50 protein-coding genes and 1 tRNA gene (1 of these 51 running past the window's edge) are annotated in these 56,915 nt (G+C 65.7%); 30 read left to right on the forward strand and 21 right to left on the reverse strand.

What is annotated here, in order from left to right; all coding sequences use genetic code 11:
- Positions 1–1,422 (forward strand): CHAD domain-containing protein (locus G3N92_RS00255; RefSeq protein ID WP_206125435.1); only part of this gene is annotated, 1,422 nt, incomplete at its 5' end.
- Positions 1,423–1,479: 57 nt separating this feature from the next.
- Here G3N92_RS00255 and G3N92_RS00260 read toward each other — a convergent pair.
- Positions 1,480–2,172 carry a phosphatase PAP2 family protein gene (locus G3N92_RS00260; protein ID WP_206125436.1) on the reverse strand — a complete coding sequence of 231 codons (693 nt, stop codon included), beginning with the start codon at positions 2,170–2,172 and terminating at the stop codon, positions 1,480–1,482.
- 227 nt (positions 2,173–2,399) lie between these two features.
- Between G3N92_RS00260 and G3N92_RS00265 the strand changes: the two genes are divergently transcribed.
- Positions 2,400–3,494, forward strand: a complete 1,095-nt coding sequence (locus G3N92_RS00265) for a PHB depolymerase family esterase (protein ID WP_206125437.1) — start codon at positions 2,400–2,402, stop codon at positions 3,492–3,494.
- A gap of 96 nt (positions 3,495–3,590) precedes the next feature.
- The gene (locus tag G3N92_RS00270; RefSeq protein ID WP_206125438.1) at positions 3,591–3,767 is read left to right on the forward strand and encodes a DUF3563 family protein; all 177 of its coding nucleotides are present in this window, start codon (positions 3,591–3,593) and stop codon (positions 3,765–3,767) included.
- 177 nt (positions 3,768–3,944) lie between these two features.
- On the opposite strand, the gene G3N92_RS00275 is transcribed toward G3N92_RS00270, so the two are convergent.
- From G3N92_RS00275 to G3N92_RS00285, 3 genes are all read right to left on the reverse strand, one after another.
- Entirely contained in the window at positions 3,945–4,364 is a 420-nt protein-coding gene (locus G3N92_RS00275) for an organic hydroperoxide resistance protein (protein ID WP_206125439.1), read from the reverse strand.
- A gap of 115 nt (positions 4,365–4,479) precedes the next feature.
- Positions 4,480–4,932, reverse strand: a complete 453-nt coding sequence (locus G3N92_RS00280) for a MarR family transcriptional regulator (protein WP_206125440.1) — start codon at positions 4,930–4,932, stop codon at positions 4,480–4,482.
- A 339-nt stretch (positions 4,933–5,271) separates the two neighbouring features.
- Positions 5,272–5,619, reverse strand: a complete 348-nt coding sequence (locus G3N92_RS00285; RefSeq protein ID WP_206125441.1) for a winged helix-turn-helix domain-containing protein — start codon at positions 5,617–5,619, stop codon at positions 5,272–5,274.
- A gap of 51 nt (positions 5,620–5,670) precedes the next feature.
- On the opposite strand from G3N92_RS00285, the gene G3N92_RS00290 reads away from it, so the two are divergent.
- Both G3N92_RS00290 and G3N92_RS00295 read left to right on the forward strand, forming a co-directional pair.
- Positions 5,671–6,225, forward strand: a complete 555-nt coding sequence (locus G3N92_RS00290) for a hypothetical protein (RefSeq protein WP_206125442.1) — start codon at positions 5,671–5,673, stop codon at positions 6,223–6,225.
- 445 nt (positions 6,226–6,670) lie between these two features.
- Positions 6,671–6,919, forward strand: a complete 249-nt coding sequence (locus G3N92_RS00295) for a hypothetical protein (RefSeq protein WP_206125443.1) — start codon at positions 6,671–6,673, stop codon at positions 6,917–6,919.
- On the opposite strand, the gene G3N92_RS00300 is transcribed toward G3N92_RS00295, so the two are convergent.
- The 7 genes from G3N92_RS00300 to G3N92_RS00330 form a co-directional block, all read right to left on the reverse strand.
- Entirely contained in the window at positions 6,920–8,899 is a 1,980-nt protein-coding gene (locus G3N92_RS00300) for a cell surface protein (RefSeq protein WP_206125444.1), read from the reverse strand. It abuts the gene before it with no gap.
- A gap of 543 nt (positions 8,900–9,442) precedes the next feature.
- Positions 9,443–10,315 carry a hypothetical protein gene (locus tag G3N92_RS00305; protein ID WP_206125445.1) on the reverse strand — a complete coding sequence of 291 codons (873 nt, stop codon included), beginning with the start codon at positions 10,313–10,315 and terminating at the stop codon, positions 9,443–9,445.
- A 381-nt stretch (positions 10,316–10,696) separates the two neighbouring features.
- Positions 10,697–11,032, reverse strand: a complete 336-nt coding sequence (locus G3N92_RS00310; protein WP_339385824.1) for a hypothetical protein — start codon at positions 11,030–11,032, stop codon at positions 10,697–10,699.
- Entirely contained in the window at positions 11,029–11,424 is a 396-nt protein-coding gene (locus G3N92_RS00315; protein ID WP_206125501.1) for a tlde1 domain-containing protein, read from the reverse strand. Before G3N92_RS00315 ends, G3N92_RS00310 begins: the two co-directional genes overlap by 4 nt.
- Before the next feature lie 270 nt (positions 11,425–11,694).
- On the reverse strand, positions 11,695–12,483 hold the full coding sequence (locus G3N92_RS00320) for a BPSS1780 family membrane protein (RefSeq protein WP_206125446.1): 789 nt from the start codon (positions 12,481–12,483) through the stop codon (positions 11,695–11,697).
- On the reverse strand, positions 12,474–13,472 hold the full coding sequence (locus tag G3N92_RS00325) for a homoserine kinase (protein ID WP_206125447.1): 999 nt from the start codon (positions 13,470–13,472) through the stop codon (positions 12,474–12,476). The genes G3N92_RS00320 and G3N92_RS00325 overlap by 10 nt, the downstream gene beginning before the upstream one ends.
- 91 nt (positions 13,473–13,563) lie before the next feature.
- Positions 13,564–13,959, reverse strand: coding sequence for a hypothetical protein (locus G3N92_RS00330; protein ID WP_206125448.1), 396 nt, complete (start codon positions 13,957–13,959; stop codon positions 13,564–13,566).
- A 160-nt stretch (positions 13,960–14,119) separates the two neighbouring features.
- Here G3N92_RS00330 and G3N92_RS00335 point away from each other — a divergent pair, with 160 nt between their 5' ends.
- On the forward strand, positions 14,120–15,646 hold the full coding sequence (locus tag G3N92_RS00335) for an AMP nucleosidase (protein ID WP_206125449.1): 1,527 nt from the start codon (positions 14,120–14,122) through the stop codon (positions 15,644–15,646).
- Positions 15,647–15,760: 114 nt separating this feature from the next.
- Here the strand turns inward: G3N92_RS00335 and G3N92_RS00340 are convergent, their stop codons facing one another.
- Entirely contained in the window at positions 15,761–15,994 is a 234-nt protein-coding gene (locus G3N92_RS00340) for a hypothetical protein (protein WP_206125450.1), read from the reverse strand.
- Positions 15,995–16,562: 568 nt separating this feature from the next.
- On the opposite strand from G3N92_RS00340, the gene G3N92_RS00345 reads away from it, so the two are divergent.
- Entirely contained in the window at positions 16,563–18,713 is a 2,151-nt protein-coding gene (locus G3N92_RS00345; RefSeq protein ID WP_206125451.1) for an FUSC family protein, read from the forward strand.
- A gap of 124 nt (positions 18,714–18,837) precedes the next feature.
- On the opposite strand, the gene G3N92_RS00350 is transcribed toward G3N92_RS00345, so the two are convergent.
- Positions 18,838–19,605: a TIGR00730 family Rossman fold protein gene (locus G3N92_RS00350; protein WP_206125452.1), complete on the reverse strand. Its 768-nt coding sequence runs from the start codon at positions 19,603–19,605 to the stop codon at positions 18,838–18,840.
- A 1-nt stretch (position 19,606) separates the two neighbouring features.
- On the opposite strand from G3N92_RS00350, the gene polA reads away from it, so the two are divergent.
- From polA to G3N92_RS00365, 3 genes are all read left to right on the forward strand, one after another.
- Positions 19,607–22,369 (forward strand): DNA polymerase I, encoded by a 2,763-nt coding sequence (gene polA / locus G3N92_RS00355; RefSeq protein ID WP_206125453.1) that lies wholly within the window; start codon positions 19,607–19,609, stop codon positions 22,367–22,369.
- 178 nt (positions 22,370–22,547) lie between these two features.
- Complete coding sequence (locus tag G3N92_RS00360; RefSeq protein WP_206125454.1) at positions 22,548–23,873, forward strand: NAD(P)/FAD-dependent oxidoreductase; 1,326 nt, start codon at positions 22,548–22,550, stop codon at positions 23,871–23,873.
- A 324-nt stretch (positions 23,874–24,197) separates the two neighbouring features.
- A complete protein-coding gene (locus tag G3N92_RS00365) occupies positions 24,198–25,070 on the forward strand; it encodes a dienelactone hydrolase family protein (protein ID WP_206125455.1) in 873 nt (290 codons plus the stop codon).
- Between the two features lie 15 nt (positions 25,071–25,085).
- Here the strand turns inward: G3N92_RS00365 and G3N92_RS00370 are convergent, their stop codons facing one another.
- Positions 25,086–25,955 (reverse strand): sulfurtransferase, encoded by an 870-nt coding sequence (locus G3N92_RS00370; protein ID WP_206125456.1) that lies wholly within the window; start codon positions 25,953–25,955, stop codon positions 25,086–25,088.
- 103 nt (positions 25,956–26,058) lie between these two features.
- The gene (locus G3N92_RS00375; protein ID WP_206125457.1) at positions 26,059–27,165 is read right to left on the reverse strand and encodes an aromatic ring-hydroxylating dioxygenase subunit alpha; all 1,107 of its coding nucleotides are present in this window, start codon (positions 27,163–27,165) and stop codon (positions 26,059–26,061) included.
- Between the two features lie 299 nt (positions 27,166–27,464).
- Between G3N92_RS00375 and G3N92_RS00380 the strand changes: the two genes are divergently transcribed.
- The 4 genes from G3N92_RS00380 to folE2 all read left to right on the forward strand — a co-directional run bounded on the left by G3N92_RS00380 (position 27,465) and on the right by folE2 (position 31,598).
- Positions 27,465–27,758 (forward strand): exodeoxyribonuclease VII small subunit, encoded by a 294-nt coding sequence (locus tag G3N92_RS00380; RefSeq protein ID WP_206125458.1) that lies wholly within the window; start codon positions 27,465–27,467, stop codon positions 27,756–27,758.
- Positions 27,755–28,639 (forward strand): farnesyl diphosphate synthase, encoded by an 885-nt coding sequence (locus G3N92_RS00385; RefSeq protein ID WP_206125459.1) that lies wholly within the window; start codon positions 27,755–27,757, stop codon positions 28,637–28,639. The genes G3N92_RS00380 and G3N92_RS00385 overlap by 4 nt, the downstream gene beginning before the upstream one ends.
- A gap of 84 nt (positions 28,640–28,723) precedes the next feature.
- Positions 28,724–30,628, forward strand: coding sequence for a 1-deoxy-D-xylulose-5-phosphate synthase (gene dxs, locus G3N92_RS00390; protein ID WP_206125460.1), 1,905 nt, complete (start codon positions 28,724–28,726; stop codon positions 30,626–30,628).
- A 163-nt stretch (positions 30,629–30,791) separates the two neighbouring features.
- Positions 30,792–31,598, forward strand: a complete 807-nt coding sequence (folE2, locus tag G3N92_RS00395) for a GTP cyclohydrolase FolE2 (protein ID WP_206125461.1) — start codon at positions 30,792–30,794, stop codon at positions 31,596–31,598.
- A 100-nt stretch (positions 31,599–31,698) separates the two neighbouring features.
- Here the strand turns inward: folE2 and tsaD are convergent, their stop codons facing one another.
- Positions 31,699–32,739 (reverse strand): tRNA (adenosine(37)-N6)-threonylcarbamoyltransferase complex transferase subunit TsaD, encoded by a 1,041-nt coding sequence (gene tsaD, locus G3N92_RS00400; RefSeq protein WP_206125462.1) that lies wholly within the window; start codon positions 32,737–32,739, stop codon positions 31,699–31,701.
- 93 nt (positions 32,740–32,832) lie between these two features.
- On the opposite strand from tsaD, the gene G3N92_RS00405 reads away from it, so the two are divergent.
- From G3N92_RS00405 to G3N92_RS00480, 16 genes are all read left to right on the forward strand, one after another.
- Positions 32,833–34,083, forward strand: a complete 1,251-nt coding sequence (locus tag G3N92_RS00405; RefSeq protein WP_277396123.1) for an NAD(P)/FAD-dependent oxidoreductase — start codon at positions 32,833–32,835, stop codon at positions 34,081–34,083.
- 78 nt (positions 34,084–34,161) lie between these two features.
- Positions 34,162–34,374 carry a 30S ribosomal protein S21 gene (rpsU, locus tag G3N92_RS00410; RefSeq protein ID WP_206125464.1) on the forward strand — a complete coding sequence of 71 codons (213 nt, stop codon included), beginning with the start codon at positions 34,162–34,164 and terminating at the stop codon, positions 34,372–34,374.
- Between the two features lie 189 nt (positions 34,375–34,563).
- On the forward strand, positions 34,564–35,010 hold the full coding sequence (locus G3N92_RS00415) for a GatB/YqeY domain-containing protein (RefSeq protein ID WP_206125465.1): 447 nt from the start codon (positions 34,564–34,566) through the stop codon (positions 35,008–35,010).
- A gap of 64 nt (positions 35,011–35,074) precedes the next feature.
- On the forward strand, positions 35,075–36,967 hold the full coding sequence (dnaG, locus tag G3N92_RS00420) for a DNA primase (RefSeq protein WP_206125466.1): 1,893 nt from the start codon (positions 35,075–35,077) through the stop codon (positions 36,965–36,967).
- Positions 36,968–37,063: 96 nt separating this feature from the next.
- A complete protein-coding gene (rpoD, locus tag G3N92_RS00425) occupies positions 37,064–39,475 on the forward strand; it encodes an RNA polymerase sigma factor RpoD (RefSeq protein ID WP_206125467.1) in 2,412 nt (803 codons plus the stop codon).
- A gap of 171 nt (positions 39,476–39,646) precedes the next feature.
- A tRNA-Ile gene (locus G3N92_RS00430) sits at positions 39,647–39,722 on the forward strand.
- A gap of 265 nt (positions 39,723–39,987) precedes the next feature.
- Positions 39,988–41,052: a LacI family DNA-binding transcriptional regulator gene (locus G3N92_RS00435; protein ID WP_206125468.1), complete on the forward strand. Its 1,065-nt coding sequence runs from the start codon at positions 39,988–39,990 to the stop codon at positions 41,050–41,052.
- Between the two features lie 144 nt (positions 41,053–41,196).
- On the forward strand, positions 41,197–42,381 hold the full coding sequence (locus G3N92_RS00440) for an enolase C-terminal domain-like protein (protein ID WP_206125469.1): 1,185 nt from the start codon (positions 41,197–41,199) through the stop codon (positions 42,379–42,381).
- 149 nt (positions 42,382–42,530) lie between these two features.
- The gene (locus G3N92_RS00445) at positions 42,531–43,892 is read left to right on the forward strand and encodes an MFS transporter (protein ID WP_206125470.1); all 1,362 of its coding nucleotides are present in this window, start codon (positions 42,531–42,533) and stop codon (positions 43,890–43,892) included.
- Complete coding sequence (locus G3N92_RS00450; protein ID WP_206125471.1) at positions 43,889–44,860, forward strand: D-glycerate dehydrogenase; 972 nt, start codon at positions 43,889–43,891, stop codon at positions 44,858–44,860. Before G3N92_RS00445 ends, G3N92_RS00450 begins: the two co-directional genes overlap by 4 nt.
- Positions 44,857–45,942: an Ldh family oxidoreductase gene (locus G3N92_RS00455; RefSeq protein ID WP_206125472.1), complete on the forward strand. Its 1,086-nt coding sequence runs from the start codon at positions 44,857–44,859 to the stop codon at positions 45,940–45,942. Before G3N92_RS00450 ends, G3N92_RS00455 begins: the two co-directional genes overlap by 4 nt.
- 46 nt (positions 45,943–45,988) lie before the next feature.
- Positions 45,989–46,897, forward strand: coding sequence for a dihydrodipicolinate synthase family protein (locus G3N92_RS00460; RefSeq protein ID WP_206125473.1), 909 nt, complete (start codon positions 45,989–45,991; stop codon positions 46,895–46,897).
- A gap of 59 nt (positions 46,898–46,956) precedes the next feature.
- A complete protein-coding gene (locus G3N92_RS00465) occupies positions 46,957–48,297 on the forward strand; it encodes an MFS transporter (protein WP_339385825.1) in 1,341 nt (446 codons plus the stop codon).
- A gap of 61 nt (positions 48,298–48,358) precedes the next feature.
- A complete protein-coding gene (locus tag G3N92_RS00470; RefSeq protein ID WP_206125502.1) occupies positions 48,359–49,540 on the forward strand; it encodes a porin in 1,182 nt (393 codons plus the stop codon).
- 103 nt (positions 49,541–49,643) lie between these two features.
- Positions 49,644–50,948, forward strand: a complete 1,305-nt coding sequence (locus tag G3N92_RS00475) for an MFS transporter (RefSeq protein ID WP_206125475.1) — start codon at positions 49,644–49,646, stop codon at positions 50,946–50,948.
- Between the two features lie 36 nt (positions 50,949–50,984).
- Positions 50,985–52,574, forward strand: coding sequence for an aldehyde dehydrogenase (NADP(+)) (locus G3N92_RS00480; RefSeq protein WP_206125476.1), 1,590 nt, complete (start codon positions 50,985–50,987; stop codon positions 52,572–52,574).
- Positions 52,575–52,667: 93 nt separating this feature from the next.
- On the opposite strand, the gene G3N92_RS00485 is transcribed toward G3N92_RS00480, so the two are convergent.
- The 5 genes from G3N92_RS00485 to G3N92_RS00505 form a co-directional block, all read right to left on the reverse strand.
- Positions 52,668–53,564 carry a DoxX family protein gene (locus G3N92_RS00485; protein WP_206125477.1) on the reverse strand — a complete coding sequence of 299 codons (897 nt, stop codon included), beginning with the start codon at positions 53,562–53,564 and terminating at the stop codon, positions 52,668–52,670.
- Positions 53,565–53,595: 31 nt separating this feature from the next.
- Complete coding sequence (locus tag G3N92_RS00490) at positions 53,596–54,114, reverse strand: heme-binding protein (RefSeq protein ID WP_206125478.1); 519 nt, start codon at positions 54,112–54,114, stop codon at positions 53,596–53,598.
- A gap of 118 nt (positions 54,115–54,232) precedes the next feature.
- Complete coding sequence (locus G3N92_RS00495) at positions 54,233–54,733, reverse strand: heme-binding protein (protein ID WP_206125479.1); 501 nt, start codon at positions 54,731–54,733, stop codon at positions 54,233–54,235.
- Positions 54,734–54,863: 130 nt separating this feature from the next.
- Positions 54,864–56,639, reverse strand: coding sequence for a GMC family oxidoreductase (locus G3N92_RS00500; protein ID WP_206125480.1), 1,776 nt, complete (start codon positions 56,637–56,639; stop codon positions 54,864–54,866).
- A 40-nt stretch (positions 56,640–56,679) separates the two neighbouring features.
- Positions 56,680–56,915, reverse strand: the 3' portion of a protein-coding gene (locus G3N92_RS00505; protein WP_206125481.1) for a gluconate 2-dehydrogenase subunit 3 family protein. Its footprint extends 520 nt past the window's final position; only the last 236 of its 756 coding nucleotides appear in the window; the start codon falls outside the window, past its right edge; its stop codon occupies positions 56,680–56,682.

A 56,915-nucleotide genomic window follows, 5' to 3' on the forward strand; every position in this document is an offset into this window, starting at 1 on the left:
GCGCCGGGCGTGGCGATCCGCGAGCGGCTCGATGCGCCGGCCATCGCTGCTTCCGCAACTGACGGCGCAGCCGCCGATGGCGACGATGCCGTGACGGCCGCCGTGCGCCAGGCGCTCGACGCGGGCTCGGTGCCGCTGTTCGAAATCGAAGCGGGGCAGGCGGTTGCGACGCCCGTGCTCGACACACCGCCGCCCGACGCGGGCGAACCGTCCCCCGACGCGGCCCGCGCCGCCTTGCCGTTCGGCTTCGATTGCGAGCGCCGCCGCGGCCGCTGGCAGCGCGACGAGGGCGTGCCCGTCGATTTGACGCTCGACGATCTGAGCTGGACCACGTCCACCGGCACCGGCCGCACCTGCGAGCTGCGTCTCGCCGTGGCCGATCCGGGCGACGCCGAGGGACGCGCGCTGGCGCTGCACGCGTTGTTCGACGCCGCGCGCGAACTGAGCGGCGCCTGGCCCGCGTTCCTGAAGCCGGCCTCGCTGGTCGATCTGGCCTGCGCGGGTGTGCTGCCCGATGCGGACGCCGGGCCGGCGCGCGCCGCCCTCGCCGAATTGCAGGGCATCCGCTCGCAGCGCGCGGCGCTGTTCGTGCTCGGCGCGAACGTGGCCGCGCAATGGCTCGGCAACGATGCCGGCGTGCGCGACAGCAGCGATCCCGAATTCGTCCATCAGATGCGCGTGGCGCTGCGCCGGCTGCGCACGCTGATGCGCCTGTTCCGCGATTTCGCCGACGACGCCTATCGCGACGCGTTCGCCGCCGATCTGTCCTGGTTCGGCGCGCAACTCGGCGTGGTGCGCGACTGGGACGTGTGCGTCAGCGAAACACTGCCGAACCTGCGCGACGCCGATCCCGACTTGGCCGGCGAACCGGCCTGGGCCGAGACGCTCGACGCCGCCGCCCGCCAGCGCGACATCGCGCGCGGCGATCTGCGCCAGGCGGTGGCCTCGGCGCGCTATGCGCGGCTGGTGCTGGGTTGGGTGGAGTGGCTGTGTGTGCTGTCGCTGGGCAACGGGGAGGGCGAGTCGCGCGCCCAGCGGCGCTCGCTGAAGCGGCATGTCGCGAAGCGTGTCGACAAGCTGTTCGCGCGGCTCTACACGGTGCCGAAACTGACCACGCTCGATGTGGACGCGCGTCATCGCGTGCGCATCGACGCGAAACGGCTGCGCTACGCGCTCGAATTCTTTGCCTCGATCGCGGCGCGCAGCACGCGCGGCAAGCTGATCAAGACGCTCTCGCGCGTGCAGGGTACATTGGGCGACGCGAACGACGCCGAGGTGGCGTTGCGCCATCTCGAACGCCTCTCGGCGCCGCCCGAGCAGCTCGGTTTCGCGCGCGGCTACGGGGCCGCCGCGCAGCGCTATGCGGCCGCGGCCGCCGAGGCGGAACTGCGCGCGCTGCGGCGTCCCAGGATTCGAGGATGAGGTGAGCGGGGGCGGCGGCGTGTCGCCGCCGCGAAGGCTGCGCGGCCGCCGTGCGGCTCAGATGCGGCGCATCTGCGCCGGCTGGAACACGGCCGCGGCGGGGCGCGACGCCGGCCGGTAATTCGGATTGGCCTTCCAGCGCGCCCGCACGTAGGGGCGCTGGTGGCCCGACACCTTGAGCGCGAATTCGGTCACCCAGCGCTGCGACGGCACCGGCACGCCATGCAGCGCCACGGTCACCACCGCCAGGCTCGCGACCACGGCCGGCACCGACCAGCGGTGCGGCTGCGCGCGCCAGGCGATCGCCACGAACGACAGCGCCGTGAGCGCGCCGACCACGCAGCCGGTGATCGCCTCCGACGGCGAATGCGCGGACAACACCACGCGCGACAGCGACACCGCCACGCCGAGCGCGATCCCGAACGCCACGCCGGCCATGCGCAGCGCCGGGCGGGCGCGCGTCAGGGCGATCATCATCACGATCGGATAGACGGAAGTGGCGAGCATCGAATGGCCGCTGAATCCGGTGAAATCCCAGGCGCGGATGCCGATGCCGAAGCCGAGGAACGCCACCTTGGTCAGCGCGACCGCGGCGATGCCCGCGCCGAGCACGGCGAGCCAGGCGATCGCAAGGCGCGGCGAATAGCCGAGCGCGAGCCAGATCGCGAGCGTCGCGGCCAGCGGCAGCGTGATGCCCGCGCTACCGAAGTAGGTGATCCAGTTCCAGACTTGAAGGGGCAGGTCGACCATCGAAAACGGCGGCAGAGTGAAGCGGGGGGACGGATCCGGCCGGGTGTCGCCGGGTTGGGGCGAGGCCGCGCGGCGGACGGCGATCGTTCAGCAGTATAACGGGGCAATTTGCGCATCGGCACGATCCGGCCCCCGGTCAAACTGCGGAAACAATGTTATTGTGCAATGCACAAATCAACCCCGTGGCACCTATGTTGGCGCCCCGATTTCAACTGCGAGCCCGATCGATGACCAAAAGTCTGACGAAGCTTTGGCTGGGCGGTATGAAGAAGATGATGCGCACATCGGTGCCGCACGGCGTCGCCGGTACGCCGCTGTCCTCCTTTCCCGCCTTCCCCGCGCCGATGGCCGACGCGCCGCCGCCTGCCGCCACGCCGCGCGAATCGCGCGTGCGGCCGCGCGCGGCCGCCTGGGCCGGTGGCGAATGGACCCGCGGCGATCACCCGCTGCCGCTCGTGCTCGGGCGCTTCGTCACCCATCTCGGCTACGCGCTTTACGTGCCGGACGGCCTGCCGGAAGGCGCGCCGCTGGTGGTGATGCTGCACGGCTGCCAACAGGACGCCGACCAGTTCGCGCAAGGCACCCGCATGAACCTGCTGGCCGACCGCCACGGTTTCGCGGTGCTGTATCCCGAGCAGTCGATGCAGGCGCATTCGCACGGCTGCTGGCATTGGTACGACGACACCGAACGCGGCGGGCGCGGCGAGGCGCAGGCCGTCGTCGACCTGATCGATACGCTCGTCGAGGCGCGTCGCTTCGATGCATCGCGGGTCTACGCCGCCGGGCTGTCGGCCGGGGCTGGGCTGGCGACGCTGCTGGCGCTGCACTTCCCCGAACGCTTCGCGGCGATCGCGCTGCATTCGGGGCCGGCGTTCGGCGATGCGCACTCGGGCATCACCGCGATGGACGTGATGCGGCGCGGCGTGCACACCAATCCGGCCGAGATCGCCGACCGCTACGCGGCGCCCGGCAGCTATCCGGGCATGCCGGCGCTGATCGTGCACGGCGACGACGACCCGGTGGTGGCGCCGGTCAACGCGGATCAACTGGCGGTGGCGTTCCTGCGGCTCAACGGCCTGGCCGATGCGGCGGGCGTGCCGGAAGGCGTCGACTCGAGCGAGACCGACATCGGCGACGCGCGCCTGATCGATTATCGCCACGGCGGCGAGCCCGTCGTGCGCGTTTGCCACGTCGCGCAGCTCGGCCACGCCTGGGCCGGTGGCGACGAGGCCGTGCCCTACCATGCCGCCGGCGGCCCCGACGCGAGTGCGATGATCTGGGGCTTTTTCAGCGAGCAGTGTCGGCAGGGTGCGACAAGGTGAACCAGTATTTTTGAAACGCTTGGCGGGCCCTAGGGGTTTTCCCTATAATCCGGGTTAACACTTAAGCGATAACCCTTGGATTTGGAGAATACGACCATGTACCTGCTGAGCCGCCTGTTCCTGTTCCTGACGAAATCCTCCGAGCAGATCTCGAAAGAGCGCGCCGATGCGTATCTGGCCGACGCCACCGATCTGTACGATCTCGAATTCCGCATCCGCAAGCTCGACCAGGATGCCGCCCAACGCACGCCGGCCTGGATGGCCGCACGCTGAGGCGCTGCCTGAGTCGTCTCTCGTCGCCGCGCCTGCCGCGCGCAACGAAAAAGGCGTGACGGCCTGCCGGTCGCCACGCCTTGCTGTATCTGCTTCCTGCTGTCTTTCATCGTTTCCCGCGCCCGGATTGCCGGGCGCGCGGCCAATCATGCGATCGATGGCCCGTTTGCCTGAACGTCAGGCGATGACGATACGCACCGGCACGTTGTTGCGGGTTGCGTTCGAGTACGGGCAGACCTCATGCGCCTTGTCCACCAGCGCCTTCGCCGCTTCCGGCTCGAGGCCGGGCAACGACACGCGCAGTTCCACGTCGAGCGCGAAGCCGCCCTTGTCGTTCGGGCCGATGCCCACTTGCCCCGTCACCGTCGTGTCGGCCGGCAGCGCCTGCTTGGCCTGGCCGGCGACGAACTTCATCGCGCTCAGGAAACACGCCGAATAGCCCGCCGCGAACAGTTGCTCCGGGTTCGTGCCTTCCGCGCCCGTGCCGCCGAGCTCGCGCGGCGCGGCCAGCTTCACGTCCAGCTTGTTGTCTTCCGAAACTGCCCGGCCGTCGCGGCCGCCGGTGCTGGTCGCGCTCGTCTTGTAGAGAATGTTCATGATGACTCCTGTTCGTGTCGGTGAAGGGGAGAGAAGCAGGAGTAAATATATCGAACTAATGATTAGTGTGCAAATTAAATTTGCGGATGGCACCGGGCCGGAGCCGGCGGCGGGGTCACGCGTCGTTGTGATCGGCCAGCGCGTCGCGTAGTTGCCGGAGTTCTTCGCGGAGTTGAACGAGGAAGTCCGGCGTTTGCTGCATTGCGCAAAAAAGATCGGCCGGTACCGAGCGCGCCTGCTCGCGCAGCGCGCGTCCGGCGTCGGTCAGCTTGATATAGACCACGCGCTCGTCGGCGGTGCCGCGCGCGCGTTCGAGATAGCCGAGCGCCTCGAGCCGCTTCAGCAGCGGCGTGACCGTCGCCGAATCGAGATGCAGGCGCGCGGCGATGTCCTTGACGGCGATGTCATCGGTTTCCCACAGCACCAGCATCGTCAGGTATTGCGGATAGGTCAGCGACAGCCGTTCGAGCAACGGCTTGTACGCCTTGGTCATCGCCAGCGAGGTGGAATACAGCGCGAAGCAGAGTTGCTCGTCGAGCGTGGAAGGGAAGGCGGGGAGATCGGACATGATCGTCGGCCCGTCGATCGGGCACAAAAAATTTGCACGTGAACGATTGTGCGCCGATCGGCGCGGGTTGGCGAGCGGCGGCGGTGCCGGCGCGGCCCGGCAGGTTCCGCCGGCGCGTTTCGGTGGCGACCGCCTGGCGTGCGATGCACGGCTACACACTTTGGTCACACATCTGACAGTTGCGCCACGATCGGCGGCCGGCGATGCGTAGGATGGCAATTCGAGGCCGGCTGTGGAGCTCGCGCCTCGGTGAAAAGGTGGTTTGCCGATGGATGGCTCGCGCGATCCGTCGGCATTTTTTTGTGCGGAAGGCGGCCCGTTTTTGAGCCGAGGCGAAAATCAGTTAGGCTTTGCAGCCTTTGCGAAGGCCTCGGCGAGCTTGTCGAAGTGCTTGAGCGCCGCGGGAGTGAGCTCGATCTGCTTGCGCCGCGCGTCGTCGGTGTCGCCCAGCGTGACCCAGCCCTTTTCGCGCATCGACTTCAGACGCGCGTGCAACGTGGCCGGCGAGCCCAGTTCGCTGCGCGCCATCATTTCGCGCACCGACAGGCGTTCGTTGACCTGAGCCAGGCGCGCGATCAGTTCGAGGATCTTTTCTTCCAGCGGATCGAGTGCGGGCAGCGATGGCAGGCCGCGAAGGGCTTCCGCCAGTTGCAGGAATCGCAGATAAATATCGGCAGGGCGTGTCATGACGGACGAAATGCGCTCGCGTCGTGCTTCAAATCGAGGAATTGTACTGCAATGGGCAAGTGGGGTTGGCGGTTGGCGTCGGTTGTCGGCACGGTCGTGGTGTTTGTGTTGTCGCTCTGGATCAATGAGGTGGTGTTCACGCATTCCGAGTACGTGCGCGGCGTCAACTGGATCTACTTGCCGTCGGGCATCAGGTTGCTGGCAACCTTGCTGCTCGGGGCGGACGGGGCGATCGGCTTGCTGGCCGCCAGCTGGCTGGTGGATTTTCTGTACTTCTTTCCCAACGATCCGATCCGGTCGATTGCCGGCGGTATCCTCTCGACGGCCGCGCCCTACGCGGTCTACCGGATCGCGCGCGAGCGGTACGGCCTGAATGCGTCGCTGACCAATCTCACGCCTCGGCGATTGCTGGTGCTTGCGCTGGCCTTTTCCATCGCGAATCCCTTGCTGACGAACATCTGGCTGACGCTGAACGGCAACACGACGCATATCGTCGAGCGGTTCTTCGCCATGTTCGCCGGCGATCTGCTCGGCGCCGTGATCGTGCTGTATGCGGTGAAAGCGTTGCTGAGCTTGTTGCCGGCACCCAAGGCAGTTCGCAAATAGGCGCTTTCGGCGGATTGGAAAGCGCTCAGTGTTCGAGCAGCCGCCCGGACGGAGCATGCACCGATCGAAGCGGGTCGCTTGACCGTAAGGCGGCGGTTCGGCGAACGCGGGACGTGCGTCCAGCGCGGGCCAGCCGACAGCCCAAAAAGACGTTGTGACGCATCAACCACGATGACGGGGGCTGGCTGCCTGGCCGATGCCTCTCCGTCATGGCGTACGTTGGTGATGATCTCTCAGGTTCATCGCTATGGAAAATATAACGTTTCGGTCGAACGTTCTCGTTGTGCGGGCGGGCTTCGGCGGCCGGCTCATGCGCCAACGGCTCTCAGGTTCATCGCTATGGAATTTATATCGATTTGAGGGATTGTAACGGAATGTTGCGGATTCTGGTTGGTATGTGCGTGTTTCCAAGCGCAGCGGAGGGGGCGCATCCGCGGAAGCCGCGGTGAAAACGGCAGAACCGATGGTGCGGGCAGCCGAGGCAACTGCACCCGTGGTGACTGGATTTTTGGGGCACTTGCGTGCCGCGCTCAAGCGCGCGTTCGGAATAACTCATAAAGAACCCGCCTTGCGGCGGGTTCTTTGCATCGATTCCGGTGATCGACGGGGCAATGATGTTGCTGCTGCCTTTGCGCTCGACAATCGTTTTGAGCGAGGGCGTCAATCTGCCCCCCGCCTCTTCACCGATGGCTGATTACTGGCCGTACTGCCAAGTATTCATGTAGTAATCGCCACTGACTTGCTCGATCAGCGAGATCAAGCGGTGTACATCGGAGGAAAGCGCGGTTTCCGTATAGAGCTTGGTATTCGTTGCCGAATAACTCGTCCCATTTTTCGTGATGCTGGGCGCAGCGATGTTTACGTATCCTTCAACGACAGTAGCCTGCGACTGAGTTTTCTCACCCGTCAAAATCTGCTCGGGAACCAGCGGGTTAAGTGCCGATGCCGTCCAATTAAGCGACAGGCTCGTGACGCCGGCAACGCTGGCTGCCCCGCCGGACGTCAAAAAGCTGTTGATTGCATCGCTTCCCAATGTCTGCCACGGGACTTGCTGGCCGACTTGTGGCGCTTGAATGGACGCAATATTAATCACGGTTTGCGGCTTCCCAGCCTGAACGCCGGCGACGTCATACAGCGTCACGGTATAAGCGCCGAACTGTTGAATTGCGCTGGTGTCCATGGACTTCGAGGTGTAATCCGAACTGGCCGGCACCGTGACGCTGCCTTGGCTCGAAATCGGTGCCCATGCCCATTTATATTCCGAACTTGTCCCATCGGACATCGAGCAAGGCGTCGGAGGCGCGCCGCCGGGGCAATAGAACGGGGCCGTCGATGCCACGCTGGGAAACGTCAGGTATGGGCTGAAGTTGCCCGTGTGGCCACTACCGCTCCCCGTCAGGTACAGGCCGACTCCGCCGGAAGGCAATCCGGGGCCGGTTACGACCGCCGAACCCAATTGGGTATAAGACGTATTCGTGGCGCTGTCGGCCACGTTTTGCGTGACAGGAATCAGGATGCGCAGCCCGGATTCATATCGGCTATTCGCCGAATTCGCCGAGTCGACATACTGCAAGCGCCCCACGAATGACGCAATGTACAGATCGTACTGCTCCTGATTGCCGATGACCTGCCAGCCGCTGCTGGTTTGTTCGACGAAATCGGAGGCGAAGTTGGATTTGCCTGCCGCGTCAGTGAACAAGAAATACACGAGCGAAACGGGACCGGAGGTATTCGGAAGCGTGTTGGCAGGCAGTACGGCCAGCGTCTTGATGCCGGTGAGTTTGGAGCCTGCGGAGAAAAGCCCGCCGTGACGCGCTTTCATCGTCGAATAGCTGTCGTTGAGGTAGCCAGTTGCGATCGCCGTGGTGCAGGCGGTATCGGTCGTGATACTCGAGCCGCCTTGCACATCGCTGATGCACTGGCTCATCGCGGTTTGCAGGCTCGCGAGATAGTTTGCCGGCTGTGCCGGTGCCGCGAGTGCCGTGACCGTGGTCGTCGAGCTGTTCAGTTGAATCGCCGTGTTGGAATCGGCAAGGCTGGAGAGTTGGAAGCCCGTACCCTTTGCCGAAGGCGTGACCGAGATGGAGTCGATTACGGCATCGAGGCCGGTTTGATCCGCCGTGAACTGCGTGCTGATCGGATCGATGCTGGTCGAAACGCCATTGGCCTTGAAGATCGGAGCAAGCGCTTGACCGAGTGTTGTCTCGGCGGCATTGATGGCCGTACGCGTGATGGCCGATGGGTTGCCAATCAGATCGCCCGGGTTACCCGATTTCGTAAGGAGCGCACCGACGGCCGTCGTCAGCGGCGTGACATTGGCAATCAGCGGCGAATTGTTCGATACATTCGTATTCGCAACAACCGAAAACAGCGTGTTCGACGCACCGGATGAGTCGGCCGCTTCCAGCACGAATGGGGCAGTCAATCCCTGAATCCCCACGCTGTAATGGCCATTGGTATCGGTCGTTGTGTTGACCGTGTTGCCGTTGGCATCGATAACCGAAACGGTAGCACCGATCAGCGCCGTCCCGACTGCCACCGTACCGCTCATCGAGGTTGCGGCCGACAACTGGCTACCCGTGCCCGACGTAGTCGAGCCGTCATTGCCGCCACCGCCGCAAGCAGCCAACAGCGCGAGCAACGACGCGCCCAATGCAAATTGCGTAATTTTCATCTTGATAAGAGTATTAAGAGTGCCGCTCTGTTTTATTGAAACGAGCTGTGTTTTGTGTAGAGACTGCCGATCAATGTGTCGACGTAATGATGGTAGGTGCGGTTATCGCGTGCGGTCGGCGGCTCCTGCGCTCGGAAGTGTTTATGGTCTCTCAGGCTGACTGTTATGAAATTCATAGCAGTTTGATCGAATCAAAGAGACTCGACCATGAGTTGTTATCGACAGATGAATCGGGAACTTTATTGTCGAATTGTAACCGTCTGTTACGGTTGATGAGGGTGTTTTCTTTCGTTGTGTAAGGTAATTGTTGAGGTTCGAGTTGCGCGATAGCTCGTTGGTGACGCGAGTTTTACCCAGTCAGGCAGGGTGATGTATTTGGCTCATCCGGGACGACAAGGCATTCCCGGATGATGTAAATTTCTGGCCGATGATCCTCTTAGAAACCACGTGAACATCGACGCCGCCCATCGAAAACTATTCGGAAGATGCTTCGCTGCTGTAGCATTAATCTCCGAGATGAACCGGGTTTTTAACGCACCGTAATTATTCGAGGGGCTTCCTGCTAAGGATCTGTTGCGGGTCGGTAAACGATTCAATGCTTACCTTTCGAACCGTTCCAGTGACTTGAAGGTCAAGATTTTTCCTTTCTTTAGCTGCTGCAGAATTTGAGTCGAAATTTTGGAGGTCGTTGTTTTTTTTCTCGGATGAAAAGGGTTTGACTTTTTCTTCTAGGCTCGGGATGAAGTAGAATGCAGGGGCGAGAAAGAAGTCGATGATCCCAGTCTCAATAGACTTTCCCGCTTGAGAGGTGAGTGATTGTCTTTCAATAAATCGCATGAAGAGGAAATTCGCTGAAATTACTGCCAGGCATGCAATAAGCTGAATTGGGCGTGGGTGGCTCAGAAGAAATACAATGGCTGCTGTCAGGAACGAGATGCCTAAGTATCTTGGAATTTCGGAATTTATTTCGGTCACGGAATGCATGTGGCCACTATTGATTTTTGAGAATACTGTTCTGTACAAAGGGCCGAGAATATTTTTTTCCAGAATGTCGACTTGATATTCCCAGTTTCTCTGCCAAAATTTACTGCTTTTATTGATAAGAAACCAAGAAAAGCAGACCGTGCATCCGGCCATGGAGATGGCAGTGCAAATTACAATTTGTGCTTCTTGGGAAAATAGCCCATTCAAATCTACTTTTCCGCTTGCAATTAGTGTAATTGCAGTGGCGATTGCGGCCACAAAAAGCCAGAAGCTAGCTGATCGCTTCCAGTACAGCTCGATTTCGAATTTTCTAATGTCTAGTGCGACTTCGTAAGCTTTTGCAAGTCTGCTGTCTTTGTGGTACTTGCCGCTATCGTTGGATGGTTCTCCGAACTGAGATAGATATTCTGACGAGCGGTCTTGTTCTGCCATAATTTCCCCGAGGTGGCTATGATTTTTTGGATATAGTCAGATGTTGCGTGCTGCTTTTGAGAATGTCGATGAAAGATTTTGGAAATTATTGGGTTGGATAGATGTAATTTCGATCTGCTTTCGTCGTGTGTCGTCTGTATCGCCCAATGTGGTTCAGCTCTTTGCGCGCATCGACTTAAGGCGCACATGCAAGGGCGAGGGCGAGCCCAGTTCGCTGCGCTCCATCATCTCACGTATCGACATGCGCTCGTCGACCTGCGTCATCCGCGCCACCAACTCAAAGATTCTATCTTCCAGCGGATCGAGTACAGTTCACCAAGTAAGGCAAAGGGAAGGCGTCTGATTTATCCGGGAATGCCTCACATTCCCGGATGAGGTGAATTACTGACCGATGATTTTCTTCGAAACCACGTAGACATCAACGCCGCCCATCGAACATTCTTCGGAAGATGCTTCGCTGGAGGTGATGATTTCGACGGCGTTACCGTTGCGCTCTTGATACGTGATGTCGTAAACCTGCCGATAGAGATCCTTTCCGACCTTCTCGGAAGCGATCATTTTGGCTTTGGTTTTGGATTCGTCTACCTTGGTCGGATCAGTGATCCCCGCATTCTTCAAATGCACCAGGCCCATGTTGGTCGGCCAACTTGTGCACTTAGGTGGAGCAGCAAAGCTGGCAACCGGGATCAACGCCATGGCAAGCAGAAGTGTTTTCACGGCACCACCTGCAACGTGCGATCGCCGCTCGTCCAGATGCGATGGCGAGCTTGCTGATTCTGGATGATGCAGCCATTGGACGCTTGGCCGGGATGCTGCACGCTGTCGCCGTGAATCAGCAGGCCATTTCTGCCAAAGGTATCGGTACCTTGTTGGGGCGTCAGTCGCATCGTGTAGTTGCCCGCATGCGGGTGGTGGAAGGGCGCGCTGATCGTGTACGAGCCAACTTGAATCGGCCCGGTATTACGTACATTCTGCATCGTGTGATTATTCCTGCCGGCGCCAATGCCGGAATAACCGACTCCGACCTGAGTACCGTTGCGCGAAAGCTGGGCAGTGCTTTGGCTGTACGTCCAAGGCCTGTTTTCTCCCCAGTTTGTGAGTTTGGTCAGACGATATCACAGGTGAGTCGAGCGACGAACCGCCCATGCATTGACGATCCGCTCAAGGGTCGCAGACGCTTGAGCCCAGCCACCATGTCACTGGATTGCACCGCTGTGGCGCCGGAAATAATGGATTTTTATTTTTAAAGGGAATTGCACGCGATGCAATTCCCAGCTCCGGCGTAATTTTCGTGAAAATGGACGAAGGGATTCGACAGAAAACAGTGAGCAGCTTCGTTCGGACAGTTTTCCAAACTGCTGGAAAGTAAGAACCTTCTCTTACTTCCCCGGTTCCTGCACCCCGAAACACCCGCGATACGTCGCATAGAACGAGCAGTACAGCGCCGCGGTGATCACCACTGACGCTGGCATCATCAATGTCGTCGCATAGGCGCCGTCGACGCCGATCGCATGCAGTAGCGCAGCCAGCCCGACCGACACGCCGATCACGACCGTCAACCATAGCAGGCCATACAGCGTGAACGCCCAGCGGTTGCGCCAGCAACTCACAACGCTGAAGAACAGCGCCTTGACGGGCGGGATGTCGTGCCAAGCCGTCAGCACCGGCGCGAACCAGAACATCATCGAAACCGGCACGTAGAGCACGGCCGAGATCAGCATCGCGACCAGCGTATCGGTCGAGATGATGACGTTCGGGTCGATGGTCTCGGGGTTCAGGCCGAACATGATCCGCATCAGCGTGCCGCCGTCGCCGAAAGCGGAGCAGGCGAGCACTACCGCGAGCGACACGATGTAGATGCCGCCGAGCGTAAACAGGCGCTGCATCGTTACGTTGCCGTAGGAACGGAAGCCGTCGACCAGGATCGTCGGCATGACCGGCTTGCCGACCACGGCGTCGCGGCAAGCGGCCATGAAGCCGACCGAGATGCCCGGGACGAACAGCAGCGGCAGCGCCGCGCCGATCACGGGCACCACCGAGACGATCATCAGCGCCAACAGGTACGCGATGAACAGCGTGATGAACGCGAGCGGATTGCGCCGGAACAGCCAGATGCCCTGGCGAAACCAGACGTAGCCGGTCTTGGCGGGGACTTCGATCAGTTGCATGGGTCGTGTCGTTCGGTGAGCGGCAGCGCATGCGCGATGCGCTCGCGCAGGATGCGCTCGAAATGGCCCGGGTCGTGCGGCTTCAGCATTTCCGCAGCGCGGGGCAGGTGGAAATCATACAGGCGCGACACCCAGAACCGGTACGCGCCGGCGCGCAGCATGTCGGGCCAGTGGCGGCGTTCGGCATCGCTGAACGGGCGCACGGTCTGGTAGGCGCGCAGCAGCGCATCGGCGCGTTCGGCGTCGAGCGCGCCGGTGGCGAGGTCGGTGCACCAGTCGTTGACGGTCACGGCCACGTCGAACAGCCATTTGTCGCAGCCGGCGAAATAGAAATCGAAGAAGCCGCCGAGGCGCACCGTGTGGCCGGTGTCGGGCGAGGCGTGCGCGAACAGCACGTTGTCGCGGAACAGGTCGCAGTGGCACGGGCCTTCCGGCATGCCGGCGTAGTCGGCCGAGCCGAAGAACGCGGCCTGATGGGCCAGCTCGCGCTCGAGCAGCGCGCGTTGCTCGCCGTCGATGAAGGGCACGATGGCCGGCACGTTCTCCTGCCACCACGGCAGGCTGCGCAGGTTCGGCTGGTGGTTCGCGTAATCGCGCCCCGCGAGGTGCAGGCGGGCAAGCATCTGGCCCACTTCCACGCAATGCTCGACGCGCGGCGCCAGTTCGGCGGCGCCGTCGAGCCGGGTGACGATCGAGGCCGGCTTGCCGTGCAGTTCGCCGAACAGCGCGCCGTCGGTGCGCACCACCGGATCGGGCACCGGCACGCCGTGATGGGCCAGGTGACGCATCAGTTCGAGGTAGAACGGCAGTTGCCCGGCCGTCAGCTTCTCGAAAATGGTCAGGACGAATTCGCCGCGTGTCGTCGTCAGGAAGAAATTGCTGTTCTCGATGCCGGACGGAATGCCGCGAAACGCGACGACTTCGCCAAGATCGTAGTGGCGCATCCATTGCGCGAGATCGGAATCGGAGACTGCGGTGAAAACGGCCATGCGGGAAAGCGTCGAACGGGGTGGGCGGGCCGGCGCGAAGGCCGGCGGCTGCTGCGGGAGGGCGGCGGGGCCGCCCCGCCGGGGGGATGGATCAATAATGCAGGTTGATCGACGGCACGCGCGTGACGGGCACGTTGCCTTGATGCGGGCGCGGCGAGATGTCGGGGGTCGAGCTCATCTGGTAGCGGGTGCCGAAGTTCGAGCGCACGTCGATTTCGACGGGCTTGCCGCGATCGCGGTATTCGGTCACTTCGGTGCCGCTGACGCTCTTGTCGTGAAAGCTCGGCGTGCGCTTGATGTCGTCGAACTCGACTTTCGAGCTCACTTCCGCGCCGGGGCGGTTGATCTTGGTGAGGTCGGGCAGACCTGCGGCCTCGTCCTGCGCGGCGCGCGCTCGTGCCTCGTCGCTCGGCTGCGAACCCTCGGCGAACACGGGCCCGGCGAGGACGACCGTCGCAAGCGCGGCGGCGAAAAGGAGCGGCTTCATGGGATTCTCCAAATTAACCGCACGATTCTAGCAAAACCCGGGCCGGCCGATGCGGCGTTCTCTGCGGTGTGGCGGCGCAGCCTCGGCCGAATGGCCGAGCCGAAGCAACGCGGCGGCGCGCCCGTGATAATGTCGGACGCAACCCTAGAGGCAATCGACAATGAACAACGACATCCATCGCCAGCATCGTCCGCTCTCGCCCGAGTGCCCGCCCGTCGAAGCCTTCGACGACCCCGTCGCGGCGGTCGCGCGCCTGTCCTCGATCTACGAAACCCACACCGCGTTCCTGCGCGACGCGTTCGCGCGCTACCGCCGCAACGAGCCGATCGGCGGCCGCGTGCGCGCGTTCTATCCGTTCGTGCGGGTCAGCACCGACGTCAACACCAACATCGATTCGCGCCGCTCGTACGGCTTCGTGGCCGGCCCCGGCGTGTTCGAAACCAGCGTGACGCGGCCGGATCTGTTCGCGAGCTATTACCGCGAGCAACTGCGCCTGCTGTCGAAGAATCACAGCGTGGCGATCGAGGTGGGCGTGTCGGATCAGCCGATTCCGATTCACTTCGCGTTTTCGGAAGGCATCCACTTGGAAGGCGATCTCGATCGCGACCGGCTGCTCGCGATGCGCGACGTGTTCGACGTGCCGAACCTGGCGAATCTCGACGACCGGATCGCCAACGGCACCCATGAGGTGTCGCCCGACATGCCGCAGCCGCTCGCGCTGTTCACCGGCGCGCGCGTCGATTTCTCGCTGCACCGGCTGCGCCACTACACGGCCACGCTGCCGGCGCACTTCCAGAACTACGTGCTCTACACGAACTACCAGTTCTATATCGACGAATTCGTGAAGCTCGGCCGAACGCTGATGTCGGCCAGCGACGATCCGGCCGTGCGCGAATACCGCAGCCAGTACACGTCGTTCGTCGAGCCGGGCGACGTGGTGACCTACAACGCGAACCTCGGCAACGAGCCGACCGAAGGCGCGCCGCCGCCGCGCCTGCCGCAGATGCCGGCGTACCACCTGAAGCGCGCCGACGGCAGCGGCATCTCGATGGTCAATATCGGCGTCGGCCCGTCGAATGCGAAAACCATCACCGATCACATCGCCGTGCTGCGTCCGCACGCGTGGGTCATGCTTGGCCACTGCGCCGGGCTGCGCAACACGCAGCGCCTCGGCGACTACGTGCTGGCGCACGGCTACGTGCGCGAGGATCACGTGCTCGACGACGATCTGCCGCTGTGGGTGCCGATCCCGGCGCTGGCCGAGGTGCAGGTGGCGCTGGAGCGCGCCGTGGCGCAGGTCACGCAGCTCGACGGCAGCGACCTGAAGCGCGTGATGCGCACCGGCACGGTGGCCAGCGTCGACAACCGCAACTGGGAACTGCTCGATCACCGCGAGCCGGTCAAGCGCCTGTCGCAGAGCCGCGCGGTGGCGCTCGACATGGAAAGCGCGACGATCGCGGCGAACGGCTTCCGGTTCCGGGTGCCGTACGGCACGCTGCTCTGTGTATCGGACAAGCCGCTGCACGGCGAACTGAAGCTGCCCGGCATGGCCGACCAGTTCTACCGCGCGCAGGTCGATCAGCATCTGCAGATCGGCGTGCTGGCGATGGAGATCCTGCGCACCAACGGGCTGGCGAAGCTGCATAGCCGGAAGCTGCGCGGGTTTGCCGAAGTGGCGTTCCAGTAAACGCCGCCGGCGTCCGGCCTGTACCAAAACGAAACGGGCCGCCCGACATTGGTCGGGCGGCCCGTTTTGCTTACGGCGTCGGCAGGATCCGGAAATCCGCCGCGCCATCATGCCTTAACGGCACTCGTTGTGGCCCCAATGCCCCGGCGGGCAGTGCGGGCGGTCGTGGCGGTGGTGTTGCATCCACTCGTCGCGCTGCCAGTAACGGTGGCCGTCGTAGTAACGGTCGCCGTGCCAGCCGATGACGATGGCCGGGCCGCCGCCGTGGACGATGACCTGGGCGTTTGCGGCGCCCGACAGGGCAACACCAAAACCGGCGAGCAGCGTAGCGATCAGAAGGCGTTTCATGTGGTCTTCTCCTCGAGAGGGTGAATCGGGGTGTCCGTCGCGTTTCGCATCGAGGCCGGCGAACCGGGCTGTGCGATGCCGCGTCGGTCACGGCATGACTGCAGTCTGGCGATCCGGAAGATTAATTGGCGTATGGATTTGTAACCGCAGATTCGGCGGCAGGCAGCCCGGCGGCATATGGGGCAAGGCGTGGCGATCTGGCCCGAATCTCCTTTGGGATGGCGCGATCCGGGCTGCTTCGATGGCGGAAACGTCAGCGTGGCGTCGGCGGGCGCTGATACCGATCGTTACGAATCGCGGCAAGTGTTGCAGCGACCGGCTCACGAAAACGTCTCAGACCTCCGCTACGATGGGCGGCCTTCGGGGCGGCGAGCGGTGTCGACAACGCTGCTTGCGCGTCGATTTCGGCGCTCGGTGGCGGTTTTTCCCGCCATTCCCCCTTCAATCCGACACTTATTTATGTGATTCGAGGGTTTTCCCTTATCATCGTTTCGGCTGCTCGGACGTTGTTTAGTCATACGGCCCCGTGTTTTTCCCGGTTTCCATCCGCCTCATCATCGAATTCGCAATGCTTCGCCACCTTCACCATCGCCTCAGGCACGTCGTCGCGGCCCGCCTGAAAAATCTCAATGTGCTCGCGGGCTCGTGGTCCCGCCGGCGGCCGTTGTGGATGGTGTCGTTCGCGGTCAACGATGCGAGCCTGTCCGAAGGGCTGCGCGCGGCCTGCGCCTCCACGGCGATGCTGGTGATCGGCAACCTGCTGCACGAACCCGATTTCGCCTGGGCCGCGATCGGCGCGTTCTGGACTTGCCTGGCCGATGCGGCCGGCTCGAACCGCACGCGTTTCGCGTCGATGGCGAGCTTCGCGGTGCTGTCGGCCGTGTGCGGCGGGGCGACGGCGTTTGCCTCGGGCGCCGGCACGCTGGTTGCGCTGCTCGCGGTGCTGGCGTTCACCTCGCTCGGCGCGCTCGGCCGCATCTGGGGTGCGGCCACGGCGCAGGTCACGATCCTCGCCGCCACGGCCTGCGTGGTGATGGCCGATCGCCCGATGCACGACTGGCGGGCGGGCCTCGTGTTCCTCGGCGTGTATTTCGGCGGCTGCGTGTTCGCGATCGTGCTGAGCCTGACCGTCTGGCGCATTCATCCGTTCGCGCAGGGGCGCGCGGCCGTGCGCGGCGTGTATGTGCGGCTCGCCGACATCGCGCACGACGCGTCGCGCTTGCTGTCGGACCCGGCGCAAACCCAGCGCGCCTGGGAAATGCACGCCTCCAAATACCGCTCCGACGCGCGCGCCGCGCTCGAAGCCTCGCGCCGCACGCTGGCGCGCATGCCGGTGGCCAAGACCGATCGCCGCGAGTCGTACGCGAACCTGCTGATCGCCGTGGCCGAGGGCGAGCGCTGGTTCGCGCATCTGATCGCGGTGGCGGGCGTGTGCCAGCGCGGCCGCCAGACCTTGCGCGATCCGGCGCGTGCGGCGCGCGTGCTGGCGGGCATTGCCGAGCTGCTGCGCCGTGTCGGCGATGCGGTCGACGCGGCGCCGTGGGAGCGCCCCGATGTGCTGCAACGCCGGCTGCGCCGCTTCGCGCGCGGTCTCGACGCGGCGCTTGGCGAATCGATGACGATGGCCCTGCAGCTCGAACCCGATCCGTCCGAAGTGACGCAGGCGCCGCGCCGGCAGCAAAGCTGGCCGCGTGCGTTGCGTTCGGTGCTGGCGCGCGCCTGGGTGACGTTGCGCGCGAACCTGTCGTGGAAATCGATCGGGCTGCGTCATGCGGCGCGCGTCGCGGTGGCCACCACGCTCGGCTTTCTGGTGGTGCGGCTGCTCGGCGTGCCGTTCGGCTATTGGACGACGATGGCGACGCTGCTGATCCTGCAGCCGTCGATCGCGGGCAGTTGGCCGCGCAGCGTGGAGCGCGCGGCGGGCAGCATCGTCGGCGGCCTGCTGGCGGCCGCGATCGGGCTGGCCGTGCATTCGCCGATCGGCATTTCGCTCGCCGTGTTCCCGCTGGTCTGCGCGACGATGGCGCTGCGCCCGGTCAGCTACAGCCTGTTCGTGCTGTTCCTGACGCCGACCTTCGTGCTGGTGGCCGACTTCGCCACGCCGGCCGCGAACGAGTTGGCCTACGCGCTGACGCGGCTCGGCAACAACGTGCTCGGCTGCGTGATCGCGCTTGCCGCCACGTTCCTGCTGTGGCCCACGCGCGAGCAGATCGACATTCGCGGCCAACTGGCGTCGGCGATCTCGGCGAATCTGCGTTACCTGGTGGATGCGATCGAAGCGCCGGGCCGTGCGAACCGCGAGGCGGAACGGCTGCGCCGCGAGGCCGGGCTGGCCAGCAACAACGCCGAGGAGGCGTTCAACCGCATCCGCCTCGAACGGCTCGACGACACGCGTTTCGACACGGCCGCCTCGACCGTGCTCGGCCTGCTGCGCCGGATGGCGGGCACGGCCGCGCATCTGCGGCTCAGCGTGCACGGCCCGCGCATGGAAGTGGATCTGGTGGAGTGGGTGGCGTCGGCCAGCGACGACATCGATGCGATGCTCGCGACCGGCCGCATGCCGGCGCGCCATCCGTTGCCGCCGCGCGAGAAGCTCGCGCAACTCGAAATGGATGCGGTCGGCCAGATCGCGCTGCTGCAACGCCTGATCGGCGATCTGCAGGGCGACGACGGCCCGCTCGCACGCCGCAACGTTGCCGCGGTGCGCCGCGCGAGCTGAGCGGCGGGCTCGCGAAAGTGCGCTCGCCATAACGCAAGCACTGCGAACTATTGCGCCTCGAACGAAACGGGCGACGCTTTCGGCGTCGCCCGTTTTTCATTGCCGCGCTTGAACGCGAGCGGGCTTACAGATAGAACATGCGGTCGTCGTCGCGACGATTGTCGTGTTCGGGCTGGGCCGCTTCCTGCGCTTCGCCTTCCTCGCCGGTATCTTCGTAGAACGCGAGCACGGCTTCGAGCACCTGATCGGGATCGTCGATCACCTGCATCAGATCCATGTCGTCCGGATTGATCAGGCCCATCGGAATCAGCTGATCGCGGAACCACTGCAAGAGCCCTTGCCAGAACTCGCTGCCGACCAGAATGATCGGCACGAGGCGCGACTTCTTGGTTTGAATCAGCGTGAGCACTTCGGACAGTTCGTCGAGCGTGCCGAAGCCGCCCGGCATCACCACCACCGCGTCGGAATTCTTCACGAACGTGACCTTGCGCGTGAAGAAATGGCGGAAGCGCAGCGAGATGTCCTGGTAGTTGTTGCCCGATTGTTCGTGCGGCAATTCGATGTTCAGGCCGACCGACGGGGCCTTGCCCGCATGCGCGCCCTTGTTGGCCGCTTCCATGATGCCGGGGCCGCCGCCGGAGATCACGGCGAAGCCCGCATCGGACAGCTTGCGCGCGATTTGCGCGGTCAACTGATAGTGCGGCGACTCGGGTTTCAGACGCGCGGAACCATAGATGCTGACGGCAGGGCGGATCTCCGAGAGGTACTCGGTCGCCTCGATAAACTCTGCCATAATCGTGAACATCTGCCACGAAGCGCGGGCTTTCTTTGCTGTCGCGCGTTCTTGATCTGCCAGCGAACGCAAGCTCGGAATCACTTTTCTCTTATTCATAATGCCTGAAGAACAGAACCTGGAAGGTAAGACCCTGCTGTTGGTTGATGGTTCGAGCTATCTCTATCGGGCTTACCACGCTATGCCCGATTTGCGCGGGCCGGACGGTCAACCGACCGGTGCGCTTTACGGCATCATCAACATGCTGCGCCGCATGCGCAAGGAAGTTACAGCGGAGTATAGCGCGTGCGTGTTCGATGCGAAGGGCAAAACCTTCCGCGACGATCTCTATACCGAATACAAGGCGAATCGCCCGTCGATGCCCGCCGATCTCGCGCTGCAGATCGAGCCGATTCACGAGGCCGTGCGCGCCCTTGGCTGGCCGTTGCTGATGATCGAAGGCGTCGAGGCCGACGACGTGATCGGCACGCTGGCGCACGCCGCCGAAGCGCGCGGCATGAAGGTCGTGATCTCCACCGGCGACAAGGATCTCGCGCAGCTCGTGACGAGCCATGTCTCGCTCGTCAACACCATGACCAACGAAGTGCTCGATCGCGATGGCGTGATCGGCAAGTTCGGCGTGCCGCCGGAGCGCATCGTCGATTACCTGTCGCTGATCGGCGATACGGTGGACAACGTGCCGGGCGTCGAGAAGTGCGGCCCGAAAACGGCCGTGAAATGGCTGACGCAATACGAAACGCTCGACGGCATCGTCGAGCACGCGGCCGAGATCAAGGGCGTGGTAGGCGACAACCTGCGCCGCGCGCTCGATTTCCTGCCGCTCGCGCGCAAGCTCGTGACGGTCGAAACCGCGTGCGAGCTGAAGCCGCAAGTCGAGACGATCGAAGCCTCGCTCGCCACCGGCGCCGAAGCGCGCGACGCGCTGCTGCCGATCTTCGAGGCGAACGGCTTCAAGACCTGGCGGCGCGAGCTCGAAGCCGCGCCTGCCGCGGGCAGCGCGAACGGCGACGAGCCGGCCGACGGCAGCGCCGAACCGGCGCCGGTCGCCGCCGTGGTCGAACGTCACTACGAAACCGTGCAGACCTGGCCGCAGTTCGACGCGTGGCTCGCGAAAATCGACGCCGCCGAGCTGACCTCGTTCGATACCGAAACCACCTCGCTCGATCCGATGGTCGCGCAGATCGTCGGCATGTCGCTGTCGACCGAGCCGGGCAGCGCCGTCTATATTCCGGTCGCGCATCGCGGCCCGGACGTGCCCGAGCAACTGCCGCGCGACGAAGTGCTGGCGAAGCTCAAGCCGTGGCTCGAAAGCGCGGCGCGCAAGAAGGTCGGCCAGCATCTGAAATACGACGCACAGGTGCTGGCGAACTACGACATCGCGCTGAACGGCATCGAGCACGACACGCTGCTCGAATCCTATGTGCTCGAATCGCATCGCACGCACGACATGGACAGCCTCGCGCTGCGCCATCTCGGCGTGAAGACGATCAAGTACGAAGAAGTGGCGGGCAAGGGCGCGCAGCAGATCGGCTTCGACGAAGTGGCGCTCGACACCGCCGCGGCCTATGCGGCCGAGGATGCCGACATCACGCTGCAACTGCATCGCGCGATGTATCCGCAAGTTGCGCGCGACGCGGGGCTCAAGCGCGTCTACGCCGAGATCGAGCTGCCGGTGGCGATGGTGCTGCGCAAGATGGAGCGCACCGGCGTGCTGATCGACAGCGAGCGTCTCGCCAAGCAGAGCAGCGAGATCGCGACGCGCCTGATCCAGCTCGAGGGCGAGGCCTACGAACTGGCCGGCGGCGAATTCAACCTCGGTTCGCCCAAGCAGATCGGCCAGATCTTCTTCGAGAAGCTCGGCTTGCCGGTGGTCAAGAAAACGCCGAGCGGTGCGCCGTCCACCGACGAAGAAGTGCTGCAGAAGCTCGCCGAGGATTACCCGCTGCCGAAGCTGCTGCTCGAACATCGCGGCCTGTCGAAGCTGAAGTCCACCTACACGGACAAGCTGCCGCGCATGATCAACGCGAGCACGGGGCGCGTGCACACCAACTACGCGCAGGCCGTGGCCGTCACGGGCCGCCTCGCGTCGAACGATCCGAACCTGCAGAACATTCCGGTGCGCACGGCCGAGGGCCGGCGCATTCGCGAGGCGTTCATTGCGTCGCCCGGCTGCAAGATCGTGTCCGCCGATTATTCGCAGATCGAACTGCGCATCATGGCGCACATCTCGGAGGACGAATCGCTGCTGCGCGCGTTCTCGCAGGGCGAGGACATCCACCGCGCGACGGCCGCCGAGGTGTTCGGCGTGACGCCGCTCGAAGTCAGCAACGATCAGCGCCGCATCGCCAAGGTCATCAACTTCGGCCTGATCTACGGCATGAGCGCATTCGGCCTGGCCGCGAACCTCGGCATCACGCGCGATGCGGCCAAGCTCTACATCGACCGCTATTTCGCGCGCTATCCGGGCGTGGCGAACTACATGGACACCACGCGCGCGCTGGCCAAGGAGAACGGCTACGTCGAAACCGTGTTCGGCCGCCGGCTCTGGCTGCCGGAGATCAACGGCGGCAACGGCCCGCGCCGTCAGGCCGCCGAACGCGCGGCCATCAATGCGCCGATGCAGGGCACCGCGGCCGATCTGATCAAGCTGTCGATGATCGCCGTCGACGGCTGGCTCGATCGCGACGGCCTGCGCTCGCGCATGATCATGCAGGTGCACGACGAACTGGTGCTCGAAGTGCCCGAAGAGGAGCTGGCGACGGTGCGCAAGAAGCTGCCCGAGATGATGGCCGGCGTGGCCAAGCTGAAGGTGCCGCTGGTGGCCGAAGTGGGCGCCGGCAGCAACTGGGAGGAAGCGCACTGATTCGATGCGCGGCGCGTTCCCCGCGCCGCGCATCGACCTTGGCGGCTCGTGCGCAGCCGCCCGCGATATCGGGCATGATGCGAAAGCATGCGGCGGCGGCGAGGTCGTTGGCCGGTTTCATTTCGATATCGCCGTACGCCAAATCGTATGCACTCCTGAAATCAACGCGGGGGATCGAATGCATCGTTTCATCATCGTAGGCGGCGGCGCCGGCGGGCTCGAACTCGCGACCCGGCTCGGCGATCGCTACGGCGCGCGCGGCCAGCGCGAAGCCCGTGCACTCGTCACGCTGGTCGACCGTTATCCCACCCACATCTGGAAGCCGCTGCTGCACGAAGTGGCGGCCGGCAGCATGGATCCGTTCACGCAGGAGCTCGAATATGCGGCGCAGGCGCGCTGGCACGGTTTCGAATTCCAGCAGGGCGCGCTGACCTCGGTCGACCGCGGCGCGAAACGCCTGGTGGTCGCGCCGGTGCTCGACAGCGATGGCCTCGAACTGATGCCCGAGCGTACGCTCGGCTACGACACGCTCGTGATCGCGATCGGCAGCACCACGCACTTCTTCGGCACCGAGGGCGCGCAGCAGCATGCGATCGCGCTCGATACGGTGGGCGAGGCCGAGCGTTTCCGCAAGCGCCTGATCGCCGCCTGCATCCGCGCCGAGCATCGTCCGCCCGCGGCCACCGCATCGAACGAGCCGCCGATCCAGGTGGCGATCGTCGGCGCCGGCGCGACCGGCGTGGAGCTGTCGGCCGAATTGCGCAATACCGCGCAGGTGCTGTCGGCCTACGGGCTACACAAGCTCGATCCGAAGCACGACGTGGGCATCGTCTTGATCGAATCGGGGCCGCGCATTCTGCCGGCCTTGCCCGAGCGCGTCTCGACGGCGACAACCGAACTGCTCGACAAGCTCGGCGTGCGGCTCATGCTGGGCGAGCGCGTGACCGAGGTGGCGCCCGGTGTGGTGCATACCGCGAGCGGCGCGGCCGTGCGGGCCGACCTGACGGTGTGGGCCGCCGGCATCAAGGCGCCGGCCGTGCTGTCGCAACTCGACGGCCTGGCGGTGAGCCGGCTCGGCCAGCTTGCCGTGCGCCCGACGCTGCAGACCACGCTCGACGACGACATCTTCGCGCTCGGCGATTGCGCCGCCTGCGCGTGGGCCGGCACCGATCGCAACGTGCCGCCGCGCGCCCAGGCCGCGCATCAGCAGGCCAGTTTCCTGATGCGTGCGCTGGCTTGCCGGCTCGACGGCCGGCCGCTGCCGTCGTTCGCCTATCGCGATTTCGGCTCGCTCGTGTCGCTCGGGCATTTCAGTGCGGTCGGCAACCTGATGGGCGGGCTGATCGGCCGCAACATGCTGATCGAGGGGCTGTTCGCGCGCTTCATGTACATGTCGCTGTACCGCCTGCATATCGCCGCGCTGCATGGCTATCCGCGCATGATGCTCGACACCGTGGCGCACTGGCTGCGGCGTTCGACGCTGCCGCGCGTGAAGCTGCATTGAGGGCGTGACGAGGCGGCGTCGCAGCGGCGATGCGACAGATGCGGTGAACGTGGCGCGGGCATGACCGCAGCCTGACGCGCGGCTGACATCGAGCCGCCGATCGCGGCGAGCCGCCGGGGCGATGCGCGAAACAGTTGACGGCAACGTGTAAGTTTCGGCATCGTGTGCGGGTTCCGGATCGTTGGCGTTGGTGGATCCCGCGCCCCGGGCCGGTGCTCGCACCGGTTCTTCAGCCCGTTGCCGCGCGGCGTTCGCACCCGCCGTCCGTCTTTCCGGCGTCGCCTGTGCCTTGGCGTCGCCGTGCCGAATCTCAAGGAGCCTTGCATGTTGAAACCCGAAGTGGACAGCCTCGTCCCGCACGTCCCGTTCAATCGCCGCCGCTTCGTGCAGGCGCTCGGCGGTTCGTTCGCCGCCGCCGTGCTGCCCGTTTCCGCGCAGACGATCACGACCGACAGCACCGGCCTCGATTGCGACACGGTCGAGATCCGCTCGGGCGACGCCAGCGTGCCGGCCTACCGCGCGCAACCGGACGGCAAGAGCAACCTGCCGGTGATCATCGTGATCCATGAAGTGTTCGGCGTGCATGCGCATATCGCCGACGTGTGCCGGCGCTTCGCCAAGCTCGGCTATCTGGCGATCGCGCCGAACCTCTATTCGCGCCAGGGCGATCCGTCGAAGTACCCGACGATCAACGAGCTGTACGCCGCGGTCGTCAGCAAGGTGCCGGACCGCCAGGTCAGCGAGGATCTCGACGCGACGGTCATGTGGGCGGGCAAGAACGGCGGGGATCTGACGCGCCTGGGCGTGACGGGCTTCTGCTGGGGCGGCCGCCAGGCCTGGCTGTTCGCCGAGCACAATCCGCACGTGCGCGCGGCGGTGGCGTGGTACGGCAAGGTGGTGGGCGAGCGCAACGAGATGACGCCGTCGAACCCGATCGATCACGTGGCCGAGCTGAAGGCACCCGTGCTGGGCCTGTACGGCGCGAAGGACGACAGCATTCCGCAGGCGACGCTGTCGGAAATGCGCGGCAAGCTGCTGGCCAGCCCCGACAAGGTCGCGCGCGAATCGGAAATCCTCGCCTATCCGGACGCGGGGCACGCGTTTTTCGCCGACTACCGGCCGAGCTACATCAAGCCCGATGCCGACGACGGCTGGAAACGCGCGCTCGCGTGGTTCCGCAAATACGGCGTGCTGTAACGCCGTTCGCGCGGGTCAGGGATTCGGGCCGGTCGCCACCGGCCGCGACGGATCCGCGCACCATTCGCTCCACGAGCCCGCGTACAGCAGCGGGTTGTGGAGCCCCGCGATCTCCATCGCGAGCGCATTGTGGCAGGCGGTCACGCCCGAGCCGCATTGCAGGATCACGTTGTTGGCCGGCAGTTCGCCGATCACGCCCGTCCATTCCTCGCGCAGTTCATGGCCGCTCTTGAAGCGGCCTTCCGCGTTCAGGTTGTCCTTGAAGAAACGGTTGGCCGCGCCGGGGATATGGCCGCCGACCGGGTCGAGCGTCTCGTTCTCGCCGCGATAGCGGTCGGGCGAGCGAGCATCGACCACCAGACGCGATTTCGACGCGAGATTCGCCGTCACGGCGGCGGCGTCCACCACGGTTGCGAGCGGCGGCAGCGCACGGAAATCGCCGGGTTTCGGCGCGGGTACGTCGGGCGTCAGCGGCTGGCCGGCGGCTTGCCAGGCGGCCAGGCCGCCGTCGAGCACAGCCACCGAATCGTGGCCGAGCCAGCGCAGCAGCCACCACAGACGCGCGGCGTACATGCCGCCCTGGGCGTCGTAGGCCACTACTTGCTGGTTCGCGCGCAGGCCTTTTTCGGCCAGCGCGGCGACGAGCGTGTCGCGCGCCGGCAGCGGATGACGGCCGTTGGCGCCGCTCTTGGGGCCGGACAGGTCGCGATCGAGATGCAGGTAGACGGCGCCCGGCAGATGGCCGGCCGCATAGGCTTGCGCGCCGGCGTCGGGCGCGGCGAGGTCGAAACGGCAATCGAACACGAGGACGCTGTCCGGCGCGGCAGCCAGGCGTTCGGCGAGGTTGCCGGCCGAGATGAGCGTCGTGTAATGAGTGTGGGGCATGGTGGCTCCTGCTGGGAAAACGGCCGAATCCATCCAGTCTAAACAAAAAAAGACGGGCCGCAGCCCGTCTTTTTGTCGTGCCGCCGGCAGGCGCCGGCCAGCATCAGATGCTGCCGAGCTTGCGGCGCAGGAATTCGTGGAAGTGCTGCATGCCGTCTTCCATCGGGCTTTGATACGGCCCGACTTGCGATTCGCCGCGTTCCATCAGTGCGCGCCGGCCGGCGTCCATGCGAAGGGCGATTTCGTCGTCCTCGACAGCCGTTTCCATGTAGGCGGCGCGTTCGGCCTCGACGAATTCGCGTTCGAACAGCGCGATTTCCTCGGGGTAATAGAACTCGACGATGTTGGTGGTTTTCTGCGGGCCGCGCGGAATCAGCCACGACACCACGAGCACGTGCGGATACCACTCGATCATCAGGCCGGGGTAATAGACCATCCAGATCGCGCCGAATTCGGGCGGCACGCCGTCGCGGAAGCGCAGCACCTGTTCGTGCCATTTCTGGTACGTGGGGCTGCCCGGTTTGGCGAGCGCGTTGTGCACGCCGACCGTCTGCACGCTGTACCAGTCGCCGAACTCCCACTTGAGATCGTCGCAGGACACGAAGCTGCCGAGGCCCGGATGGAACGGGACGACGTGGTAATCCTCGAGGTAGACCTCGATGAACGTCTTCCAGTTGTAATCGCACTCGTGCACTTCGACGTGATCGAACAGGTAGTCCGAAAAGTTGAAGTGATGGCGCGTGCCGAGATTCGCGAGATCCTGCGCGACGTTGCGGCCTTCGGCCTCGAACAGCAGGCCCTGCCAATTCTGCAGCGGCGCCTTGTCGAGGTTCAGGCAGGGCTTGTCGGGGAAATGCGGCGCCCCGAGCAGTTGCCCGTCGAGATCGTAGGTCCAGCGGTGCAGCGGACACACGATGTTGTTCGTGTGGCCGCGGCCGTTCAGCATGATCGCCTGCCGGTGGCGGCAGACGTTCGACAGTAACTCGATGCGCGATTCCTGATTGCGCACGAGCACGCGGCCTTCCTTCTCGGAAGGCAGGGCGAAATAATCCCCGGCCTCGGGCACCATCAACTCGTGCCCGACGTAACGAGGACCTTTCTTGAACAGGGTTTCGATTTCGCGCGCGAGAAGCGCTTCATCGAAGTAAGCGGTGACAGGAAGTTGGCTCGATGCCGACTTCAATTGCAGAGCGTCGCTCAGATTGGACATTCCCACTCCCGGAAAGCGTGAAAGCAGTGAACAACCCAACCATCGAAAAATCGATTTAGGGGAACCGTTAACTATACCTGAAATTGTAGCGGCGGGGGAGGATAAGTGCCTGATTTGTGTAAAATTTTTATGTACGCTTCGTGACATTCGCGTGATGTTCACGTGACATTCGGCCCGGCCTCGGGGTGGTTGCGATGGGCTCGAGACCGCCTGCGGGGGCGGGGGCGTCACGTCAACAGGCGCTCGAATCCGCTTTTGCCGTAGAATGTCCGACTTGTTTTTAAATTTCACCTCGTTCCATGGCGAAAAACGCAACTCCGGGCGCTGCGGCGTCGGGCGCCGGCTCCGAATCGCCGCCGGCTTCCTACGAAACGGCGCTCGAGGAGCTTGAGACGCTGGTCGCAAGGATGGAGGGCGGAACGTTGAGCCTCGAGGACTCGCTGGCAGCCTATCGGCGCGGTGCGGTTCTTGTTGCGTTTTGCCAACAGCAACTCGATAAGGTGGAGCAGCAGGTGCGGGTGCTCGACGGGGCCACGCTGAAACCGCACTCCACCGGAGCGGCCGCCACGGGCGGCGAAGACGACGATCTATGACATTCGAACAATGGATGCGCGCGGTGCTGGCGCGCGTCGAAGACGCACTCGGCCACTATCTGCCGGCCGAGACGGTGGTTCCCGGCAAGCTGCACGAAGCAATGCGCTATGCGGTGTTGGGCGGCGGCAAGCGGGTTCGCCCGCTGTTGTGCCATGCCGCCGGCGAATTGACGGGCGCCACGGAGGCCGCGCGCAATGCCGCGTCGGCCGCGCTGGAGATGATCCACGTCTATTCGCTGGTGCATGACGACATGCCCTGCATGGACGACGACGCATTGCGTCGCGGCAAGCCCACGGTGCACGTCCAGTACGACGAACCGACCGCGCTGCTGGTCGGCGACGCGCTGCAATCGCAAGCGTTCGTCGCGCTGACCGACGCCGCCGCGCTGACGCCTGCGCAGCAGGCGGCGCTGGTGCGCGAACTCGCGCTGGCGAGCGGCTCGGTGGGCATGGCCGGCGGCCAGGCGATCGACCTCGACAGCGTGGGCCTGATGCTGACGCGCGAACAGCTCGAAACCATGCACCGCAAGAAAACCGGTGCGCTGCTGCGCGCCGCGGTGCGGATGGGCGCGCTGGCCGGCGAAACGCCGTCGGACGACGCGATGCGTGCGCTCGACGTGTATGCCGACGCGATCGGCCTCGCGTTCCAGGTGGTGGACGACATTCTCGATGTGACGGCCGATTCCGCAACGCTCGGCAAGACGGCGGGCAAGGATGCGGAGGCCAACAAGCCCACGTACGTGTCGATCATCGGTCTCGATGCGTCGCGCGAACTGGCCGCGCAACTGCGTGCGGATGCGCACGCGGCGCTGCAACCGTTCGGCGCGCGCGCGCAGCGCCTTGCCGAACTCGCCGACCTGGTAGTGAACCGGGTCAGCTGACGCGAAAGCCCGCCGCCGCGCTCCGGTTGCCAGGAGCGTGCACAAAGAGTGCGGGCGCGTTTGATTTCCTACAATGGAACGACGATGTACGACTTGCTGAAAACCATCGACGACCCGGCGGATCTGCGCCGCCTCGATCGTCGCCAACTGCATCCGCTCGCCGATGAGCTGCGCTCGTTCGTGATCGACAGCGTGTCGAAGACGGGCGGCCACTTGTCGTCCAACCTCGGCACGGTCGAGCTGACGATCGCGCTGCACTACGTCTTCAATACGCCGAACGACCGCATCGTGTGGGACGTCGGCCATCAGACGTATCCGCACAAGATCCTGACCGGCCGCCGCGACCAGATGGCGACGCTGCGTCAGCAGGACGGCATCTCGGGCTTCCCGCGCCGCTCGGAGTCGAACTACGACACGTTCGGTACGGCGCACTCGAGCACCTCGATCTCGGCCGCGCTCGGCATGGCGATCGGCAGCCAGCTCAATGGCGACGACCGCTTCTCGATCGCCGTGATCGGCGACGGCGCGATGACGGCCGGCATGGCGTTCGAGGCGATGAACAACGCCGGCGTGTCGGAAGATGCGAAGCTGCTCGTGATCCTCAACGACAACGACATGTCGATCTCGCCGCCGGTCGGCGCGCTGAATCGCCACCTCGCACGCCTGATGTCGGGCCGCTTCTACGCGGCCGCCCGCGCCGGCGTCGAGAAGGTGCTGAGCGTCGCGCCGCCGGTGCTCGAACTGGCGCGCAAGCTCGAAGAGCACGCGAAGGGCATGGTCGTGCCGGCCACGCTGTTCGAGGAATTCGGCTTCAACTACATCGGCCCGATCGACGGTCACGATCTCGATTCGCTGATCCCGACGCTGCAGAACATCAAGGAACTGCGCGGTCCGCAATTCCTGCACGTGGTCACCAAGAAAGGCCAGGGCTACAAGCTCGCCGAAGCCGATCCGGTGCTCTACCACGGCCCGGGCAAGTTCAATCCGGCCGAGGGCATCAAGCCGGCCACGACGCCCGCCAAGAAAACCTACACGCAAGTGTTCGGCGAGTGGCTGTGCGACATGGCCGAACTCGACGCGCGCGTGGTCGGCATCACGCCGGCGATGCGCGAAGGTTCGGGCATGGTCGAATTCGAGAAGCGCTTCCCGGATCGCTACTACGACGTCGGCATCGCCGAGCAGCACGCCGTGACGTTCGCGGGCGGCATGGCCACCGAAGGGCTGAAGCCGGTCGTCGCGATCTACTCGACGTTCCTGCAACGCGCCTACGATCAACTGATCCACGACGTCGCGCTGCAGAACCTGCCGGTGGTGTTCGCGATCGACCGTTCGGGCCTGGTCGGCGCCGACGGCGCGACGCACGCGGGCGCCTACGATCTGGCCTTCATGCGCTGCATCCCGAACATGACGGTGATGGCCGCGTCCGACGAAGACGAATGCCGCCAGATGCTCTACACGGCCGTGCAGCAGCCGAACCCGACGGCCGTGCGCTATCCGCGCGGCGCGGGCGGCGGCGTGCCCACCGTCAAGGCGATGACGGCGATTCCGGTCGGCAAGGGCGAAGTGCGCCGCCGTTCGGCTCAGCCGGAAGGCAAGCGCGTCGCGATCCTCGCGTTCGGCACGATGGTCGCACCGTCGCTGGCCGCCGCCGAGGAGCTCGACGCCACCGTGGCGAACATGCGCTTCGTGAAGCCGATCGATGCCGATCTGATCCGCGAACTCGCGCAGACGCACGACTATCTGGTCACGGTCGAAGAGGGCTGCCTGCAAGGCGGCGCCGGTTCGGCCTGCGTCGAATCCCTGATGGAAAGTGGGGTTATCCGGCCCGTACTACAATTGGGCCTCCCCGATCGCTTCATCGATCACGGCGATCCGGCCAAGCTGCTGTCGCAGTGCGGCCTCGATGCCGCCGGCATCGCGAAGTCGATCCGCGAGCGTTTCCTGAGCCAGGCCGACAGCGTCGCCGATCAGGCGAAGCGCGTGGCCTGACCGGACGCCGCGTGCCGCCCGGTTGCAATCGGGCGGCTTTCCCGACTATCCGGAACGGAAAACATGGGCCTGCGGGCCCATGTTGCTTTTCCGGGCACCCGCTTTCGAGCGGTGGCGCGCGCGCCGGCAGCGGCGCGTCGCGCGATGACAAGGACCGAACAAGATGAACCAGATGAACCCCGGCTTCGTGATGCCCGACGTGCAGAGCACGGTCGACACGCGTCAGATCCCGATCCAGCGCGTCGGCGTGCGGGCGGTCCGGCATCCGCTGACCGTGCGCACCGCGGCCGGCGAGATCCAGCCGACGGTCGGTACGTGGAACCTCGACGTGCATCTGCCCGCCGAGCAGAAGGGCACGCACATGTCGCGCTTCGTCGCGCTGCTCGAAGACAACCGCGAGCCGCTGACGGTCGACACGTTCCGCGGCCTGCTCGCGTCGATGCTCGACAAGCTCGAGGCCGAAGCCGGCCGCATCGAAGTGTCGTTCCCGTATTTCGTCAACAAGACCGCGCCGGTGTCGGGCGTGAAGAGCCTGCTCGACTATCAGGTCACGCTGGCCGGCGACGTGCGCAACGGCGCGACGCGGCTGTTCCTGAAAGTGCTGGTGCCGGTCACGAGCCTGTGCCCGTGCTCGAAGAAGATCTCGCAATACGGCGCGCACAACCAGCGCTCGCACGTGACGATCGACGCCGAACTGAACGGCGACGTGCCGGTCGAGGAACTGATCCGGATCGCCGAGGAAGAGGCGTCGTGCGAACTGTGGGGCCTGCTCAAGCGACCCGACGAGAAGTTCGTGACCGAGCGCGCCTACGAGAACCCGAAATTCGTCGAGGATCTCGTGCGCGACGTGGCGCAGCGGCTCGACGCCGATGCGCGGATCGTCGCCTACGTGCTGGAAGCCGAGAACTTCGAATCGATCCACAATCACAGCGCCTACGCGCTGATCGAGCGCGACAAGCGCGCGGCCTGAGCCGTGCTTCCGGCGTCCGCGTCGGGCCGATAAAAAACCCCGCGTCGCGAATGGCGACGCGGGGTTTTTCTTTGAGGCCGGCGAGCGAGGCCGGCCGGGTTCAGCGTGCGAGCGAGGTCAGATCCCAGCGCGGCTTGACGGTGAACGCGTAATCGCGATTGGCCTGATCGGGCCAGCGCTCGAGGCGCAGCGCGCCGGCCAGCGCGATCATCGCGCCGTTGTCGGTGCAGAGCGCGAGGTCAGGGTAGTGCACGTGGAAGCCGCGCTTCTTCGCGGCGGCCGACAGCGCCGCGCGCAGTTGCCGGTTCGCGCCCACGCCGCCCGCCACCACGAGCCGCTTGAGTCGGGTCTGCTTGAGCGCCGCGAGCGATTTCGCCACCAGCACGTCGACCGCCGCATCGACGAAGCCGCGCGCCAGATCGGCCTTGGCCGCGTCGAGCGCTTCGCCCGTCGCGCCGCTGGCCTGGATCTTCTTCATCTGCGTGAGCACCGCCGTTTTCAGGCCGCTGAAGCTGAAATCGAGATCGCCCGAGTGCAGCATCGGCCGCGGCAGCGCCACCGCGCCCGGCGTGCCGAGCTCGGCCAGCTTCGACACTTCCGGGCCGCCCGGATAGCCCAGGCCGATCAGCTTGGCCGTTTTGTCGAACGCTTCGCCGGCCGCATCGTCGAGCGTTTCGCCAAGCGTTTCGTACACGCCCACGTCGGTCACGCGCATCAACTGCGTGTGGCCGCCCGACACCAGCAGCGCGACGAACGGGAACGGCGGCGGTTCGTCGACCAGCAGCGGCGACAGCAGGTGCCCTTCGAGATGATGAATGCCGACGGTGGGCTTGTCCCACGCCATCGCGAGCGCGTTGGCGATGCTCGCGCCCACCAGCAGCGCGCCGGCGAGGCCCGGGCCTTGCGTGAAGGCGATCGCGTCGATCTGCTCGCGCTCGACGCCGCCCTCGGCGAATACCTGCTCGAGCAGCGGCAGCGCGCGGCGGATGTGGTCGCGCGAGGCGAGTTCGGGCACGACGCCGCCGTATTCGCGGTGCATCGCGATCTGCGAGTGGAGCGCGTGGGAGACGAGGCCGCGCTGCGTATCGTAGAGCGCGAGGCCGGTTTCGTCGCACGAACTTTCGATGCCGAGGACAAGCATGGTTCGGTGGGGCGGCCGTGCGGCCGGGTAAACAATGGCAACCGGGCAGTATACCAGCGGGGCCGCCCCTCGGCCTGACGGCCAGCGCCGCCGATGCCGCGCCAATCCGCGGTTACAATCCGCGCCATGGAAAATTTCGATATCGCCGTGATCGGCGCGGGCGCGGCCGGCATGATGAGCGCGGCCGTCGCCGGGCAGCTTGGGCGCCGCGTCGTGCTGATCGACCACGCGCCGCGGCTGGCCGAGAAGATCCGCATCTCGGGCGGCGGGCGCTGCAACTTCACGAATCTGCAGGCGGGGCCGGACAATTATCTGTCGCAGAACCCGCGTTTTTGCCGGTCGGCGCTGGCGCGTTATACGCCGCGCGATTTCCTCGACCTGCTGCGCCGCCACCGCATCAGTTGGCACGAGAAGCACAAGGGCCAGTTGTTCTGCGACCAGCAGAGCGAAGGCATCATCGACGTGCTGAAGGCCGAGTGCGACGCGGGGCGCATCGCCTGGCGGCGGCCGGTGTCGGTCGAGGCGGTGCGGCATGCCGATGGCGCCGGCTTCACGCTCGACACGAGCGCCGGGGCGATCGGCGCGAAGGCGCTGATCATTGCCACCGGCGGCCTGTCGATCCCGAAGATCGGCGCCACCGATTTCGCCTACCGGCTCGCCAAGCAGTTCGGCCACAAGCTGATCGACACGCGCCCGGCGCTGGTGCCGCTGACGTTCGCCGCGGCCGACTGGGCGCCGTTCTCGGCGCTGTCGGGCGTGTCGCTCGAGGTGCGTGTCTCGACCGGCGGCAAGAAGGACGGCGGCGAATTCGTCGAGGATCTGCTGCTCACGCATCGCGGGCTGTCCGGGCCGGGCATCCTGCAGATTTCGAGCTACTGGAAGCCGGGCGAGCCGATCCACCTCGACCTGCTGCCGCGCGAGGACGCCACCGAGGCGCTGCTGGCCGCCAAATCGGGTTCGAAGCGCCAGATCGGCCCGCTGTTGTCGGAATGGGTGCCGTCGCGGCTCGCCCAGGTCTGGCTCGACGGACAGAAGCTGGCCCACGACGCGCGGCTCGCCGATCTGCCCGACAAGGCGCTGCGCCAGGTGGGCGGCGCGCTGTCGCGCTGGAGCCTGGTGCCCGACGGCACCGAGGGCTACAAGAAGGCCGAGGTCACCAAGGGCGGCGTCGACACGCGCGAATTGTCCTCGTCGACGATGATGAGCGCGCGCGTGCCGGGCCTCTATTTCGTCGGCGAATCGGTCGACGTGACGGGCTGGCTCGGCGGCTACAACTTCCAGTGGGCGTGGGCCTCGGGCGTGGCCGCCGGGCAGGCCGCGGCCGACCTGACCGGAAGTGCTTGACTCGGTAGTGCGTTTGTGCAGCCTGTCTGCTATACTCGGAACCCTTTCTCCGCGGTTTTTATTTTTCAGTGACGGGTCATGACGATCATTCGCTTAAAAGAAAACGAGCCTTTCGAAGTTGCCATGCGCCGCTTCAAGCGGACGATCGAGAAGAACGGTCTGCTGACCGAACTTCGGGCGCGCGAGTTCTACGAGAAGCCGACGGCCGAGCGCAAGCGCAAGAAGGCCGCCGCGGTGAAGCGCCACTACAAGCGCATTCGCGGTCAGACGCTGCCGAAGAAGCTCTACTGAGCGCACGTTACCTGTTTCAACCCTCTTTCGAGGCGCCGCAAGGTTTGTCGGGCGGCGCAGCGGTGGTCCCATCCAGCGGGCTGTCGATGCCGGATTCGAGCAAACCCGCTTGAGCAAGCCCTCAAGCGGGTTTTTGTATTGATGTCCGGCTTCCGGGCATCCGACGTTTTTTTCTTTCCGGGTGAAGCAATGAGTTTGAAAGACCAGATCAGCGAAGACATGAAGGCCGCGATGCGCGCGAAGGATACGGCGCGGCTCGGCACGATCCGCCTGCTGCTTTCCGCGATCAAGCAGCGCGAAGTCGACGAGCGCATCACGCTCGACGACGCGGCCGTCGTCGGCGTCGTCGACAAGATGCTCAAGCAGCGCAAGGATTCGATCTCGCAGTTCCAGGCCGCCGGCCGCGACGATCTGGTCGCGCAGGAGCAGGCCGAAGTCGACGTGCTGGTCGCCTACATGCCGGCGCAACTGTCGGAAGCCGAAGTGGCCGACGCCGTGCAGGAAGCCGTGGTGGCGGCCGGCGCGAGCGGCCCGCAGGACATGGGCAAGGTGATGGCCGTGCTGAAGAGCAAGCTGGCCGGCAAGGCCGACATGACCGCCGTGTCTGCGCTGGTCAAGGCCGCGCTCACGAAGTAAGCCGGCGGCCGGCGCCGCTGCGCGCCGGCCGTCCATCGCTCCACGCCGCCCGGGCCGCCATTACGTGATTCCGAGTTCGTTCCTGCAGGATCTGCTGAACCGCGTCGATATCGTCGACGTGGTGGGCCGCTTCGTCCAGTTGAAGAAGGGCGGCGCCAATTTCATGGGGCTCTGCCCGTTTCACAACGAAAAGAGCCCGTCGTTCACGGTCAGCCCGACCAAGCAGTTCTATCACTGCTTCGGGTGCGGCGCGCACGGCACCGCGATCGGCTTCCTGATGGAGCACGCCGGGCTGAGTTTTCCCGAGGCGGTGCAGGATCTGGCGCAGTCGGTCGGGATGACGGTGCCGCACGAGCCGTCGCCGCTGCGCGGCGGCGGCGGTGGCGGTGGCGGCAGCTACTCGGGCGAGGGCGGCGGCTTGCCGCCCGCGTCGAAGTCGGTCACCACGGCGCTGACCGACGTCATGCAGACGGCCAACGAGTATTACCGCAAGCAGTTGCGCGGCGCGCCCAACGCGATCGAGTACCTGAAGCGGCGCGGGCTGACCGGCGAGATCGCGATGCGCTTCGGGCTCGGTTACGCGCCCGACGGCTGGCAGAACCTGGAATCAGCCTACGAGGATTACCGGGCCGATACGCTGGTCGACGCCGGGCTCGTGATCGTCAGCGAGAAAACCGATGCGAACGGCACGGCGCGCCGCTACGACCGGTTCCGGGAGCGGATCATGTTCCCGATCCGCAACGTGAAGGGCAACGTGATCGGCTTCGGCGGTCGCGTGCTCGATTCGGGCGAGCCGAAGTACTTGAATTCTCCGGAAACGCCGCTATTCAACAAGGGTAGCGAGTTGTACGGGCTGTTCGAGGCGCGCCTGGCGATTCGCGAGCACAAGTACGCGCTGGTGGTGGAAGGCTACATGGACGTGGTGGCGCTGGCCCAGCTCGGTTTTCCGAACGCGGTGGCCACGCTCGGCACGGCCTGTACGCCGGTTCACGTGCAGAAGCTGTTGCGGCAAACCGATACCGTGGTGTTCAGCTTCGACGGCGATTCGGCCGGCCGCCGCGCCGCGCGTCGCGCGCTGGAGGCCTGCCTGCCGCACGCGGCCGACAATCGCACGATCCGCTTCCTGTTCCTGCCGGCCGAGCACGATCCGGACAGCTACGTGCGCGAATTCGGCGCCGATGCGTTTTCCGATCAGGTGAAGCGCGCGATGCCGCTGTCGCAGTTCCTACTGAACGAATCGATCTCGGGCAAGGAGCTGGATCAGCCGGAAGGTCGCGCGAAGGCGCTGTTCGAGGCCAAGCCGCTGTTGCAGGCGCTGCCGGCCAACGCGTTACGTGCGCAGATCATGCACATGTTCGCCGACCGGCTGAAGATTCCGTTCGAGGAAGTGGCGGGGCTCAGCGACGTCGATGCCCGGATTGCCGCGCCGGTGCGCGAGGCGCCCGCGCGCGCCGATCGCCGCCGCGTGACCGACAACGAGAAGCGTGCGTTGCGCAATCTGGTCATGCATCCGCGCATCGTCGCGTTGCTCGATGCCGAAGAGATCGACACGCTGCGCGGTTTGCCGAGAAATGGGGAACTGTTCGACGAGATCTTCACGATCGCGCGCGAATTGGGCGATACGGCCGAATTCCGGATGTTGTCCGACGTTCTGCGCAATTCGACCAACGCGGAAACGTACGACGAAATTTTCCGCGAAATTCTCGACTATGATGAAAACGTCCGCGACCTGCTGATGCAGAGCCCGGAGGACGAGGCGGGACAGGAAGCGATGCAGGAACGCGAGCGGATCGCCGGCGCGGAATTCAAGGCGGCGGTGCTCAAGATGCGCTATGACGCCTGCAACGACCGGATGAACCAGTTGTCGCGGCAATCCAAGCATTCCCCGGAGGAGTTGAGCGAGCTGATGGCCCTCAACCGGGCACGCACGGAAATGAAGGCAAAACTCGGGCTGTAAACGAGGAACAATGGGGGCGGCTGGAGGCTTTCCCCGACGTGCTATAATACAAGGTTTTCAGCGGTTTGTTTTCTAAGCACAGAGGCGAAATTCGCAATGGCAAAGACAACAGGCGGGAAAAGAGCAGTGGGCACGGGCTCCGACGAGCCGACCAACAAGGTCACGAAAGCCAGGACTGTATCTTCCGCCCGGGTGTCTGCCGGCGCATCGCCCACTGGCGGAAAACGCACCGCTGCCGGCACTGCGAAGGCTGCGCCGGCACCGACGGTTCGCGCATCAAGAGCCGTCGCGAAATCCGAATCGCGTACGGCGCCCACGCCGTCGGCGAGACGGGCGAGTGCGAATAGCGCAAGGGCAGCGGCTGCCGCCGCGGACGAAACGGCAGTGCGCACTACTCATGCATCCACGGTTCAAGAGGCTGTTGTCCAGCAGCCGCGAGTCGATTTAGCCGGTACGGCGAACTCCATGACGAAAAAGTTGAACGAAGTATCCGTCGATGACGACGCAACGCAGAGCGACGAGCAGCCGACCGCTGCAACGGGTAAGGAGAAGACCAAGGCGCGCGATCGCCGCGCGAAAGAAAAGCTGCTGCTGAAGGAAGCGTTCGCCACGAGCCAGCCCGGCACCGCCGAGGAGCTCGAGGAACGACGCGTCAAGCTGCGCGCGCTGATCAAGCTTGGCAAGGAACGTGGCTTCCTGACCTACGCCGAAATCAACGATCACCTGCCGGACAACTTCACGGAAACGGAAGCCCTGGAAGGGATCATCGGCACGTTCAACGACATGGGCGTGGCTGTCTACGAGCAGGCGCCCGATGCCGAAACGCTGCTGCTGAACGACAACGCGCCGGCGGCTTCGTCGGACGACGAAGTCGAGGAAGAGGCCGAAGTCGCGCTGTCCACCGTCGATTCGGAATTCGGTCGCACGACCGATCCGGTCCGGATGTACATGCGTGAAATGGGCACGGTCGAGCTGCTGACGCGCGAAGGCGAAATCGAAATCGCGAAGCGCATCGAAGACGGCCTGCGCCACATGGTGATGGCCATCTCCGCGTGCCCGACCACGATCGCCGACATCCTCGCGATGGCCGAGCGCGTGGCGAACGAGGAAATCCGCGTCGACGAACTGGTCGACGGCCTGAACGATCCGAACGCCGAGGATTCCGACGGCTTCAACGCGAAGGAAGCGGAAGAAGCCGAAGCTGCGGACGCCGAGGAAGAGGAAGCCGACGAGAACGAGGAAGAAGAGGACGACGACGGCGCGGCGCAGGCTACGGCCAACGCGGCGCAGCTCGAAGCTCTGAAGCGCACCTCGCTCGAGAAGTTCGCCCTCATCAGCGAATGGTTCGACAAGATGCGCCGCGCGTTCGAGAAGGAAGGCTACAAGTCGAAGGCCTACCTGAAGGCGCAGGAAACGATCCAGAACGAACTGATGTCGATCCGCTTCACGGCGCGTACCGTCGAGCGTCTGTGCGACACGCTGCGTGCGCAGGTCGACGAAGTGCGTCAGGTCGAGCGTCAGATCCTGCACATCGTGGTCGACAAGTGCGGCATGCCGCGTTCGGAATTCATCACGCGCTTCCCGGGCAGCGAAACGGATCTCACGTGGGCCGAGAAGGTCGCGGGCGAAAGCCATTCGTACAGCGCGATCCTCGAACGCAACGTGCCGGCGATCCACGAGCAGCAGCAACGTCTGCTCGATCTGCAGGCGCGCGTCGTGCTGCCGCTGAAGGATCTGAAGGAAACCAACCGCCAGATGGCGGCCGGCGAACTGAAGGCGCGTCAGGCCAAGCGTGAAATGACCGAGGCCAACCTGCGTCTCGTGATCTCGATCGCCAAGAAGTACACGAACCGCGGCCTGCAGTTCCTCGACCTGATCCAGGAAGGCAACATCGGCCTGATGAAGGCGGTGGATAAGTTCGAATACCGTCGCGGCTACAAGTTCTCGACCTATGCGACGTGGTGGATCCGTCAGGCCATCACGCGTTCGATCGCGGACCAGGCACGTACGATCCGGATCCCGGTTCACATGATCGAAACGATCAACAAGATGAACCGCATCTCGCGTCAGATCCTGCAGGAAACCGGCCTCGAGCCGGATCCGGCAACGCTGGCCGAGAAGATGGAAATGCCGGAAGACAAGATCCGCAAGATCATGAAGATCGCGAAGGAGCCGATCTCGATGGAAACGCCGATCGGTGACGACGACGATTCCCATCTGGGCGATTTCATCGAGGATTCGAACACGGTGGCTCCGGCCGATGCCGCGCTGCACGCCAGCATGCGCGACGTCGTGAAGGACGTGCTCGACTCGCTGACGCCGCGCGAAGCGAAGGTGCTGCGCATGCGTTTCGGTATCGAGATGAGCACCGATCACACGCTGGAAGAAGTCGGCAAGCAGTTCGATGTCACGCGTGAGCGGATCCGTCAGATCGAGGCCAAGGCGCTGCGCAAGCTGCGTCACCCGAGCCGCTCGGACAAGCTGAAGTCGTTCCTCGAAGGGAACTGATCGAAGGCGCTGTCCCGGCCGCCGCCGGTTGCACGACCGGCGGCGGTGCTTGTCTCCCCAATTGTTCGGTACAATGCCGTCCCCGGTGCCGCCAGCGGCATGCGAGGCGCGCGTCCCGGTGCGGTTCTCCACCGCGTCGCCGTTCATCCAGCAGTTCTCAGCAGCAACTCAGGGCCTGTAGCTCAGCGGTTAGAGCAGTCGACTCATAATCGATTGGTCGCGGGTTCAAACCCCGCCGGGCCCACCATATTCCCCTGCAATCAAGTCCGAAGCTGTCTTGCAGCGATTTATCGGTGTCCATTTTGATTCGACGTCGCGAGCTTGCTCGAAGGCCTCGCGACCCACGCCGCCAAAATGACCATGCCGCATGTTCCGATCAGTCCAGCGCTCGCCGATCCCCCACCCAGCCAGTTCCCTTTGCGCCGGGAGCCGTAAGGCATAATCCGGAACGAGACGCGGCGGCGCCTCGGGCCGCTGGCGGCGCTGTCTCGGGTGCCGCGCCGCAAGTCGAAATGCATCGGTTCGAGGGCATCAACTTGGCAGTGGACAATTCTTCTTCAACGGTCAAACGGCGCGTGCGCCGTGGCAGCGGACGCGTGACGCTGGCCGATGTGGCACGTGCGGCCGGCGTTGCGCACATGACAGCCTCGCGGGCGCTCAACGCGCCCGACACGGTCAATCCGGAGATGGTCGAACGTGTGCGCCGCGCCGTGATCGAAACCGGCTACGTACCCAACTTGCTGGCCGGCGGGCTGGCCTCGGCGCGCAGCCTGCTCGTCGCGGTGATCGTGCCGAGCCTGGCGTCCACCATCTACCTCGAGTTCGTGCAGTCGCTGCGCAGCAGGCTGGCGAGCAAGGGCTATCAGATGATCCTTGGCGAGGCCGACTACGGCAACCAGTCCGAGCCGGGGCTGCTCGACGCGCTGATCGCGCGCCGGCCCGATGCGATCGTGACGGTCGGCGGCGTGCGCTCCGAGGAGGGCCGCCAGCGCCTGCTGGCCTCGGCGATTCCCGTCATCGAAACCTGGGACATGCCGCCGCGGCCGCTCGACATGGTGGTCGGCTTCTCGCAGAGCGCGGTGGGCCGCGCCGCCGCCGATTTCCTGCTAGAACAGGCCTGGCGTCACGTCGCGATCATCAGCGCAGACGACGCGCGCGCCGCGATGCGTGCCGAAGGTTTCCTCGAGACGATCCACGCCAAGGATCCGTCGGTGCGCGTGGAATCGGTGCGAATTCCGGCGCCGAGCACGCTCGGCGAGGGGCGTCGCGCGCTGGCCGGCGTGCTGGCGCGCGCGAGCACGGTGCGCGCCGTGTTCTGCACCTCCGACATGGTCGCGCTCGGCGTGCTGACCGAGGCGAAGGCGCAGGGCCTGCGCGTGCCGGAAGATCTGGCCGTGGTCGGCTATGGCGACCTGAACTTCGCGCCCGACACCGATCCGCCGCTCACCACGATCCGCGCCGACGGCAGGATCATCGGCGAGGAAACCGCGCGCCTGATCTTCGCGCGGGCCGCGAACCAGGCCGCCGAGCCCATCGTCGACGTCGGGTTCTCGATGGTGCGGCGCGCTTCCGCCTGATTCCGTTTCACCCCCGCCGCTGCGGCGTCCGCCGCTCCCCTTAGCGTAAACACCGGGACATCGATGCTTGCCAAGTCTTTGAGATAGCGCTATCTTTGCATACACAGATAGCGCTATCTCGCGCTTGCTCTCACGGAGACAGGTATGTCCAAAATTTCCCGCGTCGAGATCTTCGACTTCGAATACCAGGTGGAAAATCTCGCGGCCGAATCCGAGTACACCCACAACCACGTCGCCTACAAGAAGGGTGGCCGGATGAAGCTGTCGAAGTACGCGATCGTGATCGAAACCGACGATGGCGCGCGCGGCGAGTACGTCGCCATGTGGGGCGGCACGCGCCCGGCGCTGGCGCAGTCGATCATGCTCGCGCCCGATCTGCTCGGCCGTGATCCGTCGATGCGCGAGGCGCTCTACGACGAGTTCAAGCGCAAGCTGCATCACTTCGACCACATGGGCCACGGCCCGATCGACATCGCGCTGTGGGATCTGGCCGGCAAGCAGGTCAATGCTTCGGTGTCCCACCTGCTCGGTGGCTATCGCTCGCGCCTGAAGGCCTATGCGAGCACGTTCCACGGCGACCGAAACGGTGGCCTCGACAGCCCCGAAGCCTATGGCGAATTCGCGGTGCGCTGCCGCGAGATGGGCTATCGCGGCTACAAGATCCACGGCTGGTTCGATGGCAATCCTAAGGAAGAGGCGGCCGCGATCCTGGCCACGCGCAAGGCGGTCGGCAGCGAGATGGAACTGATGTACGACGGCGCCTGCGACTTGAAGACCTTCGCCGACGCGCTCTACGTGGGCCGCGCCTGCGACGAGGCGAACTACTTCTGGTTCGAGGATCCGTATCGCGACGCCGGCCTGTCGGCCTTCTCGCACAAGAAGCTGCGCGAGATGCTGAAGACCCCGCTGCTGATCGGCGAACACGTCCGCAGCCTCGAGCCGAAGGCCGATTTCATCATGGCGGGCGGCACGGATTTCGTGCGCGTCGATCCCGAATACGACATGGGCATCACCGGTGCGATCAAGACGGCGCGGCTGGCCGAAGCGTTCGGCCTCGACGTCGAGGTGCATGCCGTCGGCCCGGCGCATCGTCACGTGATGGGCGCGATCCGCAACTCGAACTTCTACGAAGTGGCGCTGGTCGGCCCCGATTGCGCGAACAACATTCCGGATGTCTATGCTTGCGATTACAACGATCAGATCGACTGCATCGACAAGGACGGCACGGTGCCGGTGCCGACCGGCCCGGGCCTCGGCGTGACGTACGACTGGGAGTACATCAAGCGTCACACGCGCCAGCATCATGTGTTCGACCTGAAGAACCGCTGATCGAATCGACGACCCGTCGTCGGGCGCGCCGGCGTGGCGCGCGCCCGATCCCACCGCCGGCAGAGCTGCACCAGCAGCCACAGGCGGGGCGGTCCACCCGGGCCGTCCGAACGAGAAGGCCTTCGCGGGCCATCTCCAGGAGACAAACGATGTCAACGCAGGCCATTCTCAGCGCGGTTCGCGCGCGACACCGCTACATGCGCTACCAGGTTCTCGCCCTGGTATTGCTGGTCACGGCCGTCAATCTCGGCGACCGCGCCAATCTTTCGATCGCCGGCGCGCCGATGGCCAAGGAGCTTGGCCTCGGCAGCGTGGCGATGGGCTACGTGTTCTCGGCCTTCGCCTGGGCCTATGTGATCGGCCAGTTGCCGGGCGGCTGGCTGCTCGACCGCTTCAACTCGATCAAGGTGTACGGCGCGGCGCTGTTCCTGTGGTCGTTCTTCACGTTTTTGCAAGGTTATGTCGGGATGTTCCCGGTCGGCCTCGCGATCGCGGCGCTGTTCGCGCTGCGCTTCCTGGTCGGTTTCGTCGAGGCGCCGATCTATCCGGCCAACAACTACATCATCGCTGCCTGGTTCCCGCTGCGCGAACGCGGCCTGGCCACCTCGATCTTCAGTTCTGCGCAATATGTGGCCGTGGTCCTGTTCGTGCCGGTGATGGGGGCGCTGAGTCATGCGCTGAGCTGGCACTGGGTGTTCTGGTTCATGGGCGGCTTCGGCATGCTGCTTTCGCTGTTCTGGCTGGCCGTGATGCGCGCGCCGGAGCAGCACGCCAAGGTGACACGCGAGGAACTCGACTATCTGCGCGAGAACGGCGCGATGATCGACATCGAGGCGCGCAAGGGCAAGGCCGTGCCGGCCCCGCCGGGCGCGATCAAGGTGCTGCTGAAGAGCCGCATGATGGCCGGCGTGTATCTGGGCCAGTACTGCATCACGGCGCTGCAGTATTTCTTCATCACCTGGTTCCCGATCTACCTCGTCAAGGGACGCGGGATGGATCTGCTGCACGTCGGCTTCGTCGCCACGCTGCCGGCGATCTGCGGCTTCGTCGGCAGCGTGCTCGGCGGCGCGATCTCGGACCGCGTGCTCAAGCGCGGCGGTAGCGTGACGCTGGCGCGCAAGCTGCCGTTCATCTCCGGCATGTTGCTGGCCAGCCTGCTGGTGCTCTGCAACTTCACCGATTCCACCGTGGTGGTGGTGGCGCTGATGTCGCTCGCACTGTTCGGCAAGGGGCTCGCGCAGATCGGGCTGGCCGTGGTGGTGGATACGGCGCCGCCCGAAATCGTCGGCGCGGCCGGTGGCTTGTTCGGCGTGGCCGGCAACATCGCGGGGATCGTCACGCCGATCGCGATCGGCTACATGCTGGCGTTGACGAATTCGTTCACGGGCACGATGTATTTCGTCGGCGCACATGCGCTGGTGGGCGCGCTGAGCTACCTGTTCATCGTCGGCAAACTGAAGCGGCTGGCCTTGCCGGCCGGCAGCAAGACCGCCGTCACGGAGACCGCATGAAGCATCGCCTCATCCTGTCACGACCGATGCCGTCCGCCGTCGAGGCGCGCGCGAAGTCGGAATTCGACGCATTCGTGCCCGAGCACGCGCTTGGTGCCGAGGCACTCGCCGAGCAGGCACACGCGCATGACGCGCAGGGCCTGCTGTTCTCGGGCAGCCTGCGCCTGGATCGCGCGCTGATCGAGCGCTTGCCGCCGAGCCTGCGTGTGGCGGCCACCACCAGCGTCGGGTTCGACCACATCGATCTGCAAGCGGCGGCCGACGCCGGCATCGTCGTGACGAACGCGCCGGTGGTGACGGAATGCACAGCCGATGCCGCGATGCTGCACATCCTCGCCGCGAGCCGCCGCGCGCGCGAGCACCTGAAAGTGATGGAAGACGGCTGGGGCCGCCCGCTCGGCCTCAGCGAGCTGCTGGGCCAGCGCGTCAGCGGCAACACGCTCGCGATCGTCGGCATGGGCCGCATCGGCCAGGCGGTGGCGCAGCGCGCGCGGGCGTTCGGCATGACGGTGCTCTATCACAGCCGGCGCCGCGTCGCGCCCGAGCTCGAGCAGGGCGCGCGCTACTTCGCTTCGTTGCACGACATGCTGCCGCAGGCGCGGATTCTGTCGCTGCATCTGCCCGGCAGCGCGGGCACCGCGCCGCTGATCGGTGCGCGCGAGCTGGCGCTGCTGCCGCGCGGCGCGATCGTCGTGAACACGGCGCGCGGCAGCCTGATCGACGAGGACGCGCTGATCGAGGCGCTGCTCGCCGGCCAGGTGGCCGCCGCCGGTCTCGACGTGTTCCGGCGCGAGCCGCACGTCGATCCGCGCTTTCTCGCGCTGCCGCAGGTGTTTCTGACGCCGCACAGCGGCTCCTCGACGGTCCAGACGCGCAACGCGCTCGGCCTGCGCGGGCTCGACAACATCGCCGCCGTGCTCGGCGGCCGCCTCGTCGCCGACGCACTCGAACTTCAGGATACCCAATGACTCACGACGCCACGGCGCACGCCGATGCCCCGCATGACCACGACGCGCTGCTCGCGTTCGCCTCGACCGCCCTGCAACGTTGCGGCCTGAGCGCCGCGCACGCGGCGCCGGTGGCCGCGCGGCTGCTCGATGCCGAACTGCTCGGCCACCGCAGCCACGGCCTCTGGCTGCTGGCGACCTATCTCGAACGCCTGCAGGCCGGGCAGATCGCCCGCGAAGGCGAGATCCGCGTGCTGTCCGACACCGACAGCGCATTTGCCTGGCACGCGAACCGCTTGCCCGGCGCCTGGGTCATGCAGCAGGCCGTCGATGCCGTGATCGCGCGCGCCGAATCGCGTGCCGTGGTAGTGGCGACCATCGCCGAGTGCTCGCACATCGGCTGCCTGCAAAGCTATCTGTTGCCGCTGGTCGAGCGCAATCTGCTGGTCACGCTGTCGGCCACCAATGCCGGCGTGGCCTCGGTCGCGCCGTTCGGCGGCATGGATCCGGTGCTGACCACCAACCCGATCGCATACGGCATCCCGACGCGCGGCGAGCCGATCCTGATCGATCAATGCACCTCGCTCGGCAGCAACTCGTTCTTCACGGCCTTCGCCGAGCGCGGCGAAACGCTGCCCGGGCACTGGCTGCTCGATGCCGAAGGCGAGCCGACCGACGATCCCGCCGTGCTTTCGCGGCAGCCGGCCGGCACGGTGCTGCCGCTCGGCGGGCTCGAGTTCGGCTACAAGGGCTTCGGCCTCGGGCTCGCTGTCGAGGCGCTGACGCTGGCGCTGCCGGGTTCGGGCCGCCGCAGCCGCCCCGACAAGTTCGGCCAGGGCGTGTTCCTGCAGGTGCTGAACCCGCGCCTGCTCGGCGGCCTCGACGCCTTCCTCGACGAAACCACCTGGCTGGCCGAGGCCTGCCACGCGAGCCGCGTTCGGCCCGGCTCGCCGCCGGTGCGCCTGCCCGGCGAGCGTGCTTTGGCACTGCGCCGCCAGCAACTGCGCGACGGCATCGCACTCGCGCCCGATGTGCTGAGCCGCATGCGCGCCTGGGCCGACCGGCTCGACCTGCCGATGCCGGCGGCTACGCATCGCCCCTGAACCCGAATTCATTTCGCCTAGGCGACATTTCTGACTGGAGAACCCCATGCTGCGCGATTCAAAAGGAGTATTCATCGTCACCCAGACGCCGTTCGACGCGAACGGCGCGGTGGATCTGGAAAGCATCGACACGCTCGTCGATTTCTACATCGAGCACGGTGCGCAGGGCTTCACGGTGCTCGGCGTCAGCGGCGAAGCCGGCAAGCTCAATGCCGACGAAGCGCTGCAGGTCGCGCAACGCTTCATCAAACGTGCCGGCTCGCGGCCGGTGGCGGTCGGCGTCAGCAATGCGAGCCTCGCGCAGCTGACCGACCTCAGCGCGCGCGTGATGGACCTCGGCGCGGCCGGCGTGATGATCGCACCGCCGGCCGGCATCCAGACCGACGAGGAACTGCACGGCTATTTCGCGGAAGTGTTCCGCCGCAACGCGGGCGTGCCGACCGTGCTGCAGGATTTCCCGTTCGCCTCGAAGGTGGCGATGTCGGTACCGGCGATCCTCGAACTGATCGAGACGCATGCCGAGATCGAGCTCGTGAAGGAAGAGGATTTGCCCTGCCTGAACAAGATCTCGCGCCTGCGCGAGGGCGGGGGGCGCCGCGTCGCGATCCTGACCGGCAACAACGCCATGTATCTGCCGCTCGAACTCGAACGCGGCGCCGACGGCCCGATGGCCGGCTTCTCGTATCCGGAGATGCTGTCCGAGGTCTACAAGCTGCACGCGGCCGGCAGGAAGGACGAGGCCGACGACGTATTCGACATCTACCTGCCGCTGCTGCGTTACGAGGCGATGGGCTTCTGGGGCGTGTGCGCGCGCAAGGAAATGATGCGTCGGCGTGGTGCGATCCGTCACGCCACGATGCGCACGCCGGGGCCGAAGCTGTCGGCGGCCGACGTGCAGGAACTCGACCGCCTGTCGGCCCGGCTCGAGAAGCGCCTGGCCGAGCGGCGCGGCTGAGGCCCCAAAAGCGATCCCGGCCGGCGCGCCGGCCGGGCAGAGAACGAGGAGACATGACCATGAAAAGTGCAGGCGCCGCCGCGGCGGGTTCCGCCACGATGCAGCGTACTTCGGTGCGGTACGGCGTGCTGGCGATGCTGGTGCTCGCCAGCGCCGTCAATCTGGGCGACCGCGCCAACCTGTCGATCACCGGCTCGGCGATTTCGGCCGATCTCGGCATCGGCCCCGTGGCGCTCGGCTACGTGTTTTCGGCCTTCGCCTGGGCCTATGTGATCGCGCAACTGCCGGCCGGCTGGCTGCTCGACCGCTTCGATGCGATCAAGGTGTACGGCATCAGCCTCGTGCTGTGGTCGCTCTGCACGTTCGCGCAGGGCTTTCTCGGCGCCTTGTCGACGGCGGCCGCGATCGCCGCGCTGTTCGTGCTGCGCTTCCTGCTCGGGCTCGTCGAGTCGCCGGTCTCGCCGGCCAACAGCGCGATCGTCTCGACCTGGTTCCCGATGCGCGAACGCGGGCTGGCCACCTCGATCTACAACTCCGCGCAGTACATCGCCGTGGTGGTGTTCGTGCCGATGATGGGCTTTCTCGTGCACTCGGCCGGCTGGCCCAGCGTGTTCTGGGTGATGGGCGGGCTCGGGCTGGCGCTGTCGGTCGTGTGGTTCCGCGTGATGCGCCAGCCGCTCGCGCATCCGCGCGCCAATGCCGCCGAGCTCGACTATCTGCGCGAGGGCGGCGCGAACCTCGGGGCCGGCCGTAAGGGCGCGAGCGCCGCGTCGCGCATCGACTTGCGCGCGCTGCGCTTCTTCCTCGGCAAGCGGATGATGCTCGGCGTCTATCTGGGGCAGTACTGCTTGACCTCGCTGCAGTATTTCTTCATCACCTGGTTTCCGATCTACCTGGTGAAAGGGCGTGGCATGAGCATCGTCGAGGTGGGCCTGCTCGCCACGGTGCCGGCGATCGCGGGCTTCGTCGGCGGCATTGCCGGCGGCTTCCTGTCGGACCGGATGCTGCGCCGGGGCGCGAGCCTCAGCGTGGCGCGCAAGACGCCGTTCGTCGCCGGCATGCTGCTGGCGTCCTGCCTGCTGCTCTGCAACTTCGTGCAATCGCCGTACACGGTGGTGGCGCTGATGTCGCTGGCGATCTTCGGCAAGGGCCTGGCCGCCGTCAACTGGGCCGTGGTGTCCGATACCTCGCCGCCCGAGCGCGTGGGTGTGGCCGGCGGTCTGTTCAACCTGTTCGGCAGTTTGGCGGGCATCGTCACGCCGATCGTGATCGGCTACGCCGTGCAAATCACCGGCTCGTTTACCGGCGCGATGTATTTCGTGGCCGCGCACGGCCTGATCGGCGCGCTGTCCTATCTGTTTCTGGTCGGCAGGATTCGCCGGCTCGACGCGGAACACTAAGTCGCTCGCAGTGCATAAAAGCGTTCATACCAATTAATCAATTAGGAGTACAGAGGTGGAGATGAAGAAAACGATCGTCACAGGGCTGGCCGGCATGGCCCTGTGCGGCGCAGCCAGTGCGCAAAGCAGCGTGACCCTTTACGGGATCATCGACGAAGGCATCAACTACAACAGCAACATGAACGGCAGCCGCTCCTTTGCACTGCAGAGCGGCGTGATGCAGGGCAGCCGCTTCGGGCTCAAGGGCAGCGAGGATCTCGGCGGCGGCCTGCGCGCGATCTTCGTGCTCGAAAACGGCTTCGACGCCAGCACCGGCAAGCTCGGGCAGGGCGGCGCGCTGTTCGGGCGCCAGGCTTACGTCGGCCTGAGTTCGCCCTACGGCACGGTGACGGCCGGGCGCCAGTACGCCACGGCGATGGATTTTCTCGCGCAATTCGCCGTCAACAACCAGTGGGCCGGCAACATCGGCGCGCATCCGGCCGACCTCGACGACTCCAACAACACGTTCCGCATCAACAACGACGTGAAGTTCCGCAGCGTCAACTACGCCGGCTTCTCGTTCGGCGGCGACTACAGCTTCGGCGGCGTGGCGGGCAATACCACGCGCAACCAGGTGTGGTCGGTCGGCGCGGGCTATGCGATGGGCCCGCTGCAATTGGGCGTGGGCTACATCAACGCGCGCAACCCGAACCTCGGCCTGTTCGGCACCTCGACCTCGGGCGGCGCCACCGCCGCGGCGGCCAACTCGACCTACCCGGTCCTGAGCGGCTTCACCTCGGCCCACACGTACCAGTTGATCAGCACCGGCGTTTCGTACACGCTCGGCGCCGCCACGCTCGGCGCGGTGTATTCGAACATCGCGCTGAAGGATCTCGGCGATACGACCAGCGGGCCGAATCCGTCGGGTTATCGCGGCAGCATGCACTTCAACAGCGCTGAGGCGAACTTCAAGTACCAGCTGAGCCCGACGCTGCTGATCGGCCTCGCCTACGCCTACACGAGCGGCAGCAGCATCGCGTCGTCGACCGGCATCAACTCGGGTGCGACCTATCACCAAGGCATGCTCGGCGTGGACTATCTGCTGTCGAAGCGCACCGACGTCTACCTGATCGGCGTGTACCAGAAGGCGTCCGGCACCGATTCGCTGAACCGCCCGGCCGTGGCCTCGATCAACAACCAGTCGTCACCGTCGAGCAACAACCATCAGGCTGTGGTCCGTCTCGGCATGCGCCACAAGTTCTGAGTCGCGACACGCGCGACATCCGCAGCACTCGCGCCGTGGCAGCCGCCCGGCGCGGGCCTTCATGCAGGACGAGCGCCGGCCCGGTCCGGCGCGGGAGACAGCGATGCAGGTCGACAGCAGCATCAGCGACATCGAACGACGGGTGATCAGGAAGGCGGCGCTGCGCATCGTGCCATTCCTGGTCATGTGTTACTTCTTCGCCTATCTGGATCGCGCCAACGTCGGCATCGCGTCGTTCCAGATGAACGGCGACATCGGGCTCACCGCGCAGGCCTTCGGGTTCGGCAGCGGCATTTTCTTTCTCGGTTATTTTTTCTTCGAAGTCCCGAGCAATCTGATGCTCGAGCGCTTCGGCGCACGGCGCTGGATCGCCCGGATCATGATCACCTGGGGCTTGATCGCGGCTGCGTCGATCTTCGTCAGCGGCCCGATGTCGTTCGCGATCGTGCGCTTCCTGCTCGGCGCAGCCGAGGCCGGCTTTTATCCCGGCGTGATTCTTTACATCACCTACTTTTTCCCCGCGGCCTATCGCAGCCGGGTGGTCGCGGTGTTCACCACCGGCGTGCCGCTGTCGCTGTTCGTCGGTTCGCCGCTGTCGGCGCTGCTGCTGGAGCTGCACGGCTGGCTCGGCATGTCCGGCTGGAAATGGATGTTCCTGCTCGAGGCGATTCCATCGGTGCTGCTCGGCGTGGCGTGTCTGCGCGTGCTCAGCGACCGGCCATCGAGCGCGCCGTGGCTCACGCCCGAGGAGCTGCAATGGCTCGAACGGCGCCTCGCCAGCGATCGCGCCGCGCAACCGGATCAGCCCGCGCGTCCCTTGATGACGCTGCTGCTCGCGCCGAAGGTGCTCGGCTGCGCGTTCGTCTATGCGGGGATTTCGGCGGCGGCCGTGGGGCTCGCGGTCTGGCAGCCGCAAATCATCAAGTCGCACGGCCTGAGCAATCTCGAGGCCGGCATGCTCAACGCGGTGCCGTACGGCGCGGCCGTGATCGCGATGCTCGTGTGGGGACGGATGTCGGACACGAGCGGCAACCGGCGCTTTTACACGCTGGTGCCGATGGTGCTCGTGAGCCTCGCGCTGGCCAGCGTCGGCGCGATCGGCAACCTGCCGCTGACGATCGGCGCGCTCAGCATCGCATTGATGTCGACGTTCGCGTTCAAGGGGCCGTTCTGGGCCTTCGTCTACGAAAACTTCACGCCGCGCGAGGCGGCCGTGGTGCTCGCCCAGGTCAATGCGATCGGCGGCCTCGGCAGCTTCCTCGGCTCCTGGCTGTTCGGCCTCGTCAAGGGCGCGACCGGCAGCTATGCGCTGGGCCTCTTGCCGATCGTCGCCCTGACCGCCTCGGGCGCGCTGATCGTCGGCGCGCTCGGCGCGTCGTGGCGCACGCCCCATGCAAGCCGCGGCTGAACCGATTCCCATCCCCCTTTTCGAGGAGCTTGACCCATGCAGATTACCGGCGACCTGTTGCTAGGCCAATCCATCGTGCGCGGCAGCGGCCGCGCCGCGCGCGCGATCAACCCGTCGACCGGCGCGGAGATCGCCGAGCCGGCCTTCGCGGCCGGCGAGGCCGAAGCGGTCGAACGCGCCTGCACGCTGGCCGAGGCGGCGTTCGATCCGTTCCGCCAGGCGCCGCTCGCCACGCGCGCGGCCTTTCTGGAGGCGATCGCCGACGGCATCGTCGCGCTCGGCGATGCGCTGATCGAGCGCGCCCACGCCGAAACCGGCTTGCCGAAAGCGCGCCTCGAAGGCGAGCGCGCGCGCACGGTCGGCCAGCTGCGCCTGTTCGCGCAAGTGGTGCGCGACGGCCGCTGGCTCGGCGCGACACTCGACAGCGCGCAACCCGAACGCAAGCCGCTGCCGCGCGCCGACCTGCGCATGCAGAAGATTCCGCTCGGGCCGGTGGTGGTGTTCGGCGCCAGCAATTTCCCGCTGGCCTTCTCGGTGGCCGGCGGCGATACCGCTTCGGCCTTCGCGGCCGGTTGCCCGGTGGTGGTGAAGGCGCACGGCGCGCATCCGGGCACCTCGGAGCTGGTCGGGCGCGCGGTGCAGGCGGCGGTCGCGCGTTGCGGGCTGCCGGAAGGCACGTTCTCGATGATTTTCGGCGAGGGCCGCACGGTGGGCTCGGCGCTGGTCGCGCATCCGTTCGTCAAGGCCGTCGGCTTCACAGGCTCGCGCGGCGGCGGCCTCGCGCTGATGCGCGTGGCGGCGGCGCGCGCGGAGCCGATTCCCGTCTACGCGGAAATGAGCAGCATCAACCCGCTGTTCGTGTTGCCGGCCGCGCTGGCTGGCCGCACCGAAGCCATCGCCCGCGGCTTCGTCGATTCGCTGGCGCTCGGCGCGGGCCAGTTCTGCACCAACCCGGGCCTCGTGATCGCGATCGACGGCGCGCCGCTGGCCGCGTTCATCGAGCACGCGAGCACCGCGTTGCGCGCCAAGGCCGCGCAGACGATGCTGACGCCCGGCATCCACGCGGCCTATACGGCAGGTCTCGCGCAGCTCGGCGGGCAGGGCGGTGTGTTGCTGGCCGCGCGCGGCGAGGCGGAAAGCGGCCCGTCGCAGGCCTGCGCCGCGCTGTTCGTGACGGACGCCGACACGTTCCTGAACAACGCCGCGCTCGGCGACGAAGTGTTCGGCCCCGCTTCGACCGTGATCCGCTGCCGCGATGCCGCCGAACTGAAGCGCGTGGCGGCGCATCTCGAAGGGCAACTAACGGCCACGCTGCAACTCGACGCCGACGATGCGGGCGATCTCGCACTCGCGCACGCGCTGCTGCCCATGCTGGAGCGCAAGGCCGGCCGCGTGCTCGCGAACGGCTATCCGACCGGTGTGGAGGTGTCGTATGCGATGGTGCACGGCGGGCCGTTCCCGGCGACCTCGGACAGCCGCGCGACCTCGGTCGGCGCGACGGCGATCGAGCGGTTCCTGCGGCCGGTCTGCTATCAGGATCTGCCGCCTTCGCTGCTGCCTGAGGCCTTGCGCGACGGCAATCCGCTCGGCCTGTGGCGGCTTGAGGATGGAAAACCGAACTGCTGATGCCGAGCAAGGAGACGTTGGGGGGGCTCGCGGCAGCTCGATGGCGTCGTCCTTCGCCGGATCGACGCCATCGACAGGACGGGTATCGCCCCGCTATGCGTCGGCAGCGGCACGATTGGCGCACAGCGGGCGCAACGCACGCGGGATCTTCCCGCGTTGCAGCAGCCAGCCGTCGAGCGAGAACTTCCCGGCGCCAGTCAGCACCACGCTGCCGATCGCCGTCAGCAGCAACAGCACGTATTCCCATCCGCCGCCGCCGGCCGTTGCCCATGCGTAGCCACGGGTCCACTCGCCGCCGAAGCCGAGGGTCGCGACGAGGAAATACACGACGCTGATGACCGCGCCGAGCCGGGCGAACAGGCCGAGCCCGACGCTGATCGCGGACGCGAGCTCGGTGAGACCGCCCAGGATCACCAGCGCGGCGGCAGCGTCGCCGATCCCGAAGCCGTGAAATACCGCAACGAGATGCACGAACGAGGCATGGCCCGCGAAGATCTTCTCGGTCGCATGGCCGAGCTCGTTGAGCCCGAACACGAGGCGCACGAACGTCATCTGCCAGAGCAGCGTGCCGAGCCATGCGCCGGCGCGGCCGCCGTTGCGGCGCTGATCGGTGATCGCGCAATCGACGAACTGCGCGACGAACGACACGAACGCGATGCCCGCGACCGTTTCGACCAGTACCGCGCCGTTCATTGCGGCGACGCGCCACGCGATCATGAACGTCAGCAGCGAGATCAGGAAGCCGGGGCAGAATGCGCGCGGCGTGATCCACAGCGCGGACGCGAGCGAGATCGCGAGCGCGAGCAGGCACGACCATGCGGCGAAATCGGGCAATGCGCCGGCGTAGGTGTCATACAGCGCGGCGGCGAGCGTCGCGGCGATCCCGGCGGCGGCGATCGCGCCAGGTACGACAGACGGCTTCAGCACGTCGTAATCGTGCGCGAACGCACCGTCGACGACCGTGGTGGAAAGGGGAAGAGACGAGTTCATGGTGGCGTGGGCGAAGAGGGGGAACGAAGGCTCAGTGGCCGGCGAGCGTCGCTTCGAACTCGCGCGCGAGCCCAGACGCGAATTGCTGCTCCTCGGCATCGCTCGATCCGCCTGCCACGCCGAGGCTGCCGACGACGGCGCCATTCGCGCGGATCACCACGCCCGCGACTGCGGGCAGGATGCCGGGGATGCTGCCGAGCGCGGGATTCTGCTTGCGTGCGAGGTCGTAGAACACGACGGTGTCGATGCCGTTGATCGCGGCCGATTCGGCCTTCTTCATCGCGGCGGCCACGCAGCCGGGCGCGGCGCCGTCCATGCGTTTGAACGCGAGCAGGTTGCCGCTCGCGTCGTCGATCGCGATGCATGGGTGGACGCCGTCGGCGCGGGCCTGTGCGACCGCGCGGTCGAGCAGTTGCGACGCACCGTCGAGCGACAGGTTGGCGGCCGGGCGCAGCAGCGCGTGGGCGTCGTCGGCGGCGAATGCGTAGCCGGGCAATGCGACGGCGATCGCCAGCGCGAATGCGCCGGCACGGAGCGAATGAATGCGCATGATGGAGAAAAGACGTAAGAGGGTCGGAAATACGCCGGCGCCATCGAGGTCGAGCGTGGCCCGTTCTTCGAACCGGGCCACGCCACCTCCGGCGCGTGCTGGCTGCGCGTAACGCGGGTCAGTGGAATGTGCGTGCGACGTCTTCCGCGAGCTTCTGCTCGGTCAGATCGGTGTCGCCGCTGACGCCGACGCTGCCGACCACCGCATCGTCATGCTTGAGCACGACGCCGCCCACGGCCGGCAGAATGCCCGGGATCGTGCCGATCGCGAGATTTTCCTTGCGGGCGAGATCGTAGAACGTGATGGTGTTGATCGCGAAGCGGGCGGCCGATTTCGCCTTGGCGATCGATGCGTCCACGCAACCGGCATAGGCACCCTGCATGCGCGTGAAGGCCAGTAGATGGCCGTCGGTGTCGGTCACGGCGATGCAGATCTTCATGCCGCGCGAAGCGGCGATCTGCGTGGCGGTGGCGGCGAGCCGCAGCGCGGCGGCAGTGGACACGTTCGGCTGAGCCACGACGTCGGGCGAGTTCGCGGGGGCGGTGCTCTGCGCCTGCGTCGCGAGCGGGGCGGCGGCGACGGCCGCAACGGCGGCGAGCTTCAGCAAGGTCTTCTTCATGTTCTTCGTTCTCCTGATTGGGTGGCGCGATCCCGGCGGGATGCGTCCTTATCGGGCGGCGGCCGACGGCCTTGGCCACCGCCGGGTGGGTTGCGGCCGCGCACGGCGGCCTTGATGTCTTGCGTATCGGCTAGATCCGCACCAGCGGGCCGGGATCCTTCAGATAGCGCTCGCGAATCGCGCGCGCAGTCCACAGCGCGAGCGCGCCGATCGTGATGGTCGGGTTGAAGCCGCCGTTGTTCGGGAACGACGACGCGCCGAGCACGAACACGTTGTGCACGTCCCAGCTTTGCTGATAGCGATTCAGCGCGCTGGTGCGCGGGTCGGTGCCCATCACGGCGCCGCCGATCGTGTGCGACGAATCGTTCGGCGTGTACGGGCTGTAGTTGTTGTCCGCGAACGAGACGGCCTCGATGTGCTTCGCGCCGGTGGCCACGGCGATCTCGCGGCAGCGGTCGCGGATGAATGCGCCCGAGCGCTGGTCGTTGAGGTTGTAGTTGTAGGTCATCCGCAGCAGCGGGCGGCCGTGACGATCGGTGTAGGTCGGATCGAGATCGAGGTATTGCGAGCGATGCGAATAGCTCGTGCCCTGGCCCTGGATCATCGCGTAGTTCTGGTAAGCATGGCGAAACGCCTTCTTCCAGCCCGAGCCCCATTGCTTCGCGCCGGGCGCCAGCGTGCCGGACAGCCCGATCGGCAAGCCAGAATTCGACAGGCCCTGAATGCCGGCGCCGCCGATGAAGCCGAGGCCGCTGTGGTCGAAGTTGTCGGCGTTGAAATCGTCGATCTGCGTGGCGAGCGCACCGGTGTTGATGTACGGGTTCAGCTTCTCGTTCTCGAAATGCACGTAGGCATACGACAAGGTCTGGAAGCAGTACGCGCGGCCGACCACGCCTTCGCCGGTGGCCGGATCGTGCGGCTTGCCGATGCCCGACAGCAGCATCAGCCGCACGTTGTCGAGCTGATAGGCGGCGATCACGACGATGTCGGCCGGCTGGAAGCCCTCGTTGCCGTTCGAATCGACGAACGTGACGCCGCGCGCGGTGCGCCGGTCGCGCGCCAGTTCGACCTTCATGACCTCCGATTCGGTCACCATCGTGAAGTTGGGCCGCTGCATCAGCGCGGGGATCACGCAGGCGTTCGGGCTCGATTTCGACCAGTTGCCGCAACCGAACAACTGGCAATAGCCGCAATAGGTGCACGGCGCCATCCGCACGCCGAGCGGATTCGTGTAGGCCTGCGAAACGGTGCCGGCCGGCACCGGGAACGGGTGATAGCCGAGCTTGCTGGCCGTGTCGGCGAACACGGTGTTCCAGCGGCTGCGCACGGTGGGCGGCGTGGGGTAGTGTGTCGAGCGCGAGCCTTCGAACGGATTGCCGCCCGCGATGCGCTGGCCGTCGACCACGCCGGCCTGGCCCGAGGTGCCCGCGATCTGCTCGAAGCGCGTGTAATCCGCTTCGAGTTCGCGATAGGTGACGCCCCAGTCCTGCACGATCAGTCCGTCGACCAGTTGCTTCGCGCCGTAGCGTTCGAGCACGCGCGTGCGCACCTCGAAATCCCACGGATTGAAGCGCCAACTGGCCGCGGCCCAGTGCGTGCCGGCGCCGCCGACGTTGTAGCCGAGCGTCCAGTTGTTCCATTCGCGCGCGGGCAGGGCGATCTGGTCGCTGCGATTGCGCACCGTGTAGGTTTCGAGCGAGGGCGGCGCGAGGATCTCGCGGCGCACCGACCAGCGCAGCTCGTCGGTGTCGATCGTGGTCGGATAGTCGTTGTCGATATCGCGCCAGGCGCCGCGTTCGATCGCGACCACGTTCAGGCCGGCGCGCGTCAGGTCCTCGGCGATCGTGCTGCCGGACCAGCCGAGGCCGACGATCACGACGTCCGCGTGAGGGCGGGTGTACTTCATGCGTGGGGCTCCTGCTTGGGGTTCGGTGCGTGCGCGGCGCTCATGCGTGATCGATCAGGCTGACCGGCTGGATCGCGATGGTCTTGCCGATCTGGCCGAGGTAGTCGCGGTAGTCGTAGCGCGCGCCGGGGAAGCCGATCATCTTCCAGCCCACCATGTCGCGATTGCCGCCGTAGATCGGGTCGGCCAGATAGCCTTCGCGCACGTTCTGCAGCAGCAGCGCGAAGAACGCCCGGCCGTCCACGTCGCGAAAGCGCACGTCGCCGGCTTCCATGC

Origin of the sequence: Burkholderia sp. Ac-20379 (assembly GCF_017104645.1) — a bacterium.
In the GTDB taxonomy this organism is placed as follows: domain Bacteria; phylum Pseudomonadota; class Gammaproteobacteria; order Burkholderiales; family Burkholderiaceae; genus Burkholderia.

Excerpts from the sequence above, each read along its gene's own strand:
- G3N92_RS00260 (WP_206125436.1), bottom strand. The coding sequence starts at position 2,172 with ATGGTCGACCTGCCCCTTCAAGTCTGGAACTGGATCACCTACTTCGGT.
- G3N92_RS00265 (WP_206125437.1), top strand. The coding sequence starts at position 2,400 with ATGACCAAAAGTCTGACGAAGCTTTGGCTGGGCGGTATGAAGAAGATG.
- G3N92_RS00270 (WP_206125438.1), top strand. The coding sequence starts at position 3,591 with ATGTACCTGCTGAGCCGCCTGTTCCTGTTCCTGACGAAATCCTCCGAG.
- G3N92_RS00275 (WP_206125439.1), bottom strand. The coding sequence starts at position 4,364 with ATGAACATTCTCTACAAGACGAGCGCGACCAGCACCGGCGGCCGCGAC.
- G3N92_RS00280 (WP_206125440.1), bottom strand. The coding sequence starts at position 4,932 with ATGTCCGATCTCCCCGCCTTCCCTTCCACGCTCGACGAGCAACTCTGC.
- G3N92_RS00285 (WP_206125441.1), bottom strand. The coding sequence starts at position 5,619 with ATGACACGCCCTGCCGATATTTATCTGCGATTCCTGCAACTGGCGGAA.
- G3N92_RS00290 (WP_206125442.1), top strand. The coding sequence starts at position 5,671 with ATGGGCAAGTGGGGTTGGCGGTTGGCGTCGGTTGTCGGCACGGTCGTG.
- G3N92_RS00300 (WP_206125444.1), bottom strand. The coding sequence starts at position 8,899 with ATGAAAATTACGCAATTTGCATTGGGCGCGTCGTTGCTCGCGCTGTTG.
- G3N92_RS00305 (WP_206125445.1), bottom strand. The coding sequence starts at position 10,315 with ATGGCAGAACAAGACCGCTCGTCAGAATATCTATCTCAGTTCGGAGAA.
- G3N92_RS00320 (WP_206125446.1), bottom strand. The coding sequence starts at position 12,483 with ATGCAACTGATCGAAGTCCCCGCCAAGACCGGCTACGTCTGGTTTCGC.
- G3N92_RS00325 (WP_206125447.1), bottom strand. The coding sequence starts at position 13,472 with ATGGCCGTTTTCACCGCAGTCTCCGATTCCGATCTCGCGCAATGGATG.
- G3N92_RS00330 (WP_206125448.1), bottom strand. The coding sequence starts at position 13,959 with ATGAAGCCGCTCCTTTTCGCCGCCGCGCTTGCGACGGTCGTCCTCGCC.
- G3N92_RS00335 (WP_206125449.1), top strand. The coding sequence starts at position 14,120 with ATGAACAACGACATCCATCGCCAGCATCGTCCGCTCTCGCCCGAGTGC.
- G3N92_RS00340 (WP_206125450.1), bottom strand. The coding sequence starts at position 15,994 with ATGAAACGCCTTCTGATCGCTACGCTGCTCGCCGGTTTTGGTGTTGCC.
- G3N92_RS00345 (WP_206125451.1), top strand. The coding sequence starts at position 16,563 with ATGCTTCGCCACCTTCACCATCGCCTCAGGCACGTCGTCGCGGCCCGC.
- G3N92_RS00350 (WP_206125452.1), bottom strand. The coding sequence starts at position 19,605 with ATGAATAAGAGAAAAGTGATTCCGAGCTTGCGTTCGCTGGCAGATCAA.
- polA (WP_206125453.1), top strand. The coding sequence starts at position 19,607 with ATGCCTGAAGAACAGAACCTGGAAGGTAAGACCCTGCTGTTGGTTGAT.
- G3N92_RS00360 (WP_206125454.1), top strand. The coding sequence starts at position 22,548 with ATGCATCGTTTCATCATCGTAGGCGGCGGCGCCGGCGGGCTCGAACTC.
- G3N92_RS00365 (WP_206125455.1), top strand. The coding sequence starts at position 24,198 with ATGTTGAAACCCGAAGTGGACAGCCTCGTCCCGCACGTCCCGTTCAAT.
- G3N92_RS00370 (WP_206125456.1), bottom strand. The coding sequence starts at position 25,955 with ATGCCCCACACTCATTACACGACGCTCATCTCGGCCGGCAACCTCGCC.
- G3N92_RS00375 (WP_206125457.1), bottom strand. The coding sequence starts at position 27,165 with ATGTCCAATCTGAGCGACGCTCTGCAATTGAAGTCGGCATCGAGCCAA.
- G3N92_RS00380 (WP_206125458.1), top strand. The coding sequence starts at position 27,465 with ATGGCGAAAAACGCAACTCCGGGCGCTGCGGCGTCGGGCGCCGGCTCC.
- G3N92_RS00385 (WP_206125459.1), top strand. The coding sequence starts at position 27,755 with ATGACATTCGAACAATGGATGCGCGCGGTGCTGGCGCGCGTCGAAGAC.
- dxs (WP_206125460.1), top strand. The coding sequence starts at position 28,724 with ATGTACGACTTGCTGAAAACCATCGACGACCCGGCGGATCTGCGCCGC.
- folE2 (WP_206125461.1), top strand. The coding sequence starts at position 30,792 with ATGAACCAGATGAACCCCGGCTTCGTGATGCCCGACGTGCAGAGCACG.
- tsaD (WP_206125462.1), bottom strand. The coding sequence starts at position 32,739 with ATGCTTGTCCTCGGCATCGAAAGTTCGTGCGACGAAACCGGCCTCGCG.
- G3N92_RS00405 (WP_277396123.1), top strand. The coding sequence starts at position 32,833 with ATGCCGCGCCAATCCGCGGTTACAATCCGCGCCATGGAAAATTTCGAT.
- rpsU (WP_206125464.1), top strand. The coding sequence starts at position 34,162 with ATGACGATCATTCGCTTAAAAGAAAACGAGCCTTTCGAAGTTGCCATG.
- G3N92_RS00415 (WP_206125465.1), top strand. The coding sequence starts at position 34,564 with ATGAGTTTGAAAGACCAGATCAGCGAAGACATGAAGGCCGCGATGCGC.
- rpoD (WP_206125467.1), top strand. The coding sequence starts at position 37,064 with ATGGCAAAGACAACAGGCGGGAAAAGAGCAGTGGGCACGGGCTCCGAC.
- G3N92_RS00435 (WP_206125468.1), top strand. The coding sequence starts at position 39,988 with ATGCATCGGTTCGAGGGCATCAACTTGGCAGTGGACAATTCTTCTTCA.
- G3N92_RS00440 (WP_206125469.1), top strand. The coding sequence starts at position 41,197 with ATGTCCAAAATTTCCCGCGTCGAGATCTTCGACTTCGAATACCAGGTG.
- G3N92_RS00445 (WP_206125470.1), top strand. The coding sequence starts at position 42,531 with ATGTCAACGCAGGCCATTCTCAGCGCGGTTCGCGCGCGACACCGCTAC.
- G3N92_RS00450 (WP_206125471.1), top strand. The coding sequence starts at position 43,889 with ATGAAGCATCGCCTCATCCTGTCACGACCGATGCCGTCCGCCGTCGAG.
- G3N92_RS00455 (WP_206125472.1), top strand. The coding sequence starts at position 44,857 with ATGACTCACGACGCCACGGCGCACGCCGATGCCCCGCATGACCACGAC.
- G3N92_RS00460 (WP_206125473.1), top strand. The coding sequence starts at position 45,989 with ATGCTGCGCGATTCAAAAGGAGTATTCATCGTCACCCAGACGCCGTTC.
- G3N92_RS00465 (WP_339385825.1), top strand. The coding sequence starts at position 46,957 with ATGAAAAGTGCAGGCGCCGCCGCGGCGGGTTCCGCCACGATGCAGCGT.
- G3N92_RS00470 (WP_206125502.1), top strand. The coding sequence starts at position 48,359 with ATGAAGAAAACGATCGTCACAGGGCTGGCCGGCATGGCCCTGTGCGGC.
- G3N92_RS00475 (WP_206125475.1), top strand. The coding sequence starts at position 49,644 with ATGCAGGTCGACAGCAGCATCAGCGACATCGAACGACGGGTGATCAGG.
- G3N92_RS00480 (WP_206125476.1), top strand. The coding sequence starts at position 50,985 with ATGCAGATTACCGGCGACCTGTTGCTAGGCCAATCCATCGTGCGCGGC.
- G3N92_RS00485 (WP_206125477.1), bottom strand. The coding sequence starts at position 53,564 with ATGAACTCGTCTCTTCCCCTTTCCACCACGGTCGTCGACGGTGCGTTC.
- G3N92_RS00490 (WP_206125478.1), bottom strand. The coding sequence starts at position 54,114 with ATGCGCATTCATTCGCTCCGTGCCGGCGCATTCGCGCTGGCGATCGCC.
- G3N92_RS00495 (WP_206125479.1), bottom strand. The coding sequence starts at position 54,733 with ATGAAGAAGACCTTGCTGAAGCTCGCCGCCGTTGCGGCCGTCGCCGCC.
- G3N92_RS00500 (WP_206125480.1), bottom strand. The coding sequence starts at position 56,639 with ATGAAGTACACCCGCCCTCACGCGGACGTCGTGATCGTCGGCCTCGGC.